The 57,671-nt window shown below is 40.2% G+C and carries 62 protein-coding genes and 2 other annotated features (2 of these 64 cut by a window edge); of the genes, 10 read left to right on the top strand and 52 right to left on the bottom strand.

Annotated elements, in window-relative coordinates; translation table 11 throughout:
- On the bottom strand, nucleotides 1-1,035 hold the 5' portion of the coding sequence (locus NXG62_RS13010; protein ID WP_083615847.1) for an IS256 family transposase. It extends 210 nt beyond the left edge of the window; the window shows 1,035 of its 1,245 coding nt (coding positions 1-1,035); it begins with the start codon at nucleotides 1,033-1,035; its stop codon lies off the left edge, out of view.
- A 108-nt stretch (nucleotides 1,036-1,143) separates the two neighbouring features.
- Entirely contained in the window at nucleotides 1,144-1,308 is a 165-nt protein-coding gene (locus tag NXG62_RS13005) for a hypothetical protein (RefSeq protein ID WP_427112850.1), read from the bottom strand.
- A gap of 135 nt (nucleotides 1,309-1,443) precedes the next feature.
- On the opposite strand from NXG62_RS13005, the gene NXG62_RS13000 reads away from it, so the two are divergent.
- Nucleotides 1,444-2,706 carry a DEAD/DEAH box helicase gene (locus NXG62_RS13000; RefSeq protein ID WP_427112848.1) on the top strand — a complete coding sequence of 421 codons (1,263 nt, stop codon included), beginning with the start codon at nucleotides 1,444-1,446 and terminating at the stop codon, nucleotides 2,704-2,706.
- Between the two features lie 135 nt (nucleotides 2,707-2,841).
- On the opposite strand, the gene dapA is transcribed toward NXG62_RS13000, so the two are convergent.
- From dapA to NXG62_RS12885, 23 genes are all read right to left on the bottom strand, one after another.
- Nucleotides 2,842-3,726 (bottom strand): 4-hydroxy-tetrahydrodipicolinate synthase, encoded by an 885-nt coding sequence (gene dapA, locus NXG62_RS12995; protein ID WP_427112846.1) that lies wholly within the window; start codon nucleotides 3,724-3,726, stop codon nucleotides 2,842-2,844.
- Nucleotides 3,727-3,753: 27 nt separating this feature from the next.
- Nucleotides 3,754-4,788, bottom strand: coding sequence for an aspartate-semialdehyde dehydrogenase (locus NXG62_RS12990; RefSeq protein ID WP_427112845.1), 1,035 nt, complete (start codon nucleotides 4,786-4,788; stop codon nucleotides 3,754-3,756).
- A 30-nt stretch (nucleotides 4,789-4,818) separates the two neighbouring features.
- Nucleotides 4,819-5,616: a 4-hydroxy-tetrahydrodipicolinate reductase gene (dapB, locus tag NXG62_RS12985; protein ID WP_427112843.1), complete on the bottom strand. Its 798-nt coding sequence runs from the start codon at nucleotides 5,614-5,616 to the stop codon at nucleotides 4,819-4,821.
- Between the two features lie 102 nt (nucleotides 5,617-5,718).
- Nucleotides 5,719-7,392 (bottom strand): DNA repair protein RecN, encoded by a 1,674-nt coding sequence (gene recN, locus NXG62_RS12980; RefSeq protein WP_427112842.1) that lies wholly within the window; start codon nucleotides 7,390-7,392, stop codon nucleotides 5,719-5,721.
- A gap of 7 nt (nucleotides 7,393-7,399) precedes the next feature.
- Nucleotides 7,400-7,855: an arginine repressor gene (argR, locus tag NXG62_RS12975; RefSeq protein ID WP_427112841.1), complete on the bottom strand. Its 456-nt coding sequence runs from the start codon at nucleotides 7,853-7,855 to the stop codon at nucleotides 7,400-7,402.
- 2 nt (nucleotides 7,856-7,857) lie between these two features.
- On the bottom strand, nucleotides 7,858-8,439 hold the full coding sequence (locus NXG62_RS12970) for a class I SAM-dependent methyltransferase (protein ID WP_427112840.1): 582 nt from the start codon (nucleotides 8,437-8,439) through the stop codon (nucleotides 7,858-7,860).
- Nucleotides 8,436-9,308: an NAD(+)/NADH kinase gene (locus tag NXG62_RS12965; RefSeq protein WP_322351504.1), complete on the bottom strand. Its 873-nt coding sequence runs from the start codon at nucleotides 9,306-9,308 to the stop codon at nucleotides 8,436-8,438. Before NXG62_RS12965 ends, NXG62_RS12970 begins: the two co-directional genes overlap by 4 nt.
- Nucleotides 9,309-9,316: 8 nt before the next feature.
- Nucleotides 9,317-10,114 (bottom strand): TlyA family RNA methyltransferase, encoded by a 798-nt coding sequence (locus NXG62_RS12960; protein ID WP_427112839.1) that lies wholly within the window; start codon nucleotides 10,112-10,114, stop codon nucleotides 9,317-9,319.
- 12 nt (nucleotides 10,115-10,126) lie between these two features.
- Nucleotides 10,127-11,008 carry a polyprenyl synthetase family protein gene (locus tag NXG62_RS12955; RefSeq protein ID WP_427114286.1) on the bottom strand — a complete coding sequence of 294 codons (882 nt, stop codon included), beginning with the start codon at nucleotides 11,006-11,008 and terminating at the stop codon, nucleotides 10,127-10,129.
- Nucleotides 11,008-11,277: an exodeoxyribonuclease VII small subunit gene (xseB, locus tag NXG62_RS12950; RefSeq protein WP_427112838.1), complete on the bottom strand. Its 270-nt coding sequence runs from the start codon at nucleotides 11,275-11,277 to the stop codon at nucleotides 11,008-11,010. Before xseB ends, NXG62_RS12955 begins: the two co-directional genes overlap by 1 nt.
- The gene (gene xseA / locus NXG62_RS12945) at nucleotides 11,258-12,469 is read right to left on the bottom strand and encodes an exodeoxyribonuclease VII large subunit (protein WP_427112837.1); all 1,212 of its coding nucleotides are present in this window, start codon (nucleotides 12,467-12,469) and stop codon (nucleotides 11,258-11,260) included. Before xseA ends, xseB begins: the two co-directional genes overlap by 20 nt.
- The gene (locus tag NXG62_RS12940; protein WP_427112836.1) at nucleotides 12,469-13,428 is read right to left on the bottom strand and encodes a peptidase; all 960 of its coding nucleotides are present in this window, start codon (nucleotides 13,426-13,428) and stop codon (nucleotides 12,469-12,471) included. The genes xseA and NXG62_RS12940 overlap by 1 nt, the downstream gene beginning before the upstream one ends.
- Nucleotides 13,429-13,875, bottom strand: a complete 447-nt coding sequence (gene nusB / locus NXG62_RS12935; RefSeq protein WP_427112835.1) for a transcription antitermination factor NusB — start codon at nucleotides 13,873-13,875, stop codon at nucleotides 13,429-13,431.
- A gap of 16 nt (nucleotides 13,876-13,891) precedes the next feature.
- Nucleotides 13,892-14,233 (bottom strand): Asp23/Gls24 family envelope stress response protein, encoded by a 342-nt coding sequence (locus tag NXG62_RS12930; RefSeq protein ID WP_427112834.1) that lies wholly within the window; start codon nucleotides 14,231-14,233, stop codon nucleotides 13,892-13,894.
- Complete coding sequence (locus tag NXG62_RS12925; protein ID WP_427112833.1) at nucleotides 14,223-14,615, bottom strand: Asp23/Gls24 family envelope stress response protein; 393 nt, start codon at nucleotides 14,613-14,615, stop codon at nucleotides 14,223-14,225. The genes NXG62_RS12930 and NXG62_RS12925 overlap by 11 nt, the downstream gene beginning before the upstream one ends.
- A gap of 64 nt (nucleotides 14,616-14,679) precedes the next feature.
- The gene (gene efp, locus NXG62_RS12920; protein WP_427112832.1) at nucleotides 14,680-15,237 is read right to left on the bottom strand and encodes an elongation factor P; all 558 of its coding nucleotides are present in this window, start codon (nucleotides 15,235-15,237) and stop codon (nucleotides 14,680-14,682) included.
- Nucleotides 15,238-15,252: 15 nt separating this feature from the next.
- A complete protein-coding gene (locus NXG62_RS12915; protein WP_427112831.1) occupies nucleotides 15,253-16,326 on the bottom strand; it encodes a M24 family metallopeptidase in 1,074 nt (357 codons plus the stop codon).
- Between the two features lie 72 nt (nucleotides 16,327-16,398).
- Complete coding sequence (locus NXG62_RS12910) at nucleotides 16,399-17,133, bottom strand: pseudouridine synthase (protein WP_427112830.1); 735 nt, start codon at nucleotides 17,131-17,133, stop codon at nucleotides 16,399-16,401.
- Complete coding sequence (gene cobC, locus NXG62_RS12905) at nucleotides 17,130-17,783, bottom strand: alpha-ribazole phosphatase (RefSeq protein WP_427112828.1); 654 nt, start codon at nucleotides 17,781-17,783, stop codon at nucleotides 17,130-17,132. Before cobC ends, NXG62_RS12910 begins: the two co-directional genes overlap by 4 nt.
- 29 nt (nucleotides 17,784-17,812) lie before the next feature.
- Nucleotides 17,813-18,538 carry an adenosylcobinamide-GDP ribazoletransferase gene (cobS, locus tag NXG62_RS12900; RefSeq protein WP_427112826.1) on the bottom strand — a complete coding sequence of 242 codons (726 nt, stop codon included), beginning with the start codon at nucleotides 18,536-18,538 and terminating at the stop codon, nucleotides 17,813-17,815.
- The gene (gene cobU / locus NXG62_RS12895) at nucleotides 18,535-19,119 is read right to left on the bottom strand and encodes a bifunctional adenosylcobinamide kinase/adenosylcobinamide-phosphate guanylyltransferase (protein ID WP_427112825.1); all 585 of its coding nucleotides are present in this window, start codon (nucleotides 19,117-19,119) and stop codon (nucleotides 18,535-18,537) included. Before cobU ends, cobS begins: the two co-directional genes overlap by 4 nt.
- A gap of 164 nt (nucleotides 19,120-19,283) precedes the next feature.
- Entirely contained in the window at nucleotides 19,284-19,775 is a 492-nt protein-coding gene (locus NXG62_RS12890) for a MogA/MoaB family molybdenum cofactor biosynthesis protein (RefSeq protein ID WP_427112824.1), read from the bottom strand.
- A gap of 21 nt (nucleotides 19,776-19,796) precedes the next feature.
- Complete coding sequence (locus NXG62_RS12885) at nucleotides 19,797-20,438, bottom strand: hypothetical protein (RefSeq protein ID WP_427112823.1); 642 nt, start codon at nucleotides 20,436-20,438, stop codon at nucleotides 19,797-19,799.
- A 176-nt stretch (nucleotides 20,439-20,614) separates the two neighbouring features.
- Here NXG62_RS12885 and NXG62_RS12880 point away from each other — a divergent pair, with 176 nt between their 5' ends.
- Both NXG62_RS12880 and NXG62_RS12875 read left to right on the top strand, forming a co-directional pair.
- Nucleotides 20,615-21,079, top strand: a complete 465-nt coding sequence (locus NXG62_RS12880; protein ID WP_427112822.1) for a hypothetical protein — start codon at nucleotides 20,615-20,617, stop codon at nucleotides 21,077-21,079.
- A 5-nt stretch (nucleotides 21,080-21,084) separates the two neighbouring features.
- The gene (locus NXG62_RS12875) at nucleotides 21,085-22,155 is read left to right on the top strand and encodes an exonuclease domain-containing protein (protein ID WP_427112821.1); all 1,071 of its coding nucleotides are present in this window, start codon (nucleotides 21,085-21,087) and stop codon (nucleotides 22,153-22,155) included.
- Between the two features lie 132 nt (nucleotides 22,156-22,287).
- On the opposite strand, the gene NXG62_RS12870 is transcribed toward NXG62_RS12875, so the two are convergent.
- From NXG62_RS12870 to trpS, 8 genes are all read right to left on the bottom strand, one after another.
- Nucleotides 22,288-23,412 carry an SLC13 family permease gene (locus NXG62_RS12870; protein WP_427112820.1) on the bottom strand — a complete coding sequence of 375 codons (1,125 nt, stop codon included), beginning with the start codon at nucleotides 23,410-23,412 and terminating at the stop codon, nucleotides 22,288-22,290.
- A gap of 154 nt (nucleotides 23,413-23,566) precedes the next feature.
- Nucleotides 23,567-24,295, bottom strand: a complete 729-nt coding sequence (locus NXG62_RS12865; RefSeq protein WP_322351563.1) for a serine aminopeptidase domain-containing protein — start codon at nucleotides 24,293-24,295, stop codon at nucleotides 23,567-23,569.
- Between the two features lie 42 nt (nucleotides 24,296-24,337).
- The gene (locus NXG62_RS12860; RefSeq protein WP_427112819.1) at nucleotides 24,338-24,760 is read right to left on the bottom strand and encodes a hypothetical protein; all 423 of its coding nucleotides are present in this window, start codon (nucleotides 24,758-24,760) and stop codon (nucleotides 24,338-24,340) included.
- 12 nt (nucleotides 24,761-24,772) lie between these two features.
- Complete coding sequence (gene floA / locus NXG62_RS12855) at nucleotides 24,773-25,816, bottom strand: flotillin-like protein FloA (protein WP_427112818.1); 1,044 nt, start codon at nucleotides 25,814-25,816, stop codon at nucleotides 24,773-24,775.
- A 62-nt stretch (nucleotides 25,817-25,878) separates the two neighbouring features.
- The gene (locus NXG62_RS12850; RefSeq protein WP_427112817.1) at nucleotides 25,879-27,186 is read right to left on the bottom strand and encodes an NfeD family protein; all 1,308 of its coding nucleotides are present in this window, start codon (nucleotides 27,184-27,186) and stop codon (nucleotides 25,879-25,881) included.
- Between the two features lie 26 nt (nucleotides 27,187-27,212).
- Nucleotides 27,213-27,620 carry a hypothetical protein gene (locus NXG62_RS12845; protein ID WP_427112816.1) on the bottom strand — a complete coding sequence of 136 codons (408 nt, stop codon included), beginning with the start codon at nucleotides 27,618-27,620 and terminating at the stop codon, nucleotides 27,213-27,215.
- A gap of 153 nt (nucleotides 27,621-27,773) precedes the next feature.
- On the bottom strand, nucleotides 27,774-28,352 hold the full coding sequence (yfbR, locus tag NXG62_RS12840; RefSeq protein ID WP_427112815.1) for a 5'-deoxynucleotidase: 579 nt from the start codon (nucleotides 28,350-28,352) through the stop codon (nucleotides 27,774-27,776).
- Between the two features lie 16 nt (nucleotides 28,353-28,368).
- Entirely contained in the window at nucleotides 28,369-29,352 is a 984-nt protein-coding gene (gene trpS, locus NXG62_RS12835; protein WP_427112814.1) for a tryptophan--tRNA ligase, read from the bottom strand.
- Nucleotides 29,353-29,403: 51 nt separating this feature from the next.
- Nucleotides 29,404-29,627, bottom strand: a binding site (T-box leader).
- Nucleotides 29,628-29,832: 205 nt separating this feature from the next.
- Here trpS and NXG62_RS12830 point away from each other — a divergent pair.
- Nucleotides 29,833-31,134, top strand: coding sequence for a purple acid phosphatase family protein (locus NXG62_RS12830; RefSeq protein ID WP_427112813.1), 1,302 nt, complete (start codon nucleotides 29,833-29,835; stop codon nucleotides 31,132-31,134).
- A 174-nt stretch (nucleotides 31,135-31,308) separates the two neighbouring features.
- Entirely contained in the window at nucleotides 31,309-31,515 is a 207-nt protein-coding gene (locus NXG62_RS12825) for a DUF1858 domain-containing protein (protein WP_091648459.1), read from the top strand.
- A gap of 129 nt (nucleotides 31,516-31,644) precedes the next feature.
- Here the strand turns inward: NXG62_RS12825 and ileS are convergent, their stop codons facing one another.
- A complete protein-coding gene (gene ileS / locus NXG62_RS12820; RefSeq protein WP_427112812.1) occupies nucleotides 31,645-34,446 on the bottom strand; it encodes an isoleucine--tRNA ligase in 2,802 nt (933 codons plus the stop codon).
- A 399-nt stretch (nucleotides 34,447-34,845) separates the two neighbouring features.
- On the opposite strand from ileS, the gene NXG62_RS12815 reads away from it, so the two are divergent.
- Nucleotides 34,846-35,568, top strand: a complete 723-nt coding sequence (locus NXG62_RS12815) for an NAD-dependent protein deacylase (RefSeq protein WP_427112810.1) — start codon at nucleotides 34,846-34,848, stop codon at nucleotides 35,566-35,568.
- Nucleotides 35,569-35,633: 65 nt separating this feature from the next.
- On the opposite strand, the gene NXG62_RS12810 is transcribed toward NXG62_RS12815, so the two are convergent.
- The 4 genes from NXG62_RS12810 to NXG62_RS12795 form a co-directional block, all read right to left on the bottom strand.
- Nucleotides 35,634-37,997 (bottom strand): endonuclease MutS2, encoded by a 2,364-nt coding sequence (locus tag NXG62_RS12810; protein ID WP_427112809.1) that lies wholly within the window; start codon nucleotides 37,995-37,997, stop codon nucleotides 35,634-35,636.
- Between the two features lie 18 nt (nucleotides 37,998-38,015).
- Complete coding sequence (locus NXG62_RS12805) at nucleotides 38,016-40,448, bottom strand: DUF3656 domain-containing U32 family peptidase (protein WP_427112808.1); 2,433 nt, start codon at nucleotides 40,446-40,448, stop codon at nucleotides 38,016-38,018.
- Between the two features lie 157 nt (nucleotides 40,449-40,605).
- Nucleotides 40,606-41,694 (bottom strand): iron-containing alcohol dehydrogenase family protein, encoded by a 1,089-nt coding sequence (locus NXG62_RS12800; protein ID WP_427112807.1) that lies wholly within the window; start codon nucleotides 41,692-41,694, stop codon nucleotides 40,606-40,608.
- A 4-nt stretch (nucleotides 41,695-41,698) separates the two neighbouring features.
- Nucleotides 41,699-42,211 carry a gamma carbonic anhydrase family protein gene (locus tag NXG62_RS12795; RefSeq protein ID WP_427112806.1) on the bottom strand — a complete coding sequence of 171 codons (513 nt, stop codon included), beginning with the start codon at nucleotides 42,209-42,211 and terminating at the stop codon, nucleotides 41,699-41,701.
- An 818-nt stretch (nucleotides 42,212-43,029) separates the two neighbouring features.
- On the opposite strand from NXG62_RS12795, the gene NXG62_RS12790 reads away from it, so the two are divergent.
- Nucleotides 43,030-43,230: a hypothetical protein gene (locus NXG62_RS12790; RefSeq protein ID WP_427112805.1), complete on the top strand. Its 201-nt coding sequence runs from the start codon at nucleotides 43,030-43,032 to the stop codon at nucleotides 43,228-43,230.
- 310 nt (nucleotides 43,231-43,540) lie between these two features.
- Here NXG62_RS12790 and NXG62_RS12785 read toward each other — a convergent pair whose 3' ends face one another.
- The 3 genes from NXG62_RS12785 to rplM all read right to left on the bottom strand — a co-directional run bounded on the left by NXG62_RS12785 (nucleotide 43,541) and on the right by rplM (nucleotide 45,001).
- Nucleotides 43,541-43,768 carry a hypothetical protein gene (locus NXG62_RS12785; RefSeq protein ID WP_427112804.1) on the bottom strand — a complete coding sequence of 76 codons (228 nt, stop codon included), beginning with the start codon at nucleotides 43,766-43,768 and terminating at the stop codon, nucleotides 43,541-43,543.
- 381 nt (nucleotides 43,769-44,149) lie between these two features.
- Nucleotides 44,150-44,542 carry a 30S ribosomal protein S9 gene (gene rpsI, locus NXG62_RS12780; protein ID WP_427112803.1) on the bottom strand — a complete coding sequence of 131 codons (393 nt, stop codon included), beginning with the start codon at nucleotides 44,540-44,542 and terminating at the stop codon, nucleotides 44,150-44,152.
- 18 nt (nucleotides 44,543-44,560) lie between these two features.
- On the bottom strand, nucleotides 44,561-45,001 hold the full coding sequence (gene rplM, locus NXG62_RS12775) for a 50S ribosomal protein L13 (RefSeq protein WP_427112802.1): 441 nt from the start codon (nucleotides 44,999-45,001) through the stop codon (nucleotides 44,561-44,563).
- Nucleotides 45,002-45,226: 225 nt separating this feature from the next.
- Nucleotides 45,227-45,474 (top strand) — a binding site (T-box leader).
- An 85-nt stretch (nucleotides 45,475-45,559) separates the two neighbouring features.
- Here rplM and NXG62_RS12770 point away from each other — a divergent pair.
- Both NXG62_RS12770 and NXG62_RS12765 read left to right on the top strand, forming a co-directional pair.
- Entirely contained in the window at nucleotides 45,560-46,843 is a 1,284-nt protein-coding gene (locus NXG62_RS12770) for an O-acetylhomoserine aminocarboxypropyltransferase/cysteine synthase family protein (protein WP_427112801.1), read from the top strand.
- 30 nt (nucleotides 46,844-46,873) lie between these two features.
- Nucleotides 46,874-47,812 carry a homoserine O-succinyltransferase gene (locus NXG62_RS12765; protein ID WP_427112800.1) on the top strand — a complete coding sequence of 313 codons (939 nt, stop codon included), beginning with the start codon at nucleotides 46,874-46,876 and terminating at the stop codon, nucleotides 47,810-47,812.
- A gap of 205 nt (nucleotides 47,813-48,017) precedes the next feature.
- On the opposite strand, the gene upp is transcribed toward NXG62_RS12765, so the two are convergent.
- From upp to lipB, 11 genes are all read right to left on the bottom strand, one after another.
- The gene (gene upp / locus NXG62_RS12760; RefSeq protein WP_091648484.1) at nucleotides 48,018-48,641 is read right to left on the bottom strand and encodes a uracil phosphoribosyltransferase; all 624 of its coding nucleotides are present in this window, start codon (nucleotides 48,639-48,641) and stop codon (nucleotides 48,018-48,020) included.
- A 35-nt stretch (nucleotides 48,642-48,676) separates the two neighbouring features.
- Complete coding sequence (gene rpiB / locus NXG62_RS12755; protein ID WP_427112799.1) at nucleotides 48,677-49,114, bottom strand: ribose 5-phosphate isomerase B; 438 nt, start codon at nucleotides 49,112-49,114, stop codon at nucleotides 48,677-48,679.
- A 169-nt stretch (nucleotides 49,115-49,283) separates the two neighbouring features.
- Nucleotides 49,284-50,333: an L-threonylcarbamoyladenylate synthase gene (locus tag NXG62_RS12750; protein WP_427112798.1), complete on the bottom strand. Its 1,050-nt coding sequence runs from the start codon at nucleotides 50,331-50,333 to the stop codon at nucleotides 49,284-49,286.
- Nucleotides 50,334-50,339: 6 nt separating this feature from the next.
- Complete coding sequence (gene prmC / locus NXG62_RS12745; protein ID WP_427112797.1) at nucleotides 50,340-51,203, bottom strand: peptide chain release factor N(5)-glutamine methyltransferase; 864 nt, start codon at nucleotides 51,201-51,203, stop codon at nucleotides 50,340-50,342.
- Complete coding sequence (gene prfA, locus NXG62_RS12740; protein ID WP_427112795.1) at nucleotides 51,196-52,278, bottom strand: peptide chain release factor 1; 1,083 nt, start codon at nucleotides 52,276-52,278, stop codon at nucleotides 51,196-51,198. Before prfA ends, prmC begins: the two co-directional genes overlap by 8 nt.
- A gap of 19 nt (nucleotides 52,279-52,297) precedes the next feature.
- Nucleotides 52,298-53,230: a DUF1385 domain-containing protein gene (locus tag NXG62_RS12735; protein WP_427112794.1), complete on the bottom strand. Its 933-nt coding sequence runs from the start codon at nucleotides 53,228-53,230 to the stop codon at nucleotides 52,298-52,300.
- Between the two features lie 72 nt (nucleotides 53,231-53,302).
- Nucleotides 53,303-53,506, bottom strand: coding sequence for a 50S ribosomal protein L31 (gene rpmE / locus NXG62_RS12730; protein WP_091648530.1), 204 nt, complete (start codon nucleotides 53,504-53,506; stop codon nucleotides 53,303-53,305).
- A gap of 181 nt (nucleotides 53,507-53,687) precedes the next feature.
- The gene (locus NXG62_RS12725; RefSeq protein ID WP_427112793.1) at nucleotides 53,688-53,843 is read right to left on the bottom strand and encodes a hypothetical protein; all 156 of its coding nucleotides are present in this window, start codon (nucleotides 53,841-53,843) and stop codon (nucleotides 53,688-53,690) included.
- Nucleotides 53,844-54,094: 251 nt separating this feature from the next.
- Complete coding sequence (gene tdh / locus NXG62_RS12720) at nucleotides 54,095-55,132, bottom strand: L-threonine 3-dehydrogenase (protein ID WP_427112792.1); 1,038 nt, start codon at nucleotides 55,130-55,132, stop codon at nucleotides 54,095-54,097.
- A 63-nt stretch (nucleotides 55,133-55,195) separates the two neighbouring features.
- Nucleotides 55,196-56,068, bottom strand: coding sequence for a lipoyl synthase (gene lipA, locus NXG62_RS12715; protein ID WP_427112791.1), 873 nt, complete (start codon nucleotides 56,066-56,068; stop codon nucleotides 55,196-55,198).
- Nucleotides 56,016-56,738: a lipoyl(octanoyl) transferase LipB gene (lipB, locus tag NXG62_RS12710; RefSeq protein ID WP_427112790.1), complete on the bottom strand. Its 723-nt coding sequence runs from the start codon at nucleotides 56,736-56,738 to the stop codon at nucleotides 56,016-56,018. Before lipB ends, lipA begins: the two co-directional genes overlap by 53 nt.
- A gap of 188 nt (nucleotides 56,739-56,926) precedes the next feature.
- Between lipB and NXG62_RS12705 the strand changes: the two genes are divergently transcribed.
- A protein-coding gene (locus tag NXG62_RS12705) for a sigma 54-interacting transcriptional regulator (RefSeq protein WP_427112789.1) crosses the window boundary here: on the top strand, nucleotides 56,927-57,671 show its start. It continues 1,220 nt past the right edge of the window; only the first 745 of its 1,965 coding nucleotides appear in the window; the start codon lies at nucleotides 56,927-56,929; its stop codon lies off the right edge, out of view.

Raw genomic sequence — 57,671 nt, 5'->3', positions numbered from 1 at the left:
CGCATTGGTGGTATACATCACCTTCCTTACGGCACTGCCATAGTTGAATAGTTGCTGGACATGCTGCCAGTTCCGCTTCCATGTTTCTACCGCACCGGGGTACTGGCTCCAGGCCTGCTTGAACCGCTCGAATTCGGCCTCAGCACTCTTCAGGTTCACGGCTCCATAGACCTTCCTGAGCTGGGTCGTGTAGGCCTTGTAATCCTTGGATGGGATGTACTTGATGGAGTTGCGGATCAGATGGACGATGCAGCGCTGCACGACCACCTGGGGGAAGATGGACTTTGCTCCCTCTTCCAAACCGGAGACACCATCCATGCAGATGAATCCGACATCTTCAACGCCACGGGCCTTCAGCTCATCGAATATCTGCATCCAGTTATGTTTGCCCTCCGTCTCGTTCATCCAAAGGCCCAGGACATCCTTCGAGCCATTGATGTCATAGCCGAGGATGACGTAGACAGCGTGGTTCTTGGTCTCATAATCCTTGCGTACAGAGACGTACAGGCAGTCTACGAACAAGAAGGGGTAGAAGGGGTTCAGAGGACGTGTCTGCCAATGCTGGACTTCGTCCATCACTCGGTCTGTGATGTTCGAGATGCTCTCTGCGGACAGCTCGAATCCATAGATGTCATCAATCGTCTTGGCAATATCCCGCTGGCTCATGCCGCGTGCATACATGGCCAGTACCTTGCTCTCGATCCCTGTGACATCCTTGGTGCGTTTGGGGACTACCTGGGGCTCGAAGGTAGATTCGCGGTCCCGTGGGACGCGGATGGGGACCTCGCCGACCGAAGTCTGGATGGTTTTCTCCGTATAGCCATTCCGACGGTTGGAGGTTTCCTTCTTGCTATGATCATTGGAGCTATACCCGAGATGGTTATCTATCTCGCCCTGCAGCATAGCTTCGAAGATAGGACCGAACACGTCCTTCAGCGCTATCTGCATGTCTTCCTGCGTCTTCGGCTGGTATTGTTCCATGATGAGCTTGGCGATTGCCTGGCCTTTCTCACTCGGGTTTCTACGTTTCTTCATCAGTGCTGTACTCAATTCCTTTCAACCTGCTTTCTGATAGTGTACCGCACCTCGACAAAAAAATGAAGTGCGTAAGTTAGTAAATTGGTTACCGGTAACTTACACACTTCATTTTACACTCCCCAAAGGAATGCAAAAATACAGTACAAAATAAGAAATAAGCGCCACCACAGCACTGGATCCATTATGTATCGTATATGCGCCAATCGGTATCGGTATAATAAACAAACACATAAAAACACATTGACGCAAGATATCACGCCACCAACTCATTTTTCTACCTCCAACTGATTTATTTCACAATCATTAGTATACCAGATTTTTATTAAAAAAGCACAGGATATTTGCACACTTTATATAATTCCTGTTATAATAAACAAATAGATTAAAGGAAGGTACAGGATACTTATGACAAAAACATTTCAGGCTCTCGGGGTTACTCCCGCTCTTATAGAAATATTGAAAAAACAAGGTATACATTCTCCCACCATGATTCAGGAACAATCGATTCCTTCCATCTTTAAAGGACGGAACATATTAGCACAGGCGCAAACGGGTACCGGAAAAACGTATGCATTTTTATTGCCGGCATTACAACAAATTCAAGTCAATATCCATATGGAGCAGGTTTTAATTATTACCCCTACCCGCGAATTAGCAAAACAAACTGCTGATGTTGCACAAACATTTGCAGCACCAACAGGCATTGATATACTCAACTTAATTGGCGGAAAAACGATTGAAAACCAATTGCAAAAACTTCATCGTCATCCTCAAATCATTATTGGCACTCCGGGTCGTCTGCTTGATCATTGTGGACGTAATTCCCTTGATTTAAGCGGTGTCGGCCGAGTTATTGTTGACGAAGCAGATCAAATGTTGGCTGCCGGTTTTCTCGAAGATATAGATACACTTATCAGCATGACACCCAAACGCCGTCAACTCCTTTTTTTCTCTGCAACTATTCCTGATAAAATCAAGGCACTGGCAAAAAAACACATGGTAAATCCGTTAGTTCTCAATATTTTAGAAGGTTCAACTATTGCCTTGGAAAATATTGAACAACGTATTTATATGATTTCCGAAGAACATAAGTTAGACCGTCTCTGTCAAATGATAACAGAAATGAATCCATACTTAGCTGTTATTTTCTGCAATACAAAGGAACGAGCTTCCATACTATCCAGCCAATTACTCGCTAAAAATTTCAATCTGGGTGAACTTCACGGTGATATGTCTCAAGGCAGACGCACGCAAGTATTGCGAGATTTTGCACGGGCACGCACACAAATACTGGTAGCCACGGACATTGCTGCCCGAGGTATTGACATTGAAGGAATTACACATGTATTCAACTATGATGTTCCTCATGATGTAGATTACTATATACATCGTATCGGCCGAACCGGTCGTGCCGGAAATCAAGGTTTGGCCATCACCTTTGCTACTGCCGCAGACGAAAATTGGGTACGGCGCATAGAACACAATATCAAAGCAACTATTACAAAATATACTGCTTCAGGACAAATCAAAATAAAATCAAGAAATCAAGCACCTAAAAAGAAACAAGTCCTTAATGATAAATTACCCATCAGTTCCTATCAGGCAACAAAGAAAAAAACACACAAAACATTACATCGTGGCAACGATAATCGTCGCCGCCGCAAATAGAACAGAAATAATACAAAACAAAAACACGCGCATACATTTTACTGTACTGACCCCCATAAATTAGACCTGGAAATCTAGCTTATGGGGTCACTACATACATGCAATGTATGTGCGTGTTTTTTATTACTGTTTTCTTTACATGATTCCCGCATCTTTCATCATCTTAATAAGGAATGTCTTTGTACCTTCATCGGCATCCACCATAGGCAGCCGAAACGTCCCACCATGTAATCCCAATATATTTACACAAGTCTTAATAGGAGTGGGACTTACCGTGCAAAAGATTCCCGTCATAACGGGTAAATACTTTTGGTGTAATTCCATTGCTTTCTTTGTATCTCCATCTTTATAAGCCTGTACCATAGCATTCATCTGTGGCCCTATAATGTGAGAAGCAACACTGATAATTCCGCATCCTCCCACGGAAAGAATCGGCAGTGTTAATGAATCATCCCCACTGTAAACATAAAAACCTTCAGGTGCATCACTGGCAATTTTTGTAGCTGCTACCAAGTCCCCGCTTGCTTCTTTGATACCGACAATATTGGGGAAATCCTTCGCAAGACGAACCACCGTTTCCGGTAAAATTTTTCCGCCTGTACGACCAGGAACATTATAAATAATAATAGGAAGATCTGTTGATTCGGCTATCGCTTTAAAATGAGCATAGCACCCCGCCTGATTCGGCTTATTGTAATATGGCACAATGCACAACAGACAATCAATCCCTGTCTGTTGTGCTTCCTTTGTAAATGCTATTGTCGCGGCCGTATCGTTAGAACCGGTATTCCCCATTACCAAAACCTTGTCGCCTACAGCCTTAACAACGTCTTTAAATAATTTTATCTTTTCCGGAACTGACATCGTTGCACCTTCGCCCGTTGTCCCTGCAACAAGAATTCCATCAGAACCATTATTTACATAGTATTTTGCTAATTCCACGGCAGCTTCATAATTAACAGACCCATCATCATTAAATGGTGTAATCATAGCTGTAATAACATTACCAAATTTCAACATAATGACTCACTCCTTTTTCTAATTTTTTTATTTAAACATCTTATGTTCTAGCATATATTCTGCAATTTGCAGTGCATTCAGTGCTGCGCCTTTTCGAATTTGATCACCCGTAACCCAAAGATTGACAGCCTTCGCATTATATAAGTCTTTGCGAATACGTCCAACATATACATCGTTTTTATCGGATGTATATAAAGGCATTGGGTATTCCATTTCTTGCAAATTATCTTGAATCTGCACTCCTGGGAAAGCATCAATTGCCTTGCGAATAGCCTCTATCGACAATTCATCTTCTGTTTCTACAAGGACAGATTCAGAATGGCTGCGATATACAGGAACTCTTGCCGTCGTCGGAGAAACTTCAATGGCATCATCATGGAAAATTTTATGCGTTTCATTGACCATTTTCATTTCTTCTTTAGAATACCCATTTTCCTGGAACGTATCAATGTGAGGAATAATATTAAAAGCAATCGGATAATGTTTCGGCAAACTCTTACTTGGTAATATATGCGGAACCATTTCTTCTCCATTTAGATAAGCTTTAACTTCATCCGTTAATTCATCAATACCTTCTTTTCCTGCACCAGATACAGCCTGATAGGTACTGACAACAATTTTTTTAATTTTAGACAAGTTCTGAATAGGTTTTAATGCCATCAACATAATAATAGTCGAACAATTCGGATTGGCAATAATACCTGTATGCCAGGAGATATCCTCCGGATTCACTTCAGGAACAACAAGCGGAACTTTAGGATCCATTCGGAATGTACTGGAATTGTCAATAACAACGCATCCTCGTCTTGCTGCTTCAGGTCCTAATTCTTTGCTAATAGAGCCCCCGGCAAATAACCCTATATCTACACCATCGAAAGATTCCGGTTTAGCTTCTTCTATTGTATATTCTCTACCGTTGACAGTTGCTTTTTTACCCGCCGAGCGACTGGAAGCCAATAATTTCAATTCACTGTACGGAAAACTTCTTTCTTCAATCAAACGGATAAATTCCTGTCCTACGGCACCTGTGGCACCCAAAATCGCAACTACCGGTTTCTTCAAAGTAAACCCCTCCTAAATTTCTTCCTTATTTTATAAAAAATTTTCCAACCCAAAAGTCAGGCCTGGATAAGAACCCACTTTTTTAACAGCTAAAATAACACCTGGCATAAAAGATTTACGATCCAAAGAATCATGACGGATAGTAAGTAGTTCCCCATACCCTCCAAAAAGGACTTGCTGATGTGCTACATATCCCGGAAGACGAACACTATGCACAGGTATATCATCCACTTTGGCTCCGCGGGCGCCTTCAAGGCTTTCATGCGTTTTATCGAGAGCGGCTTCTACGTGTGCCGCCTTACGGGCATCATTAATTTTTGCAGCTGTGAGAATAGCAGTTCCTGATGGTGCATCCAGCTTATTGTTATGGTGCAATTCAATAATCTCGGCATCAGGCATATAGGGTGCAATGATTTCAGAAATCTTCATCATAAGAACAGCGCCAATAGAAAAATTAGGAGCAATGAAAATATTAGTTTTATGTTCGTCTGCTATTTTTCCAAGTTCATTTCTCTGAGAAGCCGTAAGTCCTGTTGTCCCTACAACCATATGAATGCCATGTTCCATAACGATTTTGGCATTATCAAAAATAACTTTTGGAATTGTGAAGTCAACAACTACATCCGGTTTAATATCTTCCAGAGACTTAGCCAATCCTTCACGGACAGGTATACCCAATGTACCTATACCGGCTAATTCTCCGCAGTCTTCTCCTATAGACGTAACACTTACACCGCCAACAAACTCTAGCTCTTTATCTTCATATACAGCTTTAACGACTTGGCTTCCCATTCTGCCGTCAGCGCCATTTACAAGTACTCGCAACATAGGTATTCCTCCCCTATACTAATAATTAATGATTGAATTGTTTATAATATATACCTATTAAAACCTTACGTCAATAAAATTTCGTGTATACATAACAGCCCGTCAATGAACTTGTTCTATAAGTTGTTTCGCAGCTTCAATAGATACCTTGGTCGTATCATTTCCAGAAAACATACGAGCAATTTCCAAAACATGCTCTCCGGGAGAGAGTTGTTTAATTTGGGTTACTGTGCGATTCTGTATTTCTTTTTTATATAAAAAGTAGTGATGATCAGCAATAGCTGCAGTTTGAGGTAAATGCGTAATACAAAGTACTTGGGCAACACAGCTTAACTTGCGAATGTGGGCAGCAACTTGAAGACCTACCTGGCCACTGATTCCTACATCAATTTCATCAAAAATAAGTGTTCTATCTTTAACTACATCTGCACTAATGGTTTTAAGTGCCAAAGCAATACGCGATACTTCCCCACCGGAGGCAATTTTAGATAAAGGCTGCAAGGATTCTCCCTTATTAGCTGAAAAATACAGTTCAACCAAGGCCGCACCTTGTGCACTAATCTGCTCCATAGGTTCCACATGAAAAGAAATTCGTGCATTTTCCAATCCTAACTGCGCCAGTGTTTTTTGCATAGCAGTACGGAACGTACTGTTGGCAGCTTCCCGCATCCGCTGCAATTGTACGGCCGTTTCTCGCAGACTCTGTTCTAAAACGACATTTTTTTTCTGCAGTACATTCAATGTGTATTCGGATTGATCCAATCTTTCATACTCATCTTTAGCCCGTTTCAAAAAAGACATAATCTCATCAATTGTACCACCGTATTTGCGCTTTAATTTTTCGATCAGCGCTAATCGAGTTTGCATACCATCAAGTTCTTGTTCATCAAAGGTAAATGCGTCTGCATATTGCAAGAGACTATCATGGATATCTTCCATTTCATACGTTAATGTCTCTGTTTTATCTCCCATATTTTTAAAGACCGGATCATACGCTGCAGCATGGTTAAAGAGATGCTGCATTTCACCAATCTGTTGCATAATTCCGGGACGGCGTTCACCTCCGTCAAAAAGAAATAAAATATCACGTAAACTATTTTTAATTTTTTCAGCATGAGATAATCGGTTTATTTTATCTTCCAGTTCATTATCTTCACCTGATTTTAGTTTTGCTTCTTCAATTTCTTTAATCTGAAAATCAAGGATACTAAGCATATGTTTTTTTTCGGTTTCATCCTGCCGCATCTGCTGTATTTGCTGCTGCAGCAATTTCCAATTGCTATACGCAATATCATACTTTTTGCGGACAGTCCGAAGCTGCGGTGTGAGCCCATCCAGCAGACTTATATGATATGATGTATCAAAAATAAGACGATTGTCAAACTGTCCGTGAATATCCAAAAGATGTTCTCCTATGCGCCGCATAACAGTTGTAGATACTAACGTACCGTTTATCAGTATGGAACCCCGCCCGTTCAGATTAAATTGACGAGATATGACGACTTGGTTTTCATCATATGCAATATGGTTTGCCGCAAGGATTTTCTCCAGTGCCGGATCCTCGGTAAAAAAGAACGCGCCCTCAACTAAAAATGAATCTGTGCCTTGCCGCACAAATTCCGCCGATGCGCGTTTTCCTGCCAGCATGCCGATGGCGTCAAGAAGAATAGATTTTCCTGCGCCGGTTTCACCGGTAAATATAGTGACGCCTTCAGCAAAAACAATATGCAAATCTTCTATCAATGCAAAATTCTGAATATGCAGCGATTGCAGCATAAAAACCTCATTCCTTCATTAGTGAAACAATAAGTTTTACAAGTTGTGACACAGTATCTTGATTATTTGTAATAATTAATATGGTATCATCTCCGGCAATTGTCCCTATAACACTTTCCCATTTGGCATGATCAATAGCCGATGCCACCATATTAGCAGAACCTGGAAGAGTATGTAACACAATTTGATTTAAACAAAAATCAACACGTACGATAGAATCTTGAAATAATCGAGCCATACGGTTTTTGGACATAAGAACATTTTGTTCAGGTGATAATGCATACCGATAATGACCATCACTCGTAGGAACTTTAATAAGCATTAATTCCTTGATATCGCGGGAAACCGTAGCCTGCGTTACTTCTATACCTTCTTGCTGCAAAGCCTTTGCCAATTCTTCCTGCGTCTCTATTGGCCTGGATTGGACGATTTCTTTAATTTTAGTATACCTAAATCTCTTCATTTTTACCCTCTTTTCTGAATAATATATAAAATTGGTGGGTTGTGTATTTGATTTAAAGGCTGCCAATATGATACATCGTATTCTTTCTGCGGCACATGCTGCAAAAATTCTTTTAAAGCATGCTGTTCTTCTTCTCCTGCCGATGTACCAGGATAAGCTGCTAACATAATTATGCCATTCTTCGCAATTTTATTCAAGCATATTTTGCATGCATTTATGGTTGTTGCGCTTTGCGTATAAATGGTATGATCTCCAGCTGGCAAGTAACCTAAGTTGAATACAACAATATCTAAAGATGCTGTAATCTGGGTAACAAGCTGATCATGCGACCCTACTCCATAAATAATATGCGAATGTCCACGGTCTTTTCCATACATATTTTTTTTTGTTTCTTCAACAGCGCAAGATTGAATATCAAAAGCATATAACTGTGCCGATTGATTCATATGCTGTGCCAAAAACATAGTATCATGGCCATTGCCGCATGTCATATCAACAAGTACTTGTGCCATCGGAATATATGGAAGTAAAAGCGCATGTGCCATAGTAACAGCATTTTTTAACGGAAAAGTTTCTATCATCATTTTGTTCCCATAAGTTTAGTAAATAAATTTTTATAAAAATAATTTTTATTAAATCGCATCAGTTTTAATGTCCTGTCGGATTTTCGAATATGCAGCGTCATATCCTTAGTAAATTCCAAATCCACCATGCCATCCACAGAAATACGGATACTATTACGATTATTGGCTGCCGTAAAACTAACACGGTCCGTATCGCTTAAAATCAAGGGAACTTTAAGCAGCAAGTGCGGACAAATAGGTGTTACCATTAAACACGGTGCCGACGGTGCTACGATAGGTCCGCCACTGGAAAAAGTGTACCCGGTACTGCCGGTCGGTGTGGAAATAATAATGCCATCACAAGGATATTGTTGAATAAAGTCATGATTAATATACATATCAAGGCGAATAAGCTTCCCTACATTGCCATGGCCGACAACTATATCATTTAACGCTTCCGGCATAATCTGAACAGATCCATCTTCCAAACAAAGGTCAGCTTGAAGCATCATTCGTTCTTCAATAAAAAATCGTCCTTCCAAAATATCTTTAAGGCGGTTCTTCAATGACTCTGTCTCCACTTCGTACAAAAAACCCAAAGAACCAATATTGACTCCGCAAATAGGCACACCACTGCCAGCAAACTCCCGAGCCAGCTTAAGTATGGTTCCATCTCCTCCCAAAACCATAGCAACATCAATAGAATTAAAAATAATCCCTCTCGGTTTTAAATGTGCCTCGGGAATTTCTTTAAAAATAGATTGTTTACCATTGCGTACATCTTCGGGTAAATAAAAATCCACTTGATATTGCAAACATAGTTCCATAAGTTCATGAACTAAAGGAGCACTTTCTTCTTTTACCAGATTAGGAAATATACCAATTCTCATACTATCACCTACATTTGATGGGATTTCTCCACAATATCGTCTATCATGTCCTCTGTAATTTCATTATGCTCTGCCATATCTTTGCGGCTATATAGTAAATATTCTATATTGCCATCAGCTCCTTTTATAGGAGAAAAAGTCAAAGCTAGCGGAGATAATCCGTCTGCCGCAATCCCGTCCGTAACATGGCGGATAACGTACCGGTGAATATCTCTATCACGAACAATACCGCCTTTCCCTACATGTCCCCGTCCTGCTTCAAACTGCGGTTTAATTAAAGTCACTAAGGTACCGTTCTGTTTCAAAAGCGGCACAACGGCAGGCATTATTTTTAAAAGAGAAATAAAAGAAACATCAATGGAGATAAAATCAACTGCTTCACCTAAATCTTCTAATGTTACATTGCGAATATTGGTCCGTTCCATATTTATTACACGTTCGTCCGTACGTAATTTCCATGCTAGTTGTCCATATCCAACATCAACAGCATATACTTTTCTTGCTCCATTTTGCAGAGCACAATCTGTAAAACCACCCGTAGAAGCTCCTATATCCATCATAACCGCTCCCTGTAAATCAATAGGAAAAGCTGCCAATGCTTTTTCCAGCTTGAGGCCACCCCTGCCTACATACGGAATAGCATTCCCTTTAACAATAATCTCCGCTTCCACATCTATTTTGGTCCCGGCTTTATCTACACGTTGATTTCTGACAAAAACCAGCCCGGCCATAATTGTTGCCTTCGCTTTTTCACGACTCTCTGAAAGGCCGCGAGATACAAGCAATGTGTCTAATCGTTCTTTCATTATCCTACCCTCTTAATTCACCCTTACCAACATGTATTCTACTAATTCTTTCAATATTCTGGCTCTGTCGCCGAACGGCGTCAGTGAAGCACTGGCTGATTCAGCAGATTGACGTGCCAGACGCCGTGCTTCTTCTAATGAGAAAATAGTTACATATGTTGCTTTTTTATTTTTTTTATCACTGCCAACAGGTTTTCCTAATACATGGGACTCACCTACTACATCAAGAATATCATCGGTAATTTGAAAAGTAAGTCCCATATAAAGAGCATAATCATCCAATGCATTCCGTTCTTCCAGCGTCGCATCTCCTACAATTGCAGCAATATCGATTGCTGCTTTAAACATAACTCCTGTTTTAGCCTTATGAAGCAGCTTTAATCCATCAATGCCGATTTCCATGTTCCCTTCCGATTCAAGATCAAAAGCCTGTCCGCCCACCATACCTGCAGGTCCTGCAGCACGTGCAAACGTCGAAATAATAGCAGAAATTTTTGAAGATTCTATCTGTTTTTGGCTGGCCATCAATTCAAACGCATACGTCAATAAGCCATCTCCCGCCAAAATCGCCATTCCATCTCCGTACACTTTATGATTTGTTAAGTTCCCTCGTCTATAATCATCATTGTCCATAGCAGGCAAATCGTCATGGATCAAGGAATACGTATGAACACATTCCAATGCACACGCCATGTCCAGATAAGGCCGCGAATTTTTTCCCAGCATCTCAATAACCGCAAGCATTAAAATTGGACGAATCCGTTTGCCGCCGCCATTAAGACTGTAATTCATAGATTCATAGAGTCTCTCAAAGGCTTTGACATCGGTACATAGCAATTCTTTCAGCCGTGCATCAATATGTTTTTTCTGTTCTTTCATATACTCTTGCAGCATCATAAGTCTAACGTCCCTTCTTCGGTTTCCCCATTGGCACGGCTATTCTCATCCTTATGTGCACCAACATGAACAGCCATCAATGCTTCCACTCGCTGCTTTGCATATTCCAGTGCACCTTCACATTCCTGCGACACTTTAACAGCTTTTTCAAATAAATCCAGAGATTCTTTCAATGTTAAATTAGGAGTTTCCAGCGCTTTAACCAAATTCTCCAACTCTTCATAATTATTTTCAAAATTTTTTAACTTATCTATTCCTCTTGCCATGAATTGTTACCTCTTTCACATCCGTCGTAATCAAACCATCTACCAATTGTATATATAAAGGCTTTTCTTTGGAAACGCTATGTATATCCGAAATAATATGACCATCCTGTTCCAGCTGTCCATACCCCTTGCGCACAAGCACGATAGGGTTCATTGCTTCCAATCCTGCTTTCAATTCAGCACATTTTTTTAAATTATCAGCATAAAATAAGTTGAATTGCTGCATTGCCGTATGCAAAAGATGTTCCACCTGTTGCTTTTTTAAAATCAGATACTCATCATATCGTTTGGGTTGTAATCCAGCAGTCGTTTTGATTACATCATGCTGCCAGCGTTCAAAACACAAAGAAATGGCATGATACGCAGATTCTGTCATTTCTGCTATATCCAAAGCCATTTCATCAAAAGACGGAATAGCCAGTTCTGCTGCATGCGTGGGTGTCGCTGCTCGTACATCCGCTGCATAATCAGCCAGCGTTGTATCTGTTTCATGTCCTATAGCGGTTATAATAGGAACTTCAGAATGATAAATTGCCTGTACCACTGCCGGATGATTAAAACACCATAAATCTTCCATAGAGCCGCCGCCGCGAGCAAGAATAAGTACATCCAGATGTGAATCAGTGCCTGCTGAAGCAATTTTCTGCGCAATTATAGTTTCTACTCCGACGCCTTGCACCGGAATGGGAAAAAGTTCAATATGCACGTAAGGATTTCGTTCTGCTGCGATTTTATGAATATCATGTAATACAGCACCCGTCTTAGAAGTAAGGATACCTATAGTCCAAGGAAATCTAGGCAGCGACTTTTTATGTTCCGTATCAAAATAGCCTTCTGCCGCCAGTTCCTTTTTTACCTTTTCATATTCTGCCTGAAGTTTTCCTATGCCCTGAGAAAAAAGACGTTCTATAATAAAAGATACTGAACCTGCTTTTTCATACACCTGAACAGCACCAATGACAACAACATGGTCCCCTTCACAAACATTATCCATAGAACGGCCTGCCCGTCCGGCGAATAAAATTGCATGGATAGAACAATTGTCATCTCTTAAATTCATATAATAATGTCCATTAGACGCACGTTTCAGTCCAATAATATTCCCTTCCATCGCTACGCTTTGAAGTTTATAGTCTTTATAAACATCTTCTTTAATGCGCCGGACTACATCTGTTACAGATGCGTATTTCATTATTTTTTCTCCTTCTGATATGCATAGAACGCCCAAAAAGCTGCCCCCGTCGCATTGTCAGCGCTATAACACGGTTCAGCTGTATCTATGCGTATATTATGTATCCCTCCATAATGCATCAGGCACTCTCGCAAATACGTGTTTGATAAGACGCCCCCTGCCGCAACAAGCCGCTTCATTCCTCTTTCACGGCCGAAATCAAGGAGCTTTTCCAACCCGTTCCAAATAGTTGAAAGTGTCCATTTAGCCATTTTTGTCATATCATAACTTTTTTCTGCCATATACCGCTGCGCCTGCGATTCCGGTCCGGAAAAACTGATTTCGCCACTTTTATAAAATACAGGTGCTCCTCGGACAACAGAAGAATATTGCTGTGCTAAAGTATCTATCGCAGACCCGGCAGGGAAGGAAAGTCCCATCGCCACCCCTACCCGATCTATAAACTGCCCGGCACTAATATCACTGCTGCCGCCAATTCGTGTAATTGACAAGCCTCGTTCATCGGGGGATACGTATAAAAAATCTGTGGTTCCGCCAGAAAGGTGTACTCCATAAAAAGGTTCTGTCCCTATTTTTTTTATATGGCGCAGTACCGCAAACAAATGATTCTCCTGATGACTAATCACATACAGCGGCACTCCCAACACAGCCGCTAATGAACGAGCATATCCGTAACCCGAATAAAACGCCGGCATATAAGAATCTTCGCGCCGGCGGGGTTTATCTGTGACCCCAATAGCACAAATATCCATATAATCTCGTAACGAAGTACTTAATTGTTCAAAAAGTTCCGGTAAGTTCCGCGTATGCTGATAAACCATATTGGATTGTGCCAACCCGCGTCCACCTTTAGCTACTTCAAGAATTTTTCGTTCATCTGCAATGACACGATACGTCTCATCTACAAGAGAAACAGAAGTTGTATAACAACTCGTATCAATGCCCAAATAGGTATTCATTTATCTTTTATCCTTTACATACGCACCTAAAATACCATTGACAAATCGTGAAGAAGCAGGACCGCCATACCTTTTAGCTAACCGTACCGCTTCATTAAGAACAATAGATTCTTCAATATTTTCCTTAGGATACAAAAGTTCACAAAGAGACATCCGCATAATATTTTTATCTGTTTTATCCATTTGTGATAAATCCCATTTTTGGGAATAATGACCGATAATTTCATCAAATTCCGCCATATGCTGCCGCGTTGTTTCCACTAAGTAGGTACAATAGACATTCTCATCCTGCATTGTCAAAGCATCATTTTCTTCAAATGCGTCCTGTTCATCTGCCGTATTGCTTTCCAATATTTCACTTTCTGTATACTGTATGTCGTTTTCCTCATGAAATTCCCGAGAAAACAAAATTTGCAGCGCCTGTTGACGCGCTTTATATCTGCTCACGCTAACCTCCTGTTTTCTATATAATTTTAGGCCGCAATATCAGGTCTTCAATAGTAACATTAATATGAAGCTCCTTTGGTTCAATCATAGTTCGCAATCTGTTTCCTATGATTTGTTGAACTTGAACAGCAAGCCGTTCCAAGTTTTCTCCATAATAAGCTATAATATGAATATCAACAGCTAACCCCGCATCAGTCTGTATTACTGTAATTCCCCGCGCTCTTTGTCCATTAAAACGAGCACGTAAAGAAGTACTGACTCCAACCACTCCGGAAACCTCCATAGCCGCCAGCTTAACTAAATTAACTAATACCGTATCTGCAATTTCATAGTGAAGGATTTGTTCTTTATCTATCATGATCATCCCTCATTTCCATTGCAGCAGAAGGCTGTGTAAAGTCAATTCCCTGGACAACAACGTGAACAGCTGCCACACTGTATCCTGTCATTTGTTCCACTGTATCTTTTACAATTTTCTGAACTTGTAATGCCACATCAGGAATACGGTATCCATATCGTACAATGAGCCGGATCGTAACTTCGGCCACATGACCTTCAAGATGTGCGGTCACACCGGCAGCTAAATTTTCCCGTCCCAGTTTAGCCGCTACGCCTTCTGCTATGCTGGCAGCAAGCGAAACAACTTGATCTACCGTTTCTGCAGCTTGTGCCGCAATAACCGCAATGGCACGCTCTGATATAGATATAGTTCCTGCATATTGATCGTTTGTTGTATTCATAGGCATCCCCATTAGTCATTTGTGCTGAAAAAGCGATGAGAATCTCATCGCTTTTTTTTACTCATTATGCTCTTCCCATATATTCACCGGTTCTCGTATCAATCTGAAGAAGTTCGCCCTCATTGATAAATAACGGAACTTTGACAACATATCCTGTTTCCAATGTTGCCGGTTTACTGCCACCAGTCGCTGTATCACCACGAACGCCGGGGTCTGTTTCAACAACTTTAAGTTCTACAGCTGCCGGTAAATCTATACCGATAACACGATTTTGGAACAACATCATAGTAACATTCATTTCTTCCTTTAAAAAATTGATCGCCGTACCCAATGTTTCTTTCTGCAATTCAAGTTGTTCATATGTTTCGTTATCCATAAAACAGTATGCCCCTTCACTTTCGTAAAGGTACTGCATCTGACGGCGGTCTACGTGGCCTTCTTGTACTTTTTCGCCGGCATTCCATGTGCGTTCTACCACCGCACCTGTTTCCAAATTCTTTATTTTGGCACGAACAAAAGCGGCCCCTTTACCCGGCTTAACATGTTGAAACTCCACAACCTGCCATACCTTACCATCAATTTCAATCGTTACACCCGGTCTTAAATCATTACTTGAAATCATAAATGTCTCCTCCTACTATGAAAGCTCTACTAACTCTTTCGGTGTTTTCGTTAAAATCTCACAGCCATGAGCCGTGACGACAACAGAATCCTCAATGCGGACTCCATACTTGCCTTCTATGTACAGCCCCGGTTCAACCGTGACTATCATATTCTCCTGTAATATAGTGTCTGCCTTGGGAGATAATACAGGCTGCTCATGAATTTCCAAACCAGTACCATGACCTAAAGCATGAGTAAAATATGTTCCCACCGCATGTTCTATAAAAAACTGCCGTATGGTCTCATCTGCTTCACGGCAAGACAATCCTGCGCGAATAACAGATACACCTAACTGCTGAGCCTCCAAAACAAGAGCATAAAATTCTTTTTGTTCCTGTGACGCTCTTCCGGCAACAACCGTCCGTGTCATATCGGAATGATATCCGTCTATAACTGCACCAAAATCAAAGGTCACAAAATCACCATCAGCTACAATTTTCTGAGAAGCTGTGCCATGCGGCATTGCGGAACGGGCTCCAGAAGCAACGATCGTAGTAAATGACTTTTCTTCCGATCCCAGCAACAACATCGAACTTTCCAACCGTGCACACAATTCACGTTCTGTAGCTCCTGGTTTAATATACGGCATTAATTGATTAAACGCCTTATCCGCTATCATACTGGCTTCACGAGTTGACTGCAATTCAGATGCTGTTTTTACCGCACGTAAAAAAGCAAGCTCACATCCTACAAACCGATTTTCATCTGCATACGCTGTAATGCCTTCATACGCTGCAAGAGTCAAATAATTTTTTTCATATCCAACAACATGCATACCCTTTTCTTTTATAAAGCAGCCGATACACTCCAGTAAACGACCTTCATGATTTTTTATATCACACTCTGTTCCGGATTGTTGGGCTGCCTGCTCTGTATAACGAGAATCAGTCCACAAGACAGGCTTTCCTTCTGTCATCAGGACTAAGGCTCCCTCTCCTCCCGTAAAACCGCTAAAATAACGTAGATTTTCCGGTTGCATAATTACTGCTCCATCTGCTGCCTGTTCTGTTAAAAACTGCCGTAACCGTACTATTCTTTCTTTGATCATTTTTATCACCCATAATTATTCATTACACTCTATAATAGCATATATTAATGTATTTGAATAGTTTTTTATACATTATTGAAAGGGCAATTCCCGCTCCTCTTCTGTCAATATGCGAATTTCACCATAATGCAGCGTTTCATCCAGCATCAGCTGCCCGATTTGTATTCTTCGTAAAGCTGTTACGGTCAGTCCCACCGCCGCACACATACGTTTAATTTGATGAAATTTCCCCTCATGAATGACTATACGCAATGCATAATCTCCTATTTTTTCTGCTAATGCCGGCTGACATAAAAAACCATCATTCAGCACAATTCCTCTTTGAAATTGGGAATTAATATCATCAGGAATAATTCCTGCGACTACGGCCTCATAGATTTTATTGATTTCCTTTTTGGGTGAAGTAATGCGATGTGCCCAATCACCATCATTGGTAAGCAGCAACAAACCGGTTGTATCTTTATCCAATCGGCCAACAGGAAACATTCCGGTTCCTTTATAGCGCGACGGAAGTAAATCCAAAACGGTTCTCGAAAAATGATCTATGGTAGCTGACAATACATTTTCTGGTTTATGAAGCATTACATAATGAAACGGAGTATAAAAAACAAGCCTGTCGTCTACAGCAACAACACTTTTTTTAAAATCAACTTTTGTTGCCGGATCCACACACACACTGCCATTTACGGTCACACTGCCGCTCTTGCATAAGTTCTTAATCTCCTTGCGCGTACCCTCGCCGCTATGCCCCAATAATTTATCCAATCGTATCAATTTTGTCATTGCCTGCTGTCTCGATTTAGTCATAACGTTGCCATATTAGACCACTGCATCTGATATCCTACCGTACCTTGCAGATGGTCAGTACAATTCATAAGTGTCATAACATTTTTATCGCCATGATATTCAATAATGTTAAATGCCGTATTATATTGCTGGAATGCCCAGATACGGCCCATTTCCAGCCCCAGCAAGCCAAATAGCAGACAACGTATAGCTGCTCCGTGAGATACTATCATGATAGTATCTCCAGATACATGCTGCTGCAGCAATTCCTTTGTCTTTTCCGTAATGCGTTTTTCTACATCTCTAAACGATTCCCCTCCATGAGCCCGCATATTCCCTTCGGAATCATAGAACGCTTCAATTTCACCGGGCCAGCAGGTTGTAATCTCGCTATAGGTATGCTTTTCCCAAACACCAAAATTAATTTCTCGCAAGTCATCATACGCTTTCACGAAAAGGTTATGTGGCTCAGCAATGATTTCCGCTGTTCGTTTGGCTCTCGACAAAGTACTGCTGTATACTGCATCAAAGTGGACATCCTCAAGAAATCTGCTTAAGCACTCCGCCTGAATAATTCCGGTTTTATTAAGGGGTACATCAGTTGTTCCTTGATACCACTGCTGCGCATTGCCATCAGTTTCACCATGACGTACTAAGTATAACTTGATCATAACATGACGCCTCCTATATAAACTTGTTTTTATTTTATACACATCAATAATCCCAATACTATCATTTCTGTAAATTCCGTAACAGCACCATATGTATCCCCTGTTAATCCACCCAATTTACGCAATATATAGATATCGGAAAAAAACGTGATCACACTTGCAGCCGTCAATAGAAACAAATAATGCCACCCGCTGCAAACCAATGGCAAAAGTGATAATGTAAAGCCAATAGGCAATGCTCCTTTCGGTGCATATTCCTTAAACGCTCGCCCCAATCCTGTCTTACGTGCATACGGAAATCCAAAAATGCTGATAAGCGTCCCAAAACGAGCCGCTGTGGGAACACCTATCAACGTCAATACTGCCGATTCATCATTTGCAAAAAAACATATTTTCAGCAAAACGAGCCATACAAAAGCTATGACGCCATTAGCACCCACACGGCTATCCTTCATAATTTCCAACATGCGTTTTCTATTTTGTCCAGAAAAAATACCATCTGCTGTATCCATATACCCATCGGCATGCAGGCCTCCGGTAATATAAAACCAAGCGGCTACAACTACAATAGCTAAATAAATCCCAGATAAAAAATAAGATGCCGCCATATATACGATAGATAGAAAAAAGCCAATCATCATTCCCACTATCGGAAACCAAATCACAGCCTTGCCAAAATCACGATCACTCCATACCGTTTGCTGTACAATATGGATACGAGATAAAAATTGCAGCGCAATAAAAAAAGATTTCACAGCGTATCCTCCTGCACGTCTGGCAAGATAACCTGAAGCCCTTTCATTTCCACTGTCACCCCGCTGACTGTAAAATACACCTGTGCAGCCTCTTTCGCTACACGTTGATTGACACATCCCATAATATCACGATAACAGCGAGTCATGGCATCCATAGGAACAATACCGCTTCCCAACTCATTGCTTACAAAGATAACCTGCTTACAAGGAACAGATTGGATTGATTTTATAATAACATCCAATTCCTGCATAGCCAAATCATATACTCCAGAAGGATCGTGTTCTGCATGGCAAAGAAGAAAATTAGAAAAATACAACGTTAAACAATCAATCAAAACAGCATCCGTGCGGCTAAGGATGTTTCCTATTTCTGAGGCCAATCCCTGCGGCACTTCATAGGTATGCCAAGATGCCGGGCGTCGTTCACGATGCCTTTGGATCCGCTGCCTCATCTCTATATCCAAAGCTTGTGCCGTCGCAATATACGCCTTGGTACCCCGATACGAGGCCAACAGTTGTTCTGCAAATACACTTTTTCCGCTGCGAGAACCTCCCGTAACGAGTACTATTTTTGATTTCATGATATCCTCAGTAATATTTTTATTTATATATAATAATGCATATAACTATTTTAACACAATACGGGACAGTAACGAAATATAAATACATCTCGCTATTGTCCCGTTTCCAAATCAATTAATTGCTGTCGCATGGTATAGCAATCTGCCATTTCACTCATCCTACATTATTTTTTCATTTCTGTAAATAAGTGAAACATTTCCGGTAAAACGATTTTATCCATTCCTATTTTTATAAGTCGTGCGGCACCCGGCAGGCAAAACACCAAACACTGATGGATAATGCCCGCACAAGAACGATAGGCAATTGATTGTACCCCGCAATCTTCTCGATAAGCAAATAAAGTCAGCATTTCATCAAAAGCCGGAATGATCTTGTCAAATAACGGTTCAATGGTTTCTATCGTTACGTCGCGCTTAGCCAGACCTGTACCGCCGCTAGTAATAATCATATCCACACTGCAAGTCCAATTATGAATATGCTTCAGGATTTCCTCCTTATCATCTCTCACTATAGCATAATCGACGACTTGATGCCCGTAATTTGTAAGTACTGATTGAATTGCCAATCCATTTGTATCATTTGAAAAAGTACGACTATTGCTGATAGTTAGTATAGCCGTCCGCAAAGGATGCTCTTCTGTAGCTTGTTTTCCCAAATTCAATTCCTCCTTTATATATTAAGGTATAATTATATCTACATAATTTTTTGTATACGCCTCAACTGAATCCGCCATAGATTTTCCCTCTACCAATGACTTTAGATATACCGGCATAAATTGTTCTCCATCAACAGCTCCTTCAAATTGTCCCATCCCCCTGCGAGTAGAAACAGTAATGTTTTTCAGACCCACACCAATACTAATCAATCGATCCCCGCTCAAAGCAGGTGAAAAAGGAGCTGTATCCCAAACAATATTCGCTTTATCTGCCCAAGGCGCTTCCGCAGCATCGCCGCGAATGTCAGCAGCAACGACTACCCCATTGCAAATAGCTTCTTCTACAGCACGATTGACAAAACGTATATATTCTGGTGATGATGCAAAGGCTGACGACGAAATATACAGTAATAAATAATCTTCCCAAAATACTTTCGCCGCTAAAAAAAAATCTTTGGGAACCGTTCCGCTCGTCTGTACATAAGCATCATTCCACCCATTATCTCTGCATATATCTTTTCCTCTATCAAACGCGTTAACCGGAAAGATCGAACATCCTGCCTCTTTAAAAGCCGTTGCCACAATGATATCACTATGACGCGGTAATACCATGCGATAGTAGTCCCATCGTGAAAAGGGCAAACCTATATATAGTACATCCAACAAAATCACATCCTGTTCTTTATCTATAAATCTATTCTATCATAAAACTAAAAATTCCTACCAAAATTTTTAAAAAGTTTATTAGAAATTCATTGTCCGAAAATAAAATATTATTCCATTATATGGCGTATCTGTTATAATATAATGGTAATGAAAATAATGAAAGGAGAATTGCCATGTACAAAAAAATTCTCGCTCTCTTGGTAACATTTCTTGCTATAGGCAGCATGCTTGTCTCTGCCATGTTTTTCGACGATAATCCACGTTATATACAAGTAGGTCATAGCGATACGACTATATCTTATATTGATATGAATTCCATTCAATCTATCCGGTATGATCCTCCATTTTATATGATTCGCGCAACTGTAATTACCTATGATTACACTCGTAACACAGCCACTGGATTCGAAAATAATTTTTTTTATAATTTCAATGCACAAACGGTGAAAGCACAACTGATCGGCGCTTATTCGTACGACACAATAGGCAACGCCACTTCACGGCAGCAATTCGACGGTCAGGATCCGAATCTTTGTGATCAATATTCAGTTAATGGGATCTCTGCGAATAAAGCTTTTTTTAATTGTTATAATATGACTTTTTACCACAATTTCAATAAAACACAAAAAAAGGAATGATCGGAATGGATACTCTATTACACTATGCCGGCATGTTTATCACCATTGCCTTTATAGCAGCCGTACTATATTCACTATTTCTCACTATACGCAAACGTAAACGCAAAAAAGAGAAAGAAAATGAAATTGAACACTATGTACACGTAAAAGTAAAAAATCTGCATCAGTATGATATTAAGCCGGAAAACGGCTATTACAAATATCCGTTGAAACCTACTGACTATACACGCCGATTTCCACAGCGGTTTACTTCTGTTGCTCTGGAACTCGCTAATGATCAGCCCTATTCTATTTGCTTAATTGGTTTTACTGAATTTGAAAACGGTGAAATGAAAGATAGACACTATTTTTATGTACAACCGCCAGAAAACACCTTTTCCGATAAGTCGCCGGTATCTTGGGATGAAGTACGAAAAGCCTACGAATTCGGTGAATATTGGGAAGCTGGAATGAAAAATTATTTCATCAATCACACCATTGTTGCTCATAATGCTTCGTATGTCATGGGCTGCATTACCCATGCTCTTAAAATATTTGGTATCGAACCACCTCGTTTTCAATATATAGATACATTGGAAATCGCAAAAAAATATTATGACTTTGAATCCAACCAGCTGGAAACGATTTGCGATGAAATGGGCATAGAAGTGGAAATGCACAACTCCCTCAGTGAGTCCACTGCCATCGGTCAATTTTTAATCTTTGCAAAAAAAGACTTTCCCGTATTTTTGCCGCATATTTATTATACAAACGGCAACGCTACAGAAGAAGAAATTCTAGCCAGTGCAATTTCTTCAGTGGAAAGGGAAGAAGCTACACCAAAGGAAATGTTTTCCCCTCATCCGGTAACCGAAGAACATCTGCAAAAATTACTGCAAAAAAAATATCTTATCCGCGGAGAAAAATCCGGTACCTATTATGCTACCAATACAGGTTTAGATTTTGCCGAAGATATTGATAAATTCGAAACAAAAAAAAAAGAGAAAGTGAGCGCTTCAACCGTCTTGAGTTTTGAATATAAAGCAAAAGGAGATCGGATAACTCGAATGTCTCATCAGGTAAATAAAAAATCATAAAAAATGAAACGCAGCAAGCAACGGCCGTTCTAGAAATATATTTTCAAATGCGGCCGTTTTTTGCTACGTTTCTAACACTCTATGTATCAAAAAATAACAGGGAAAAAGCATATATATTTGTTTTCATGCCTATTACACCAACCGCATCATTTTTAACCCGTATTGCACTCCCAGTATAAGTAAAAGCATTCCCACGTTTACTGCGGTAAACACAATAAGGTAGCGGCTTTTACGGCTAAATAAAAGTTTCGTATACACTTTAAAAGAAATAATACTTGCCATAGAAGCTATAATAGTACCCAATCCACCAATATTAACACCTAACAGCAGGGGAACCATATCATTGGTATAATGAGACAACATAATGGCAGCCGGAACATTACTCAAAATCTGGCTCAGAAGCAGTGATATAAAAAACTCATTTCCTTTCACTATATGTACTGCCCATGTCTGCATTACAGTGATCTGAGATAAACTTCCAACACCAATAAATAAAAACACAAACAAAAGCAATAATTTGTAATCTATATCAAAAAGTATTTTTTTATCTAGTAGCAGCACTGCGGGAAACACTACAAAAAAGAGACTATATGCTGATAAAATACGTAAAACCGTAAGCACACAAAGGGAAAAAAGTCCGTATAACACATATAAATGTACTTTTGGAATAATAATTTGTTCTTGAACGGGCATCTCTATTGTTCTATCAGCTGCTACATAATAGGTTGCCCCATATAAAAGAATCGCGCTAAGCAACACCGTAGGACCTGTATAAAAAAAAATTTCATCTGCACGCATCCCATAAAAACTGTAAATATATAAATTTTGTGGATTCCCAATAGGAGTAAACATACTCCCCAAATTAGCCGCTGCCGTTTGCATCACAATCGTAAAAATGTAATATCCGCGAAGCCGCACTTCCTTCAAAACAAGAACTGTCATCGGAACAAACGTAATTAAGGCTATATCATTCGTTATTATCATGGAACTAAAAAAACAAATAAAAATCAGTATACGAACTACCTGCCTAGCTGTATCTGCTTTGGAAAACACGATACGGCACCATTGAAAAAAAATACCGCTGCGCCTAAATCCTGCTATAACTGCCATCATGCAAAACAATAAAAGCAATAATGGCACATTCATTTCTTCAAGTATATTTTTCCATGAAAAAGGAACACTAATAGCAGTCAGCAATGCGAACACAAAAGCTATTGTCAAATCTATATTCTTTTTTAAATACGTAATCATGATCATATCTTTATCCCCCCCTCTCGGATGTATTCATGATATCATAAGGATATTTGAAAAATAAAGGTAAAATCGCACATAATGTATATCAAGACTACTGTACAAAAAGAAAAGCCCTTCATGTCATATTTCATTCCATGAAGGGAAGTAAACATAAGTTTTATATTGTTTTATTTATCCACTGGACCGCATCGCCCATCATATTCGTAGTCACAAAATGACAGAGCCCTGGATATGTCTGGAAACAGCTGTTTATCTCTGCACAACCGGACAATTTTTCCATATACATTTTCTGAGCTGCATTGTCTACTATTGGATCAGCTCCGCCACTAAGCGCAAGTACTGAACGACCGTTAAGTTGATCCATATGGGTGTATGGATCAAGCACATTGATTTTTTTCATTATTTCAAAAAATTCTTTAGGTTTGTCTATATGCAAAGCGGCACGAAACCGGCGTTCCGATTCATCCCACCATCCAGACCCATTGAGAGAGACCGCCGTATTGTATTCCTGACAATGCGTCATCACCCCCAACGTTGAGATTCCTCCCATAGAATGCCCCATAACAGCCAGCGGTATGCGAGGTTTCCATGTCTTAATATAGGCGACAATTTGTGATGATTCTTCTACATTTCGAAAAATTGTTTCCCAAAAAAGCGGATAAGAAGTTTCCGCGTTATAATCAATAGAACCCCGTTCCCCATGATACATAGCATCGGGAATAAGCACATCATAACAATACGCTGCTAAAATACGACCCCGTAAAGACTGTAATTCTTTCTGTGATGACCAGCCATGATAAAACACAATGACACCTTTAGAAGATTCTCCACACGTAATTTGCAGTGCTGGAATACGATCAATCATAATTTTTTTTTCTTCTATCATGTTGTTTCCTTTCGAAATGGTGCGTATATATTTCTGCTTACATCAGTAACGTTTTCTTTTTGAAAGTGGCGGCTGAAGAATCTCTGACCAAATTAAACCCGCATAAATCTGCTGTGCCGGCGGCGGCAATTGACTCCAAGGTGACTGTGAGGGTACAGGCTGCGCTATAGTTTCAGGCATTTCCATAATGTGCATAGGTTGGGCCGGCAATTCCTGCGGTACAGAAATTTTCTTATACGTTGGCACAGGAATCGATTGTTCAGCCGGCTGCTCTTGCTGTGTTTTGGTAAAAACAGGCGGCTGTTCTTTCCCCGAATCTGTCGGCTTTTTGTCTGGAGAGGGAATGTTCTCACCCGCCGGTCCTGGTTTGGGATTCCTGCGTGTTGGATACCGTCGTTTGCGGCGCAATAAATCAGGCAATGAAACTACGATAGCAAAGACAATAATCACCCATAAAAAGTCCATAAAATCACCTTCTTATTTCTGAGGTTCTATTGGCGGATCAGTTGGCGGTTGTGCCGGGGTCGTAGTTATCGTAGCTGCCGGGGGAAGTCCCGCTTTTGCTACAGCATTACGCATTTTTGTATCAGAAATGACATTACTCATATTATAGTAATCCATCACTCCCAGATTACCTTCCTTTAAAGCCTGCGCCATAGCCAGCGGCACTTCCGCTTGTGCTTCTACTACCTTAGCCTGCATTTCCTGCGTATATGCCTGCATTTCTTGTTCCTTAGCTACTGCCATCGCCCTGCGTTCTTCCGCTTTAGCTTGTGCAATTCTCTTATCGGCTTCCGCTTGGTCGGTTTGAAGTCTGGCACCAATGTTACGGCCTACGTCAACATCTGCGATATCAATGGATAAGATTTCAAATGCTGTACCTGCATCAAGACCCTTATTAAGCACTGTTTTTGAAATTTTATCAGGATTTTCCAAAACCTGTGAATGATCTGTCGCCGAACCTACACTAGTAACAATTCCTTCCCCAACTCGGGCAATAACGGTTGCCTCCCCGGCCCCGCCAACGAGACGTTCAATATTTGCTCTAACCGTTACTCTGGCACGAACTTTTAGTTCAATCCCATTTTGCGCCACCGCGGAAATAAAAGGTGTTTCAATGACTTTAGGGTTAACGCTCATTTGAACTGCTTCCAACACATCCCGCCCGGCAAGATCAATAGCACACGCTCGTTCAAACGTAAGAGACATAGTGGCCCGATGAGCAGCTATTAAAGCATCCACCACCCGATCCACATCGCCACCCGCTAAATAGTGAGCTTCCAATTGATTTACATTAACATCAAGCCCAGCCTTATTGGCTTTGATAAGAGGTAAAATAATTTTCGTCGGCACAACTCGTCGCAGCCGCATGCCAATAAGATTTACAATACCAACAGATACCCCCGCGGCCATAGCAGAGATCCATAATCCTAAAGGAACAAAATGTAAAAATAAAGACACCGCCACAATAGCTATAAAAATAATCAATAGGGGAAATGCAATAATAGTGAGTACTGACATAGAATTACCTCCTTCATATATAAATAATACACTTTTTAATTATCTTCTTGATTTCAGAAACATTAATTATTACGTTTTACTGGTTCAACAACAATACGTGTTCCCTCTACTTTAATAACGCGAACCTCAACACCGCGATTAATAAAACCACCATCAGAGACGGCATCCACACGTTCTGTACCGATGCGCACAGTACCTGACGGCCGCAAAATCGTAATCGTCTGTCCCCGTTTGTCCAGATATGCACTTTTATCTGCTTGAGACGTATATCCCTTATCCTTAGTTGACCGGGTCGTCAGTGCTAATTTAGCAATAAGCCTGCTTTTAGGCAGCCTGCGCCCTACGAAGTAAAACAAGATAGCTGCAATGATAATTCCTCCGGCAATAATATACGCTGCTGAAAGACTGGCCCCTAACATATAAAAAAGACTGCCGAAAAGCAACACAATTCCAACAATGCCAAAAATACCAACTCCAGGCGTAGCCAGTTCCATCGCAATAAGGACAAGACTGGCAATAAAGGCACCAATAACTTTTAAATCATTATCTATCGTATCATCACCAGAATACATTAACAATACACCCAGTACAATGGCGGTAATAATGCCTACCCCCATGCCGGCCATCTTGATTTCCGCAAGAACCGCCGCTAAAATAAGACCGACAAAAAGTGTCCGTACATAATCATTTTGAAGAAATCCGGCAATAGTATCTTTCCAATTACGTTCCACATATACAACATTCATATTGTCAAGGCTAAATTGATGTTGTACTCCTTCAATCGAAGAGACAGTAGCTTCAGACAGATTAAGCTGTTTCGCCTGGTCTTCTGACAACGCCAATATCTGACCGGCTTCCGCATAATCCGGATAGCCTTTAGTTTTATCAACCATAGCTTCTACCAACCGCGGATTATGACCCATATGAGATGCCGTTGCCGCAAATTCCGATTTTAAAGCGGCAATGTTTTTTTCCGTATCGGGAATAGGTTCTGCCGCGCCAATACTACTCCCCGGTGCCATAACAATATGCCGGCAGGAAATCGCAATCAAGGCCCCTGCTGACCACGCACGAGCATCTATATAAGCAATCGTCGGTATTGTCGTATTCTGCAGCATGTCACGAATTTTCAACGCACTATCCACACGCCCTCCCAACGTATTGATCTGAACTATAACAGCACGATCCCCTTGTTCTTGGGCATCCGTTAAGCCTCTGCGGACTAACGCAACTTGACCGGCATTAATCTCCCCTTCAATGGCAATCACTCGGATATCTTGGCTACCTGCTGATACAGGTTGTGCAACAATAAAACATACGGCAGCAAGCAAACATAGAACAATGACATGTAAACGAGATAATATACCCATTCCTTCACCTCCCATCATCATTACTTCTATTTGTGTTCAAGCGTTCTCGTATGGGAAATGCCGTGAAAATAACCTACTTGTTTCAGTTTTTCCAATTCTTCCTCTGAAATGGTACGAACTGCACTTTTCTCTAATTCTTTAATAGGTTTATCTTCAATGATATGAATTTTATCAACCACAGACTCATAAATATTATGAGGCTTATTTTCCTTTATCCATTCCAGCATATGATTCAGCCACTCACGACATGTCCATACATCAACACCATGATTATGTCCCCGTAAAATCTGTATTTGTTCCGATTCAGGAATTTTATTTAAAAACCAGTTCCATTTTTCGCGGGCAATAAGGTACATATAAAATTCATCAATCGGACGAACGTGTTGTTCATGTAATTCTAAGATATATCTGGACCAAAACAAACTCAGTGTCATTTTGAACCCTCCAACAAGTATCATTAAGTTAATCCTATGTATATTACATTATACTATACTTTGTCTATAGTGAAAAATCAAAAAAGTCATTTCCAGCAAAATGAATGCTAAAAATGACTTTCTTATCCTATTCTTAGCAGAAAATAGTAGTAATTAAGCATTAATTTCATCAATTGTAAGTACAAAAGCCGGTGCATATTCCTTTAAAAAAATATCCACTTCCGGCATATGTAACCCTTTCAACTTTTCCTCAATCGTATGCAATGCTTGATCAAATTCATAGTTTCCCGCATTTTTTTCCTGCATGCACTTGAGATACGCACTCAAGGTATCTGCTGCTTTTACATATATCCACACAGGATCCTGCTCTGCATTTTTTATAAGCGGTTCATATGCTGACCGCAGTTCCTTCGGCAAGGTTAAAAGCAGACGGTCTTGTGCCATTTTTTCTACTTCTCCGTAAGTACTTCGCATTTTTGAATTAAAATATTTCACTGGTGTCGGCATATCTCCGGTATAAACTTCGACCGCATCATGATACATAGCTAACACAGCTGCCTGTTTTGCATCTACCTTCATGTCATTTCCCTGATTATGCAGGAGACAAAGATGATAGGCGATCATCGCAGTCTGCAGTGCATGTTCTTGAATATTTTCATCTTGTACATTGCGCATGAGTCCCCAGCGGCGGATAAACTTCATGCGGGCTAATATAGCAAAAAAACAACTCATATAAAGACCTCGTCACTTATCGATATAAGCCTATCGCTTTACAAACATTTTGATACGTTACATTAGCTTTTGCATGGGCTTTGACAGCACCTTTTTCCAAAATTTTATCTAATTCCGGATCATGAATCAATTGTGTATACCGTTGCTGAATAGGCTCCAACACAGAAACAACCGCATCCGCAACGTCCTTTTTGAAAGTACCATATCCTTTATCAGCATACACAGCTGTAATTTGATCATGAGTTTGTTCTGTAACGGCTGCCAATATATCCATCAAATTAGAGATACCCGGTTTATTTTTTACATCATAATGAACAGAATTTTCACTGTCTGTTTGTGCACGTTTAATTTTCTTTTCTATATCCTTTGGCACATCAAGCAAATAAATAGTTGCGGCCTGGTTATCATCAGATTTACTCATTTTTTTTGTAGGTTCCTGGAGACTCATGACCCTAGTCCCATCATGACCAAGAAGAATATCCGGAACAGTAAATACATCTCCATATATACGATTGAATCGCTGTGCCAAATCACGAGTAATTTCCATGTGCTGCTTCTGATCATCACCAACGGGGACCAGATTCGTTTGATAAAGCAAAATATCAGCTGCCATCAGAGGAGGATATGTCAAAAGGCCTGCCGGAATAGAATCCCCTTGTTTAGCAGATTTATCTTTATATTGCGTCATCCGTTCCAGTTCTCCTACATAAGAACTGCAAGTCATAATCCAGCCTAACTGTACATGCTCAGGTACTTCCGACTGAACAAAAAGAGTAGATTTATCAGGATCAAGCCCGGAAGCAATATAAATGGCCGCCAGTGTACGTGTCCGTTCGTGAAGCATCTTCGGATCCTGCGGAACTGTGATAGCATGTTGATTAACTACACAATAATAACATTCATTATCCTTCTGAACTTTCGAAAAGTTGCGCAAGGCACCTAAATAATTACCTAATGTAAGATTACCACTCGGCTGAATGCCGGAAAAAATAATGGACATATCTAATTCCTCCCTGTAATATATAAACAAAAAATCCTTTCACCCCTTAAAAAAAGGGACGAAAGGAAAGATTTCCGCGGTACCACCCTGGTTGGCATACAGCCCGGCTCAAATACTTTCCAATAACGGTGAAAGCAAAACCGGTGGTGCCTACTTCAGCATTCGGACCACATCTCCCGGGTCCATTCCCACTGCCCGCTCATACCGAACTTTCACTGCCATCGGTTCGCTGCCAAGGCGTCTGCAATAGTACTCTTCCCGTTCATAGACTTCTTATTTTAACTGGTTTTACTCTATCACGATACCTTCTCTCTGTCAAGGATAACTATTGCATATGCCCGACTCCTCACTTCATTACAAACAGCATCCTATTTATTTTTTTAACAATAATGCCGAAAATATTTTTTTATTCTTGACTTGGAGTATAATCTAAGTGATATGGTATAATTAATTATTAAATCCATTCCATAGGAGATTTTTATGAAAAAATATATAAAACTAGGTATACCGTTTATACTGTTTTTTATTTGTATCATCCTTTATGTCTTAGTCCCCAATGTATGGTCGATAAGCAGGCAGGCGGCCAGAGTTACCCAATCAGTAGCTGCACAGTATCAACTCACTGACAAAGTTGATGCTTTTAATATCCGTCAAGTTATTACAGTTGACAGTACCACTTCACGAACTATCATGTGGCAATCCGATTTAGCCGAAAAAAATGCAGTCATAGAATATCGTCAAAAAAACACGGACACGATTCTAACAATGCCGGCTTCTAATGAAATTTTTAATGATGACAAAACAACGACTTACATACATGCTGCCGAACTTAGTCACCTGACCGCTGGCTCACGTTATGAATATCGTGTCGGATACGATAAAAAACGCAGTGAATGGCTTCCCCTTTCACTGGCTTCAGGAAATACTTTTAAAGTCCTTATTTTTCCTGATTCTCAATCCAGTAATTATGATGTATGGCGCGATACCGCACAAGCCGCATGGAGCGCAAATCGAGATGCTCAATTTTTTATAAATATGGGAGATCTTGTAGACAATGGCGAAGATCATACTCAGTGGAATTTATGGTTTGAAGCTGTCGAAAACATAATTTCCGCTATTCCTATCGCTCCGGTTATGGGGAATCATGAAACATATGACCAAAATTGGAAAGTTCGTATGCCGACAGTGTATCTTCATATGTTCAACGTCCCAAATGCAGTACCCGATCTCTATCAGAATCAATTTTATTCTTTTGACTATGGCAATATCCATTTCGTCGTCCTTAACACTCAAATTACGGAGATGTCACAATTTCAGCCGCATCTGCTAGAGGATGAAATCAATTGGTTTAAAACAGACATGGCCCACACAAACAAAAAATGGAAAATTGTTTTGATGCATAAAGATCCACTGCAATATGCTTTTCAAAACCGCCCGCAGCCCCGTACAGAAGGATTTTCTGCAGAAGGAAAAGAATTTATGCCGCTCTTCGATGCGTACAATATTGATGTTGTTCTTTCCGCACATCTGCACACATACCGCAACCGTGGCCATATCCGTAATTTCCAGCGCGATAATACAGGACCACTGTATATTCTTACGGGTGTAGCAGGAAATGTTCGCTATCCTGAACTGTGGAAGCAGCACTCCTTGGATGAAGTAATCGCCCCTCAACCGGAAACGGATAATTATCTAACAATGGAAGCAGGCGAACATACACTGACATTTTCCTCTTATCTTCCAAACGGCCAAAAAATAGATGCGATATCAATCAATAAATAAAAGCAAGGCGAAATATAATAATACATTATCGCAGTGTTCTACCCCGGCTGTATAAAAAGCCCCTATTTCAATCTTTAAAACATATTGGAATAGGGTACTTTCTATGATATAATAAAAATTGTTCCATTGTTCTTTTAAAACAATTGGATATGAAAAGACAAGGAGGAATTTACCATGCCAGTTATTACGAAGGATACGGGTATTATTGAAGCTGTTCAGAAATATCCACAAATCATCGAAATTTTTCAGGCTTATGGTCTCGGTTGTATCGGCTGCATGGCCGCTCATTTTGAAACCATCGGTCAAGGCGCAGGCGCTCACGGTATTGATGTAGATGCTTTAATTGCCGACCTTAATGAATGTATTTCACAGCCTAAATAGGCAATTTACTTAAACACGAATTTCAAAAAACTACTTTTACACAGGGTGTAAAAGTAGTTTTTTTTATGGATCAATATTTCTGGACTTTTATGTAATCCTTGCCAAGAATAACTGCAGTATCTCCTGATACTACTTTACTACGGAAGCACAACGCGCACAAAGAGTCGGGTGTTTTTGATCTGTCCCTACGGTATCACGGTGTATCCAGCAACGTTCACATTTTTCATGGGTAGATGGAGTTACAATGACACGGATATCTGTATGATCTTCACCGGCAGCAGCTTGTTCAGGTGCCAAATCAGTTCCTTCCACTAATTTCACTTCACTGACGATGAGAAGAATAGCCAGCTTATCGCTCCATTGACTAAGGAAAGCATAATCTTCCCCATCTGCATAAATCGTAACCGCTGCATCCAGAGAATGCCCAATAGTATGATCCTTACGGGCTCCTTCAAGAATACGAGTCATATCGCTGCGCAAAGACAACAATTTATTCCAACGCAATTCCAAATCAGCATCCAGATACTCTTTATGTGCTTTCGGCCAATCTGTCAGCAGTACACTTTCTTCCTTACCCGCTATTTTTGGCATATACATCCAAACTTCTTCCGCGGTAAAGGACAACACAGGAGAAACAATTTTAACTAGTGTATCAAGTATCCGATACATTACTGTCTGCGCACTTCGCCGAATAAGCGCATCGTCTTTTTCTGCATACAAGCGATCTTTGATAATATCAAGATAAATGGAACTTAAATCCACAGTACAAAAATTATGTATCGCATGATACATCACATGAAATTGATAATTTTCATATGCTTCCGTCACCGTTTCATATACTTGTTCCATCCGAAGCAATGCCCATTTATCCAACTCTGTCATATTTTCATAATCAACAGAATGAACTGTCGGATCAAAATCAGCCAAATTCCCCAAAAGGAATCGGAATGTATTACGGATTTTACGATATACTTCACTGAGTTGTTTCAAAATTTTCGGGGACAACCGAATATCGCCCTGATAATCTGCTGATGACACCCAAAGCCGCATAACATCTGCACCAAATTGATCAATTATTTCCTGTGGCGCAACCGTATTTCCCACAGATTTACTCATTTTTTTACCTTCACCATCAACAGTAAAACCATGAGTCAAAACAGCTTTATACGGAGCATATCCATTAATAGCAACAGATGTCAGCAGTGAGGAATTAAACCAGCCCCGATGCTGATCCGAGCCTTCAAGATACATTTCACAGGGATAATCAAGTTTAGGATCCGTGCAGAGTACCCCTTGATGCGTACATCCGCTGTCAAACCACACATCCATAATATCGGTTTCTTTTTTAAATTCTGTACCGCCACACTCTGGACAAGTAAACCCATCCGGTAATAATTCTTTTTCGTTATGACGCCACCATGCATCGGAACCTTCTACAGCAAACAATTTTTGCAAATGCTTGATCGTATCATCATTAATAATTGGTTTGCCACATTGCTGGCAGTAAAAAATAGGAATCGGCACGCCCCATACACGCTGCCGGGAAATGCACCAGTCACCGCGGTCGCGAATCATATTATAAATCCGGTCATGTCCCCATGATGGTATCCATTTTACGTGGTCGATTGCTTCCAATGCTTTCTGCCGATACCCATCTACAGAAGAAAACCATTGTTCAGTTGCTCTGTATATAATCGGATTTTTACAGCGCCAGCAATGTGCATATTGATGACGCAGCGAGCCCTTAGCGAATAATACACCCAATTCCGCTAACCGTTTAATAATCGGCACATTCATATCAAAAGCAAATTTCCCCTGATACTCCGGAACTTTGTCCGTATAACAGCCATCGGGTCCTACTGTACCAAGCGGTTTCAATCCCCACGCAGAATATTTCATGCAAACATTAAAATCATCAACCCCATGATCGGGAGCCGTATGTACGAGACCTGTCCCCGCTTCCAATGTAACATGTTCTCCTAAGACAATGGGAACCTTGCGTGCTTCATAAAGAGGATGCTGGAATACAAGGCCTTCCAACCGTTTCCCTTCTATGACATCCGGCAGCACTTCATATTTCTCAATTTTTCCTGCCTTCATTGTTTCATCTACAAGATCTTTAGCCATAAGGTAATATTCTTCACCAGCCTTGACCCAGACATATTCAAAATTTTCATTAGCACAAATCGCTACATTAGCAGGAATTGTCCAAGGGGTTGTCGTCCAAATAACAGCGTACACTTTATCGGGATCAGCATTTTTCGGCATATGACAAGTAAGATCTACTGCAGGAAATTTTACATAAAGAGAAAAGGACTTGATTTCCTTATATTCTATTTCCGCTTCAGCCAGAGCTGTTTCGCAATGAGGACACCAATATACGGTTTTTAACCCCTTATATATATATCCTTTTTTAGCCATTTCACCAAACACGCCGATTTGTTCTACTTCAACATGAGGCATCAAGGTAAGATAGGGATGTTCCCAATCTCCTAAAACACCGAAACGGATAAAATCTTTACGTTGTTCATTAACACATTTCAGAGCATATTCCTTGCAGCGCGCACGCAGATCGAGCGGTGCCATTTCATGCCGATTCAACCCTGTATTTTTAATAACTGCATGTTCAATAGGCAGTCCATGCGTATCCCAGCCAGGAACGTATTTTGTGTAATACCCGTTCTGGGTCTTATATTTCATAATTATATCCTTGAGTACTTTATTCAAGGCATGACCAATATGCAGCTGACCGTTAGCGTACGGAGGTCCATCATGAAGAATAAACTTAGGCGCTCCTTCTCTCTTTTGCAAACGTTTTTCATAAATAGCATGTTCCTGCCAAAATTTAAGAAAATCCGGTTCCCTTTTCGGCAAATTGCCACGCATGGGGAATTCTGTTTCAGGCAAATGCAAAGTCTTACCGTAATCCATATTGTTGCCTCCTCTAAATAAATAAAACAAAATAACGCCTTCATCCCCAAAGGGACGAAGACGTTAATCACCGCGGTACCACCCTATTGACCGCATAACGGCCACTCTCAATGCCTATAACGACGCAACCCGGCGGCTGGCTCACAACCACAGCTCTAAAGTGATCTGCTTATACCGCTGCCTCTCCGGGCTCTCACTATCCCCGATTCGCTGAAAAGGAGTGCTGGTATAAGCCGTCTTTTTCATTGCTTTTCCATATAAAATATGTATTTGTACATAGAGGTATTTTATATTTAAAAAAGCCCTTTGTCAATACCTATCGATAAACATTCTGTTTTATATTTATTGCAAAATTGCGCTGTTATCAGTAAAATATAAGTATCAAAAGGAGGCTTTATCATGACAGTCATTGATACATTTGCAGATTTAGTCAAACATTCTAATAATATCGTTTTTTTCGGTGGAGCCGGTGTTTCCACCGAAAGCGGCATTCCTGACTTTCGAAGCGTCGACGGATTATATAATCAAACGTATAAATACCGCCCCGAAACAATTTTAAGCCATTCGTTTTATATGGATAATCCTGAAGAATTCTTTCGCTTTTATCATGATAAAATGCTTTGCCTTGATGCAAAGCCTAACATGGCTCATATAAAATTAGCGGAACTAGAAAAAGCTGGCAAACTAAAGGCCATCATTACACAAAACATTGATGGTCTGCATCAACAAGCCGGCAGTACAAACGTATTGGAATTACATGGTAGTGTCCATCGCAATTATTGTCTGCACTGCCATAAATTTTTTAATGCTCACTATATGGCTTCTGCTGCCGGTATCCCCAAATGCGATGCCTGCGGCGGACCTATTAAGCCAGATGTCGTACTGTATGAAGAGGGGCTTGATGATGCCGTTATTGAAAAATCATTGTATTATATCAGTCATGCCGACATGTTGATAATTGGCGGTACCTCCTTAGTTGTTTATCCAGCTGCCGGCCTTGTAAGTTATTACAGCGGCCGTAAACTCGTACTAATCAACAAATCTTCGACCAGTATGGACGATCGAGCCGATTTAGTTATCCATGCCCCTATTGGTGAAGTATTCCAACACATTACAGTATGAAAGCATAGACTACCTTAAAAATAAAGTCCTGTACAGAAAAATTCAGTCTGTACAGGACTTTATTTTTAAAAAAACACAAGCGTTACCCCTGCGCCGCCGCCTTCTGCATCATCCAGTTTATACGATGAAATAAACGGCTGATGATCAAGAAAATCATGAATCTGCCGTCTCAAGGCACCGCTTCCTTTACCATGAATAATCCGGACAGGACTAAACCCTGCCGCCAGTGCTTGATCAAGAAATTTTTCAACCTCCGGTATCGCTTCGCTCCCTGTTTTTCCAATAACATTGATTTCCGCTGCCACCGTATCGATACGGATCGGACGATAAGAAGATACGGCCGCCGCTTTTTTTTCTTCCCGTTGTTCTCGTTTTATTTCATCATAATACGGAGCACTGATATCTTTACTTTCTACACGAACAGTTATTCCTTTCACGGAAACAGTAAGTTTTTTCCCTTTTATTGACATTACCGTTCCCAATCCATCAAGCGAATTAATAAATACACGTTGTCCAACCTGCAGTGTTTTCACATCAATAGGATTACGCTTCGTTTTTTCCTTGTCAGGAAGAGAAATTTGCTGAATAGATCGTCGTGCCTGTTCGATAGCCTTTGCTTTTTCCCGATCTGTAGTTTCGCGAAACTGCTGTTTCAATTCACGGATAATAGACTCCGCCTCAATGCGGAGTTTACGTTTTAATTCCATCGCATCACGTCGGCTGGAATCGACAATATCTTGTCGTTTTGAAGATACTTTATCTTTTTCTCTGCGTAAATCATCCTCTAATTTTCTTACACGCTGCAGCCGCTGCTCCAGTTCCGCCTGTTTTTCATCCATCTGCTTGGATTGTGTATTCAGCTTCGTTAAAATAGCTTCCATATCAACATCCTGAGCCTGGCTGCGCAGTTCCCTTGCTTTATTTAAAATTTCCACAGGCATGCCTAGTTTTTCACTAATGCTAAAAGCATGACTACTTCCTGCCGATCCTATGCGAAGTTTATATGTAGGCTGCAATGTCTGCACATCAAACTCAACATGCCCATTTTCAATTCCCTCTGTATTGTACGCAAAATTCTTTAAATCATTGTAATGTGTCGTCACCATAACACAAGCACCTTTATCATATAAAGACTGAAGCACGGCAATAGCAATCGCACTTCCTTCTGCCGGATCAGTGCCGGAACCCAGTTCATCGGCAAGAATCAGGTCTTCCGTGCTGCAATGTTTTAAAATATAAATAAGCTGTTTCATGTGACTGGAAAAGGTACTCAGATTTTGAGAAATATCCTGCTCATCCCCAATGTCAACAAAAACATCACGAAAGATGGGTAATTCCGAATTTTCTCCTACCGGTAAAAACAATCCGGCTTGGTACATGAGAACTAAAAGTCCTAAGGTCTTCATCGCTACGGTTTTACCACCGGTATTGGAACCCGTAATCAGCAAAATTCTATATTCACCGCCAATAATAAGGGTATTAGGGACAACTACATCCGGCGCAATCAGCGGATGCCGGGCATGGAGAAGACGCACTTGCTTTTTTTTTGAAACCGCAGGACGACAAGCTTTCATCTGAATAGCTAACTGTGCTTTAGCAAAAATAAACTCCAATTGCCCTACACACATCGTGCTATTCATGAGATCTTCATATTGATCTGCCGCAATGGTCGTAAGTCGTTTAAAAATACGTTCTATTTCCTTAGTTTCCCCCATACGTGCTTGCTGCAAATCGTTATTGGCATTCACGATAGCCAGCGGTTCAATATATAGTGTCGAACCGCTGGCCGACATATCGTGAACAATCCCGGGGAATACATGCCTGTATTCTTGCTTAATAGGCACAACATATCGATTGTTCCGTACTGTAATCAGAATATCTTGAAAGTACTTTTGATATTCCTTATTTTGCAGTACGCTTTGCATATACCGTTTTGTCTGCCGTTCCAGTTCAACAATACGATTTCTCAGATGAAGGAGTTCCGGCGAAGCATTGTCCCGAATTTGATGATTTTCATCAAAAACAGCCGCTATTTTATGTTCCAATACTGAAAAATCCATAATAGACTGTGTTTTTTTTACCAATTGCGGATAGTCTTTTTCTTTTCCCGCAAAAAAAATTTTAACATGTTCATAACACCGTATATTATTCCAAATATCAATACACTCTTGAGAATCTAACGTGATTTCACGGCATGCTTTTTCAAGAGTCGGCCGTATATCAACAATGCCGCCAAAGGGCGATGATGCTTCCCGTTGCAAACAAGTTACCGCTTCCTCTGTATCCCTGAGGCTTTCTTCAATCACAGCGGCATCACCGGAAGGTGTTAAATGCCTTGCCGCTTCTTTAGACAACCGGGATGGAGCTAATTTCACCAGCATGGATTGAATTTGATAAAACCCCAAAATCCGCATACTTCTTTTATTCATAACCTGGTACTCCTATACTTATATAATTCCGTGAAAAAAATGCCCTCGTGTAACACTGCTGTCTTCTTTATTTAACAACATGTGTTCTGTATCATCTATAAGACATCGATATCGCTGCGTCTGTGCCGCAATCCATGCAGAAGAGCGTCCCCTGCCTTCGATCCGAAACCGGGAAATACCACATTGCATTAATTGAGAGTAGTACGGGGCCATGTCCAGATCTCGATTATTTAAAAGATGATTGCGGCAATATGAATCAGTGACAATAGGAAACTGCTCTCCTATACGATCTTTAAGATAATATTTTTTATGACTGCACATAGCAGCACATCGTCTTTTTACTCCTGAACCGTTAAAAGCCGCCAGGGAACAAAATTCAGTCACCATCATTTCCAACCGCCCTTCTACTAAAATCTCAATAGGTAACGACAGACATACAGAAATAATTTTCTTTATCTGTCTGAGCATAAGTTCTGTTGAAAGTGTTAAACTGCTACATCCATAAAGACGCAAAAGATCTGCTGCATGGGCATTGAAGGTATTTAAAGACCAATCTCCCGCAATAGGGACCGTCCACAATTCTTCCTTAGCCATTGCAAGAATACCCAGTGCCCCGGCATAAATACCATCTGCACCACAAGAAACTGCTATCTGCAATTCTTTTCTAACATACACTTCATCCCGCTGCCGTAATATCCGCGGAGAGGCTGCCCAAATAGACGCACCGGTATTATGAACCATATCAACCGCTTGTTTCCACTGAGAAAATCCAAAAGCTGTATGAGTATATGACTCGCCTCCGTACACAATGCGGTCAGCCCCATTGTGCAATGCTGCCGTAATACCTTCTAACGAATCACAACGCACAACGAGCTCTTTTTGTTTTACTTTCCGGTACTTGGTAGTACCATCAGGACGTATTGCTGTCTTTCCCGCTGCTGGTCGATGATACTCTGTCAAAATTTTCTGTTCCACAACCGCGGCAGCTTCCCGGCGCAAGGTATTGAGAATACTTGCCGGTATCATATACGATTGATTCCAAACCGTAACCCCGGCAACAGAAAAAAAGGTTCCGCCCAAGCGATTCAACTGCGTATAAATCCACTCTCGGTCAGCTGGATGTTTTACCGCCTTTTGAACAACATATGCAGATACTTCTTCTGCCACATGTCCCGCTTCATCCCATGCAGTAAGACGTAATTGATTCCCTTCCGTTACATCTACGTGAAAATAAAGGGGAATTTTACGATTCATCTCCACCGTTTTTGTTTTTCTATCTTCTTTCCGGGCTAGTCGATATATTTCGCCTGAAAATCCTTCTTTACAACGTAATTTCACTGTATATGAAGTACTCGGATATTCCTTATCAGCAATAATCGCTGATATTTCATCAAAACATTCCCGTCCGTCTGCTGCTGTAATTTTAATGAAATCTCCCATATGCAAAGGCTCAGTCAATTTAGCTTCAGCAATACCTTCCTGGCATTTCAGGATTTTTCCCATGTGACGCCCTGTGTTGCCTGCGCTTTTTTCAGTAATAGTATTCCTTTCCACTGTATCCGTTAAAAAATCATGCTGATACATTCGATTAAAACTCTCCGCTAAAATATGCTCGGCTTTTTCCAATATATGCTGCCGCTCCTGCGAGGAGTCATGGATACAAGTATCCATGACCATACGATAGGCACCCACAACAGAACGCACATATCCATTCCCTTTCATGCGTCCTTCAATCTTAAAAGAAGAAACGCCTGCATCTATGAGTTCCTGAATAACAGAAACACTGCTCAAATCTTTAAGGCTCAATACGTACGTTTCCGGTTCCGTTACCGGTACACCGCCCTCCTCAACCAATTGATATGGGAGACGACAGGGTTGTGCACAGGCTCCGCGATTACCACTTCGTCCACCGATAAAGCTGCTCATTAAACATTGCCCCGAATACGACATGCAGGATGCTCCGTGTATAAATACCTCAATAGCAGCTTTTGCACGATGACATATGTATCGTATTTCTTGTATAGATAGCTCACGCGCTAAAACAACCTGTGTAAATCCAAGACTTTCCAAAAATCGTACTCCATTCAAATCCGCAACAGTAAGCTGCGTACTCCCATGCAACGGCAAATTGGGGACTACCTTTTGAACCCATGCGGCAATGGCTAAATCCTGTACAATGATGCCATCCACATGGAGCGCGTCTAATTTTTTTAAATAGACTGCAACTTCTTTTAGCTCTGTATCAGCAATAAGAATATTAACTGTAATATATACTTTAACAGCAAAAAGATGCGCCGTCCGCACCGCTCTATCTAATTCTTCCTCATCAAGATTATGTGCAAATTTTCGGGCATTAAATGACTTTCCACCCAAATATACCGCATCTGCTCCGGCATCAATGGCAGTCAGTACTGTATCCAATGATCCTGCCGGTGCTAATAATTCTGTCATAATTCCTCCTGCATGCTATGTCCATTAATTATTATTTTTCCTGCTGCTTTTACATTTTCTACTAAACCCTTATTCCCCGTTTAATATTTTTAAAACATGCAGCTATTTTAAATTATGATTACTTTTTCTCAGTTTTTCACACATGCTGTTCCTGCGCTTATCTCAATTGCCGATAAATAGAAGCTATAACATCCGCTGTAACATTATATGCGGTTGCCCGGACAGCTCGTGTCGGCATCGTCAGCTTTGTATAAAAATCAATATCTTCTTCTGTTAATTGAATCGTATCAGGCATGAGCTTGTTCATTATGTTTGTAAACTCATCCAATCCGTCAAGATGAAGAATGTCCCATATTCGTTCCACTTTATCAGGCATTGTTTCTGTCATGAGAGACATGTATGAAGGAAACAGCATGCCATTCGCCCGTCCATGAGTAAATCCTTTATAATATGTCAGCTGATATCCCATTCCATGAATGAGAGTCGTACCGCTCTGAGCAATGACAATACCTGCTAATGTTGAAGCATACATCAGATCTTCACGAGCAGCGTAAGATACGTCACTTCCTAATTCCGTCAAATGCGGTCCCATAAAATGCATAGCCTCTTCCGCCCATACATCACTGACAGGGGTCGAATTATTGGACATATACCCTTCAACGGCATGTGATAATGCATCAATTGCCGTATCAATAGTGACGACAGGGGATATCCCCATCGTAAATGTAGGATCGACAAAAGCCATAGATGGAAAAAGCAGCGGGTCCGTGACAGATTGCTTCGTCCCGGCATGGGGATTCGTCAATATAGCCGCCTTGGTTACTTCGCTGCCGGTGCCCGATGTCGTAGGTACCGCAACAATAGGCAGCGGTTTTTTATATGGTCCGCCGAACAACTGTACGTCATCAATCTCATTCGTACATAGTAAAGCGATAACCTTCCCTGCATCCATGGGAGAACCGCCGCCGACAGCAATAACAAAATCAACCTGTTCGGTCTTAGCAAAAGCAGCCGCCCGGCGTACCGTAAGAATAGAAGGGTTGTTTTCGACTTCATCAAAAATAACCCAAGAAATCCCTAACTGTTGCAGCTTATCAAGTACAGCCCGCTGTGAACCGTTAATTTTAGCTGAATGGTATCCCGTAACAAGTAATGCTTTTTTACCCAGCTGCGCCAAACAATCTCCTGATTGTGCAATACAATTTTTCCCAAAAAACAATTTAGTTGGCATTTCGTATGTAAACATGACATTATCTCTCCATTTGCTTTTTTGCATTTTCATAATATCCTAGCACGTCTTCTTTTACCTCAGCGATTTCCTCGGGTGTCACTTTTCTGACAATATGTGCAGGATTACCATAAACCATAGAATTAGGCGGTATTTTTTTATTTTGTGTAATAAGTGTTCCTGCACCAATGATACAGTTTTCTCCAATTTCAGAATATCCAAGGAGCATAGCTCCCATACCAATTAAACAACCATTGCCGATTTTAGATCCATGAATAATCGCATTGTGTCCAATAAGGACATAATCTCCGATTTCCATCGACTGATCTGCCTGCGGATGAACCGTCGTATTATCTTGGATATTCGTGTAACGGCCGACAGTAATCGTATTATCATCCCCGCGAAGAACAGTATTGTACCAAATACTGACTCCCTTTGCAAGTTTTACATCCCCAATTACGGCTGCCGTATCAGCAATAAAAGTGTCTGCATCTATTTTGGGTTCTTTATCTTCTAATGTAATAATATGAGACATTAGCATTCCTCCAATAAAATACTCTAATCTTTCATCCGTATTATTATATATCAAATAAAGATATGTGACCAGTGAAGTTGAATATTCAGTATTTTGAAGTTAACATATATCGTAAAAAAACGGGAAGCAATATCTGCACAGTTTTATAAAAACACTATTTTCAATCAGTTTTCTAACGAATTCTCCTATCATCCTCTGCTTTTTATTCCATCGTTGAGAATCATCAAAAATTCTGCCAATTTTTCCGATTCAATTTGTGTCACTTTTACATTTTCCGGTGCTGTATCACATAATTGATCAGGTGATCTCACAGCGTTATAATGCTATCTGCTGATTTTCCTCCTTAAGTGTTTCACCATCAAGTTACATCATTAATAAATCATCATTTTCTTTTTATTTATCTTAAACTCCGCGCATTGAAAACAACATACAAAATCTGAAAATTACATATCTATTTGACCAAAACAGGACGCATTTATATATTTTCATATTTTTATGGTATAATATTAATCAGCAACTATTATACTTGTATGTACTTCTTAATATATGAGGCTCCATTATGATTACATTAAATGATTTAATTTTAGACGAAAAAGAGAGATTAAAAGAAAAATACCGATAAAAAGAGGAGTATATTAACTACATTATTGGTAAAAATGATGAAAAATGAAAAAAAACAAACATTAATTCTTAATGATTTCGATATTGTAAAAAAACAGCTTATGTAAAACACTTATTTTTACATAAGCTATTTTTACATCATTCCAATATCATACTTTTACAATTATATTCTTAAATAATAGAATCGGGTGATTAAAATGACTGAAAAAGACATATATGCTATTTGCTCACAAGCCTTATCCAATAGCAACTTAGAAAACGATTGTAAAACAATTGCTAAATCGATTCAAAACAAAGATTATAATAACGTTGCCCAACTTTTAAGAGTAATAATTGCAACTTCAGTAACCACTTGCATTTGTGATGTGTTTGAAATTCAAAGAAAAAAGAAAAAATAATCTCACTTGAAACTTTGCGCGTATCAAAAAATGATAAGCATATAATTATAACATGTAACGAAATTATTTGATCTACATATATGGTTATCATACATAAAAAGACACCCACATTATATGGGCGCCTTTACCTGACAATGAATGGGGTAAGGATTTGCACCTTACAGGATGAATGGCCGATCAGATCATTACTGTATCTGTCGGGTTCATCAAGGCATTATATACTTAGAACGTTATAACTACTGATAAAGTAATATGATGCCCCTGCGTCTATCTTTTCCGCCACCCATTATAATTTTGAGGAAATCAAAAATTATAATGTATCTGTTTTTTTATCAATTTTCTTACAATATCGATCATAGTATTCCTGATCTATACTAAATGATGACATAGGTACCGGATTATAATTTTCATCATAAAGTTCATCAATTTTATTCGGATCTACAAAACCATTATAATGTGTATTATCCACATCATGATTCACTTCAAAATATCCTGAACGATGATACGTACATGGTTTTAGCTTTGTTTTATCTATCATAAAAAAGCCTCCCGCATATTAAAAATATCATTGCATAAATAACAAAAAAACACTCCGCCTGAGTGTTTTAACTATGAGGATACTCATCTTATTTGTATTGCAGAAAGTTTTTCCATCCCCACCTTCCAAAAGGTCTTGCCGTTTCATTACATATTATAACACTCCAAAAGGCTTTTCTATTTCATATATCTTACAATCGACAAATGTTTATAATTAGCTCAGTTCTAATTGTTACCTTTTACCTTTATAGTATATCACAAACACAAAGCAAAAGCTATAGAGGAATATAAAACTGTCCTTGTATAAAATCACAATATATAAAAACAAACCGCATAAATAAAATATTTACGCGGCCTGCCTTTATATATTGTGATAATAAAATTAACGTTTGCTGAACTGTGAAGCTTTTCTAGCTTTCTTCAAACCATATTTGCGACGTTCTTTTTCACGCGGATCACGAGTCAAAAGACCAGCCTTTTTTAATGACTGACGAAAATCCTGATCTACTTCGAGAAGTGCCCGACTGATGCCATGCCGAATAGCACCGGCTTGACCTGACGGTCCACCACCTTTTACGTCAGCAACGACATCATACTGTTCGGTAACACCTGTCAATACGAGCGGCTGTTTAATAACTAATTCCAGCGTTTTACGACCGAAATATTCATTTAATTCTTTTTTGTTTACTACGATTTTGCCTTGACCCGGAACCAGACGAACTCTGGCAACCGATGTCTTTCTACGGCCAGTGCCGTAGTACTGTGCTACTGCCATGAAATCTTCCTCCCGGTTTTAACGAATATCTAAATTTAAAACTTCAGGTTTCTGTGCCTGATGTGGATGTTCCGGACCTGCATACACGTTCAATTTCCGATACATCTGTTCACCCAATTTAGTATGGGGAATCATTCCCTTAATTGCCATTTCAACAACACGTTCCGGATGTGTTTCTAGCATATGACCTGCTTGTGTGTAGGTTGCACCACCGGGATAACCGGAATGGCGGAAATAAATCTTTTTTATTAATTTCTTGCCTGTTAACTTAACCTTTTCTGCATTGATAACGATGACATAATCACCCGTGTCCATATGCGGTGTAAATGTAGGTTTATGTTTTCCCCGAAGAACTTTTGCAACTTCGGCAGCAAGACGTCCTAAAGTCTGACCTTCAGCGTCAACAACAAACCATTTCCGTTCGATGTTGCTCGGGTTGGCCATAAATGTAGTTTTCATGCTGTATAATTCCTCCCTGATACGACTAACTAACCAAAGCTTTGCAGCTTTTCATCCGGGGCTAGTGGATTCCAAGTCAAAAGCTTACTCATATATTCTATAGATTAAACTCTTCTTTGTCAAGGATTTTTTACATAACTTCATTATTCATATATACCGTCTTTATTTTTTACAAAAAATAAATTGACAAATATTTTTCTCCATGTTAGACTTAGGCAAAACTTGAAAGTTGCAATGAAGAGAAGAGTACATAAAGAAGATTGTTGCAGAGAGCTCTCGTTTGGTGAAAGAGAGTACATGACACCTTATGGAAAATGGACTCCGAGCAGATATGTCGAATAATTAGACAATCCGGGCGTGCCCGTTACAGCACTAGAGTATTAAAGGCTTTTTATAAGTCTGCGTACTTGAAGAGGTTTAATTCGTGAGGATTAAACAAAATTGGGTGGTATCACGGTGCTTCCGTCCCTTGTTAGGGGGATGGAAGCTTTTTTTATTGCAAACTTCCGTACGTTACAACCTTCAAGTTAAAAATTATCTATTCAGGAGGTATATATTATGAGTAAAAATTATCATTTCGAAACATTACAGCAACATGCCGGTCAAATTGCCGATCCAGCAACAGGTTCCCGGGCTGTCCCTATTTATCAGACAACATCGTATGTATTTAAAGATACACAGGAGGGAGAAGATTTATTTGCGCTGCGCAAACCAGGGTATATCTACAGCCGTCTTACCAATCCCACACAATCTGTTTTAGAAGAACGGATCGCTGCATTGGAAAACGGTACGGCTGGCTTAGCAACTGCCAGCGGCATGGCCGCTATCGCATATTCTATATTAAATCTGGCAGGCGCCAATGATGAAATTATATCCGCTTCCACTTTGTATGGCGGCACATTTGAATTATTTAGTGAAACATTGCAGAATTTAGGAATTACCACTCGTTTCGTCAATGCAGATAACCCCGAAGAAATCACAGCGGCTATTAATACCAAAACAAAGGCTGTCTATCTTGAAAGTTTAGGTAATCCCGCAATTAATATTCCTGATTTTGAAGCTATTGCAAAAATCGCTCATGATAACGGACTTCCGGTAATTGTGGATAATACGTTTGCTACTCCTTTTTTATTCCGGCCGCTTGACCATGGAGCAGATATTGTTGTCCATTCAGCAACAAAATTCATCGGCGGCCATGGCACTAGCCTAGGTGGTCTTATCATAGAAAACGGAAAATTCAATTGGAAAGAATCCGGCCGTTTTCCGAAAATCACTTCTCCCGATCCCGCTTATAACGGTGTTAACTTTGCTAAAGATATTCCCACAGCCAGTTTTGTTACTCGCATTCGCGCTAAAACATTACGCGATCTGGGCGCTTGTATCAGTCCTTTTAATGCCTGGCTGCTGCTGCAAGGCATTGAATCTTTATCCCTGCGTGTAGAACGTCATGTAAAGAACGCCGAAAAAATCGCTGAATTTTTAGAAAACCATGAAGATGTTGCTAAAGTAAATTATCCCACCTTACCGTCTTCTCCTTACTATAAACTAGCGCAGAAATATTTCCCCAACGGAGCGGGCTCCATCTTTTCCTTCGAACTTAATGGCGGATATAAAGCAGCTCGTGCGTTTATTGACGGTGCAGAAATTTTTTCTGACCTGGCAAATGTAGGGGATTCAAAATCACTGCTAGTTCATCCTGCATCCACCACCCACCAGCAACTGAATGAAGATGCATTGCATGCCTGCGGCATCACTCCCGGTACTATTCGTATTTCTATCGGGCTGGAAAATGTAGACGATCTTATCGAAGATATCCAACAGGCTCTGGCAAAAACCAAATAATATATTATTTCAATAAGGAGTGCTGGACATATGCCAATTCAAATTTCCGATCACGTATCGGCAAAAGAAATCTTACAAAAAGAAGGTATCTTTACTATTGAACAAGGAAGAGCCCTCCATCAAGATATTCGTCCGTTAAAAATTCTTATCCTTAATTTAATGCCTCTCAAAAAACCAACGGAATTGCAGTTATTACGGCTTTTAGGAGATTCACCTTTACAAATAGAAGTGGATTTCTGCCACACAGCTACTCATCAGAGCACACATACAGATCCCACGTATCTCGAAGAATGTTATTACACATTTTCTGATATTCAAAACAGATATTATGATGGCCTGCTGATTACCGGTGCTCCTGTAGAGTTATCTGACTTTGAAGATGTAGATTACTGGCAGGAAATCATTACCTATCTTGAATGGTCTAAAACCCATGTATTTTCTGTCATTCATTTTTGCTGGGGAGCTCAAGCAGCTCTCTATCACTATTATGGCATTCATAAACATACACTTTCAAAAAAATTATTCGGTATTTATGAGTATCAGCTGACGGTCAAACATCATCCGCTGCTGCGAGGCTTTGATGATCGTTATTTTATCCCTCAATCGAGGCACACGGCAATCGACGAAATGTATGCACGCACTATACCGGAATTGCAAATTTTATCCTGCTCTAAAGAAACGGGCATCAATATTTTAAGTACAAAAAACATTCGCAGAATATTTATCCTCGGACATTTCGAATATGATCGACGCACTTTGGAAACAGAATATATTCGTGACAAGAACAAAGGACTTCCTATTGATATTCCAACCAACTATTATCCTAATAATGACGACACGCAGACGCCCTCCTTTATTTGGTGCAGCTATGCTCATCTATTCTATCACAATTGGCTTAATACCGTATATCAAGAAACACCGTATAATCTTTTGGAATTAGAAAATGGATTTGAAGACTGTGCCCATTGACCCTGAAGTATAAATCACATGCTAGTATCTGTCAAAACTTCGTATTTTTTATTCATTTAAACTTTTTATCCTATGCTGTAAAGTAAAACCTATTTCTGTTCAAACGTTACTCACAAATAAAAAATTACAGCCGCCGACTGCACTGCATACGCAGATCAACCGACGGCTGTAATATATATAATTCCATCCTATGTTCATCTATATCTTATTTTGTACCGAATATCCGATCACCGGCATCACCTAAGCCTGGTACAATATATCCATTTTCGTTCAATTTATCATCCAAAGCAGCTACAAAAATACGAACATCAGGATGCTGCTTATTGATTTCCTGTACGCCCTGCGGCGCCGCGACCAAACACATCAGCTTAATATTTTTGATGCCACGGTTCTTGAGCATGGTAATAGCCGCTGCGGCACTGCCTCCCGTCGCCAGCATGGGATCTACAATAATAAAATCTCGATCCTGTACATCCGGCAATTTGCAATAATATTCTACAGGCTTCAATGTCTTAGGATCCCTGTATAAGCCAATATGCCCTACTTTAGCAGTCGGAATCAAATTGAGCAGTCCCTGAACCATACCAAGTCCCGCACGAAGGACCGGAACAATTCCTAGTTGTTTGCCGCTCAACTGTTTCCCTGTCATTTTTGTAATCGGTGTTTCAATTTCCACATCTTCCAGTGGAAGGTCCCGGGTTATTTCATATCCCATAAGCATCGTAATTTCTACTAATAAATCTCGAAAATCCTTCGATCCCGTTTCTTTCATTCTCATTAACGTAACCTTATGTTGAATCAGTGGGTGATCCATCACTTGTACATGCATGTTGCACAAGCCTCCTTCTTGTTTATATAACATAATTATTTATCCATTTCATTAATCATGCCGACACGAACTGCGTGACGACCACCATCAAACGGAGTATCCAGCCAAATTTTTACAATTTCTCTAGCCAAGCCCGGTCCAATGACACGTTCACCCATAGTCAGAATATTGGCATCATTGTGGCGGCGAGAATATTCTGCAGAAAAACAATCATGACATAAAGCAGCTCGTATACCGTGTACTTTATTAGCGGCAATACCAACGCCTATTCCGGTACCGCAAATCAAAATTCCACGATCAAAAGTACCATCCGCAACTGCTTCAGCAACTTTTTTTGCAATAACCGGATAATCACAACGTTCTGGAGTCATTGTCCCGTAATCGGTAAACTCAATACCCTGTTCCTGCAAATAGCCTTTAATGTTTTCTTTTAAGGCAAATCCGCCATGGTCACTACCAATAACTAATTTCATGTATTTCCCTCCTGTAATCTTAATTATTTTTATTATAACGCTTAACCCGTATCATGAATAGACATGATTAACAATTGTTTGTTTTTACAGTAATATCGAATAGATAATCATCAAAAAAATCCCTTGAAAAGTACCTTATACTACAATACTTTCAACAAGGGATTTACTCTTATACTTCTATTACATCACCGCCGGCAGCTTTTTTCATGCGATTCATGATAGCCATTCCAAGTCCCGCTGCATCAACACCTTCAGCCAAAATATAATCCACCTTCACGTTGTCAAAAAACAACAGTCCTGTATACAACTGGCTGGCTAATGCTGGTTTATCACCATGATCTCCCCAAATATACATCAGTTCTTTTGGAAAAGCATCCGCAACTTGCCGGCTTACAAGAAAACCTACTGTTTTCCCTTCCCGGCCTGCCTTTATATAAAGTTCTCTCAATTTAAACGTCACATTTTTCACAGTTCCAACAGCTACCGTCATAGGAGCTGCCGGTGCATAATGCCTATATTTCATACCCGGTGCCTTAGGTATACCTTTACCGGTTACCAAATTAGTATCTATAAGGACATGGGGGATTATTTTTTTCAGCATTTCTAAAGTAATCGCACCCGGACGAAGAATCGTCACTGTGTCATCGGCATTACATTCGACTATAGTCGACTCCACGCCAATATGGCAAGGCCCTCCGTCAATAATCATATCGACCCGGCCATTCATGTCATGAGCCACTTCCTCGGCTGTCGTCGGACTGGGTCGTCCGGATAAATTAGCGCTGGGACCCGCTACGGGAACACCTGCTGCCTGCAAAAAAGCACGCGCAATTTTATGATCCGGGCACCGAAGTGCCACTGTATCTAATCCGCCTGTCGCGGCATCCGGAATATGCGGCTGACGCGGAAAAATAATAGTAAGCGGTCCCGGCCAAAATGTATCAAGAAGTTTTTGCGCAGCTGGCGTAATAAACGCCGCAACCTTCTTCACAGCCTCTTTGTCTGGAACAGTCAAAATCAGAGGATTGTCGCTTGGGCGTCCTTTAGCAGCATAAATACCTCTGCAAGCCTCTGCATCAAGACCGTTTGCGCCAATACCATATACAGTCTCCGTCGGAAATACCACAAGTCCGCCATTTCTAATAATATGGCCAGCTTCTTCAAACACATTCTTCGCTGCATCTACATTGGTAATATGCACCATTTTTGTCTGCTTCATTTCAATCTACTCTTTTCGCTTAAAAATTATAACCCGTTCAATATCCCCATAATCTTTTACTACTTTATCTATCATATAATGCCCTGCTGCTTCAAATATATCAGATACAGCCTTGCACTGCCCCGCTCCTATTTCCACTGCACAATATCCATCTTGCATCATGTATTGCCAAGAATCAGCCGCTAACCGCCTATAATAAGACAATCCATCAATCCCGCCAAATAAAGCCTGCTCTGGATCTCTTCGAACCTCCGGCTGCAAAGATTGCATATCCGCTTGTGTCAGATAGGGAGGATTCGATACAATCCAAGTATATGATCTGTGGAAAACATTGGCAAAAAGATCACTTTCAAGCCATTCTACTCGTTCCGATAATTTAAAAGCTTCACTGTTTTTCTTGGCAATAATAAGTGCTGCCGGCGAAACATCTACGCCGGTTCCGCTTGCCTTGGTCCAATAACTAAGTAAGCTCAAAATAATGGCACCACTGCCGGTACCTATATCTAATATTTTTATATTCGCCGCAGTATTTTTTTCATAAGACAACACTGTTTCCACCAGAATTTCTGTTTCCGGACGTGGAATCAAGACATCTGTATTAACAATAAAATTCATTCCCATAAAATTTTTAGTGCCGAGTAAATGAGCCACAGAAACACGCTCTGCTCGTTTTTTTACAAAATTACGATACGAATTCAACTCTCCTGCCGTCATTGGTTCGTCATAGTGGGCATATAGATAAATACGCTCTTTTTTTAACACATGAGCCAAAAGAATTTCCGAATCAAGGCGAGGTGAATCAATCCCCTTTTTTTTAAAAAACCGTTGCGTCCATTGAAGAAGTTCTCCAATGGTCCAAATCTTATTCATTTCCTTCTTCTTTCATTAATTCCGCTCTCCTAGCCTCAGCCAATGCTTGTATGAAGTCATCCAAATCACCGTTGAGAACATTTTCCAATTTATAGAGAGTAAGATTTATGCGATGATCGGTAACACGCCCCTGCGGATAATTATAGGTTCGAATACGTTCACTGCGGTCTCCTGTTCCCACCTGACTGCGCCTGGCTTCCGTTTCTTCCGCCTTAGCCTCCTGCTGTGCCTTATCAAAAAGTCTTGCTTTCAGCACTCTTGTAGCTTTTGCTCTGTTTTCCATTTGTGATCGTTCATCTTGACATTCAACAACAATACCCGTAGGTATATGCGTCATACGTACCGCTGAACTTGTTTTATTAACATGCTGTCCGCCAGCTCCGCTCGAACGAAAATAATCAACACGAACATCATCCATATTTAAGTCTACTTCTACGTCTTCCACTTCAGGAAGAACAGCAACTGTCGCTGTCGATGTATGAATACGCCCTCCAGCTTCAGTTACAGGTACCCGTTGCACTCGATGAACACCTGATTCATATTTTAGCTTACCATATACACCAGTGCCTTCTACTGAAAAAATAACTTCTTTAAATCCGCCTAATTCCGGTGCATTGGAACTAATTAAACTTGCTTTCCATCCAGCCTGTTTCTCTATATATTTCGAATACATACGAAACAAATCTCCAGCAAAAAGCGCTGCTTCATCACCACCGGCGCCACCACGAATTTCCATGATAACATTTTTGTCATCCTGAGGATCTTTCGGCAGCATAAGAATATGCATTTGTTCTTCTAAATCAGATTGTTTCTTTTCAAGATCCGATATTTCTTCTTTAGCCATTACAACCAGATCGGCATCGCTGTCCTTATCATTCAAAATTTCCGTATCGCCTTTCAGCAGTTCCGTTATTTCTTTATATTTACGGAAAACTTCCACTATAGGTACTAAAGAAGCATGTTCCTTAGTAAGTTTCTGCCATTCCTCCTGGCGGGCAATAACATCTGGATCACTGATACGCTGCTCGAGATCCATGAATTTGTTTTCTACAGACTGTACTTTATCAAAAAACACGACCCATTCCTCTCCTTCTTTATCGTCCCACTGCCGGAATTTTTTGTTGTATCACCGTATCTTCCCTCTTTTCGACTTCCTGCTCTTTTATTTCTGCCGGACGCGCAGCCTCCAATGCTCGTATCGCCACCTCAATCTGATCAGGATAAGGTTTTCGCGTTGTCAGCAGCTGCATCCATAAACCAGGTTTAAAAAGCAGCTGTACTATGGGATTCGTCGTTCGTGCTGCTAACCGGATCATTTCATAGCTTACTCCTGCAACAACCGGCATAAGGACTATGCGAGATATAATTCTTTCCATTAAATTCGGCCATCCTAAAAAAGCAAACACAAAAATAGATACCACCATAACAATCAAAAGAAAATTAGTACCGCAGCGAGGATGAAGCCGGCTATGCTTTTGCACATTTTCTACCGTTAGTTCTTCACCTGCTTCATATGTCCAAATCGTTTGATGCTCGGCTCCATGATATTCAAATACTCGTTGTATATCCTTTGTAAGCGAAATCGCCCATATATATAATAGAAATATAAGGAGACGCAATATCCCTTCTACTACGTTAAGCCGAAACGAACTATCCGCAACACCGGGAATAAATTTAGCCCCATACGTGGGAATGATTAAAAAAAATACAATGGCTAATACCGTTGAAAAAGCCATGGTGAGGCCAACCTGTACATTACTCATCTGTTCTTCTTCTTCTCCCGATGCCTGGGCCGAGTAAGACAAACTCTTCATTCCGTAAACCAGTGATTCATATAAAGCAATCGTTCCACGAATAAAAGGTTTTTTTAAAATAGAAAATCTATCCATAATAGAACGAATACGATCTTTTTTGACAACAATCTCTCCGGACGGTGTCCGTACTGCCGTCGCTATATATTCAGGTCCTCGCATCATAACACCCTCAATGACAGCTTGACCACCGACATATGCTGTTGGTTTGCTCATAAAAGCTCCTTTCTTTATAAACAAATAGAGCAGAGCATTTCTGCTCTGCCATTCCACTTGTACCACTGCCTATTAAGCCTTCTTACCATATCTTCTGTTGAACTGTTCAATACGGCCACGAGCCTGAGCGGCACGTTGCTGGCCAGTAAAGAAAGGATGACATTTAGAGCAAATTTCAACACGCAGTTCAGATTTAGTCGAACCAGTTTCAAATGTATTGCCGCAAGCACAAGTCACTACAGCTTTACCGTACTTCGGATGGATTCCTTCTTTCACCATTCACACCTCTTCTCATCAAACATACAAAACCTATGCTAAGATAGTATATCATATTACCCTTAATTTGGCAAGAAAAATTGAATTTACAGCATGTCTTATTCCTCAGCAGACTGTCTTTAATGTATACATAAAAAAGACCGGCGTACATACTAACCGGTCTTTATATGTAGATAATCTATTATGCATATTGGTGTTGTCTGTGTTCTTCTGCATCCTGCATATTTTTTTTATCTTTTTTATACTGCATAGCAGAAACAGCATCAATAGCAAATTGCCCCATAATAAAAACAAGGATGGCACCCCAGCATATAGGATTGGAAATAAATGATAACATAATTGTCCCCCCTTTGATTCATAATTGATTAATTTTGCTAAATCAATATACATTGGCTGCATATCATAATATATTGCGCTTATATGATAGTACCAAACACCGGGAAAGACAATAACCCAAATTATTATGTTGTTCTTTACATTAACAGATATGATATGTATAAAATGACAAAAATACATGCATAGTCTGGTCATAGACTTTACATGTATTTTTGCTGCCTCATTGGGAGTATGTTACATTCAATAATTACGTTAAGGAATAAGTACACATTTGCAGCATTCACCCGTCTTCATGAGCCGCAAACCTTCTTTAAATTCTGTCATTGGAAGTTTATGTGTAATAATGTTAGATAAATCAAGACCACTTGCCAGTAATCCCTTCGCTGTTTCCCAGTCCTGATACATTCGCCGCCCAGCTATCCCTTTCAGCGTCAATCCGCGATATACAAATTCACTAAGTTCAAAAGACAGCTGCCTGTCCGATAGGCCAAGAACTGCTATTTTCCCCTCCGGCTTAATATAAGTCAGGCTAGATTGAATAGCTCCAACATTTCCGGAAAAATCAAGGACAACATCAATAAGATTTCCGTCATTTGCCATCGGAACTGCTTTAGATACCTCTTCTTCTATAGGATTAATAAGCACATCGGCACCCATTTCCAATGCTTTTTTCCCTCGGTCTGACACCGGTTCTATGGCAATAACCTTGGCAGCTCCGCATTTTTTTGCAACACTGGCTCCCATAGCACCCATAGGACCGCAGCCAATAACCACCACTGACTTTCCTGCAACGGGAAATTGTGTAGCAGCATGAACAGCCGCTACAAAAGGCTCCATGAGACTTAACACTTCCCAATTGGCAAACTTTTTAAATACAACAGCATTTTCTGCCGGTATGCATGCATATTCTGCCAAAGCTCCATCACGGCTCAAGCCAATTGTCCGCGTATGAGGGCATACATGTTCCTGTCCGTTATGACAAACATCACAAGTATGACAAACAATATGTGTCTCTGCAGAAACTGCATCTCCTATTTGAATTTGTGAAACTAATTCTCCTTTTTCCACAACTTCACCTGAAAATTCATGTCCGATAATCATCGGCGGAATCATACGACTGCTGGCAAATTCATTCCAATTCATAATGTGGACATCCGTACCGCAAACAGCCACGGCATGAACTTTGATCAATATATCATTCGGTCCCACCTGCGGTATCGGACGTTGCACAAGTTCAACATTTCCTACACCTGCTGCCGTTTTGACAACACATTTCATAATACCTTCCATTGCTATCACTCCTTGCTATCATTATAAGATACTGAAAATTGTAATCACTGTGCAAACTACACATTAATGATGCACACACTCCTCCACCATAAGCCCGGCATGATAAGAACTGCGAACAAGAGGTCCGCTCACAACATGCTCAAAACCAATCCCTTTAGCAATCCGCTTATACATTTCAAATTTTCCGGGAGTCACATATTCTGCTACAGGGACATGCTTTAATGACGGTCTTAAATACTGTCCGATAGTCAATATATTTACGCCCGCTTCATGTAAATCATTACATACTTCTTCTATTTCCTCCTGGCTTTCACCCAATCCTACCATTATTCCGCTTTTTACCAACAGTGGTTCACCATAATGTGCAGCATAACGCAGGACATCAATGGATTGCTGGTAATCGGCAATCGGTCTGATAGCGGAATACAATCGAGGAACCGTTTCAATATTATGATTAAACACCGTGGGTTTTGCTTTTAAAACAATATTAAGAGCACTAACATTCCCCCGAAAATCAGGAGTAAGTACTTCTATAGAAGTATCCGGACTACTATTTCGCACAGCAGCAATGCAAGCAGCAAATTGTTCTGCCCCGCCCCGAGGCAAATCATCACGTGTAACAGAAGTAATAACTACATGTTTCAAGCCTAAATAAGCGGCTGCCTGCGCTAAATTTTTCGGCTCATTCGGATCCACTAAATCCGGTTTTCCTTTGGGAACTGCACAAAAACGACAAGCTCGTGTACAAACACCTCCCAAAATAAGAAAAGTTGCAGTCTTATGACCAAAACACTCCCCAATATTCGGACAATCCGCACTTTCACAAACCGTATGCAAATTCAGATTTTTTACAAGTTTTCTTACATTTTTGTATGTATCATCATTACAAACATGCTGTACCAGCCATTTCGGTTTTTCTAAAATTTTTTGTTCCATATAAATCCCCCCAATACGTGAAGTTACTATATGTATCATGCGGAAATACCGAAATAAATCCATCTTGCATAAGAGGTACAACCGTTTCCGCAGACATATGACAGTGTAATTCCCTGAGATTGGTTACCCCAAAATCAGTAATACCGCAGGGAATAATATGAGAAAAAAGTTCTAAATCATTACAAACATTTAATGCTATGCCATGATAGGTAATCCAATGCTTTACACCGATACCAACAGCCGCTATTTTTTTATTTCCAACCCAAACTCCACTGTATAAAGCCTTGCGGCCAGCTGTAATACCCAAGCGCTTTAGGGTTCGGATAATACTTTCTTCTATCTGTTGAACATACCAATGAACATCTGTATTCCATTTTTTTAGATTTATGATGGGATAACATATGAGCTGCCCCGGATTATGACAAGTAATATCACCTCCGCGGTTCGTATGGAATAGATCTACATGGTGTATTTTCAGCCAATCGTCGGTTACTAAAAGGTGCGTATCACCGCCATGCATGCCAATAGTAATAACCGGCGGATGCTCTATTATAAGAAATACGGCATCCCAAATCCCCTGCAAAACAAGATTTTTAGCCTGCCGCTGATATTCCAATCCAACATTATATGGCTGGCATCCTAAATAAATTGAACAAATTTTTCTTGTCATCAATACGGCCTTCTTCCTGTTGCAGATTAAAAATCATGACATACTATTCATTTCCTATGCTTAAGTAATATAATAAATATAACTTATTCTATTCGCCTAATGCATAATTTTATACACGCATTGATCCAAATATGATATAATAAATATAAATTTAATTTTAGCAGTGAAGAAATAAAGGAGGTTATATTATGGTATCTGAACAAGATTGGAACACTTTCATGGAGACCGGTGAGGCTTCACCCACTATTCCCCCTATAGTTGTTCAGTCTTGGAACTATTGTCGTTCCATTAAGCTCAATCCCTTAAAAGGCTATAGCCAAGAAGTCGTCACGGGAAAAGCGTTTGAAGAAATTATGAGTCATAATAGTGAACTGCTCAAAATAGCTATACCATTCGTACAACGTCTATTCATGGAAATGAAAGATTTTAAAAATAGTTCTTTTATTGGAGTCTTATCAGATAAAGATGGATATATATTAAAAACCATACTTCCTGCCCATGGCACGGACTTATCACACAGTCTTTATTATTCTGAAGGTCTGAGACAAACAGAAGAGTTGATCGGTACTTCGGCAATCAGCTTGGTACAAAAAACATTAAAACCCTTACAAGTAGCCGGCTTTGAACATTATTGCAAGATTCATCATAATACCTCCTGCTCAGCTGCTCCTATTATTGACGCAAGCGGTGAACTTGTCGGCGTTTTCAGTTTAGCCGGTCCAAAAGATAAAGTGAATTCTCATACATTAAGCATGGTTATTGCTACCGCTTCTGCTATTTCTAATTTAATGAAAGCTGATCAGGCTAATTCTACACTTTCCGAAAAAACAAATATGTATATGACAATTTTAGACTCTATGAATGACGGACTAATCATGCTGAATGCTAAGGGAATCGTACAATATATTAATCCGTTTGGAGCCAAAACTTTGC

It is taken from the genome of Megasphaera sueciensis (assembly GCF_050219315.1).
Taxonomy (GTDB): Bacteria; Bacillota; Negativicutes; order Veillonellales; family Megasphaeraceae; genus Megasphaera_A; species Megasphaera_A sueciensis.
Note: the sequence above shows the minus strand (reverse complement) of the source record. Positions and strands in the feature narration are given on the sequence as shown.

Excerpts from the sequence above, each read along its gene's own strand:
- prmC (WP_427112797.1), bottom strand. The coding sequence starts at position 51,203 with ATGAATAAGATTTGGACCATTGGAGAACTTCTTCAATGGACGCAACGG.
- NXG62_RS12815 (WP_427112810.1), top strand. The coding sequence starts at position 34,846 with ATGACAGTCATTGATACATTTGCAGATTTAGTCAAACATTCTAATAAT.
- NXG62_RS12785 (WP_427112804.1), bottom strand. The coding sequence starts at position 43,768 with ATGATAGATAAAACAAAGCTAAAACCATGTACGTATCATCGTTCAGGA.
- NXG62_RS12800 (WP_427112807.1), bottom strand. The coding sequence starts at position 41,694 with ATGTTTACATACGAAATGCCAACTAAATTGTTTTTTGGGAAAAATTGT.
- NXG62_RS13005 (WP_427112850.1), bottom strand. The coding sequence starts at position 1,308 with ATGAGTTGGTGGCGTGATATCTTGCGTCAATGTGTTTTTATGTGTTTG.
- NXG62_RS12970 (WP_427112840.1), bottom strand. The coding sequence starts at position 8,439 with ATGATGATAGAAACTTTTCCGTTAAAAAATGCTGTTACTATGGCACAT.
- xseA (WP_427112837.1), bottom strand. The coding sequence starts at position 12,469 with ATGAAATACGCATCTGTAACAGATGTAGTCCGGCGCATTAAAGAAGAT.
- NXG62_RS12910 (WP_427112830.1), bottom strand. The coding sequence starts at position 17,133 with ATGACTAAATCGAGACAGCAGGCAATGACAAAATTGATACGATTGGAT.
- NXG62_RS12875 (WP_427112821.1), top strand. The coding sequence starts at position 21,085 with ATGGATACTCTATTACACTATGCCGGCATGTTTATCACCATTGCCTTT.
- lipB (WP_427112790.1), bottom strand. The coding sequence starts at position 56,738 with ATGACAAGAAAAATTTGTTCAATTTATTTAGGATGCCAGCCATATAAT.
- upp (WP_091648484.1), bottom strand. The coding sequence starts at position 48,641 with ATGCATGTACAAGTGATGGATCACCCACTGATTCAACATAAGGTTACG.
- NXG62_RS12845 (WP_427112816.1), bottom strand. The coding sequence starts at position 27,620 with ATGACACTGAGTTTGTTTTGGTCCAGATATATCTTAGAATTACATGAA.
- NXG62_RS12965 (WP_322351504.1), bottom strand. The coding sequence starts at position 9,308 with ATGAGAATTGGTATATTTCCTAATCTGGTAAAAGAAGAAAGTGCTCCT.
- NXG62_RS12725 (WP_427112793.1), bottom strand. The coding sequence starts at position 53,843 with ATGTTATCATTTATTTCCAATCCTATATGCTGGGGTGCCATCCTTGTT.
- NXG62_RS12750 (WP_427112798.1), bottom strand. The coding sequence starts at position 50,333 with ATGAAGCAGACAAAAATGGTGCATATTACCAATGTAGATGCAGCGAAG.
- cobC (WP_427112828.1), bottom strand. The coding sequence starts at position 17,783 with ATGATCAAGTTATACTTAGTACGTCATGGTGAAACTGATGGCAATGCG.
- efp (WP_427112832.1), bottom strand. The coding sequence starts at position 15,237 with ATGATTTCAAGTAATGATTTAAGACCGGGTGTAACGATTGAAATTGAT.
- NXG62_RS12735 (WP_427112794.1), bottom strand. The coding sequence starts at position 53,230 with ATGAGCAAACCAACAGCATATGTCGGTGGTCAAGCTGTCATTGAGGGT.
- trpS (WP_427112814.1), bottom strand. The coding sequence starts at position 29,352 with ATGTCCATTATTTTTTCCGGCATTCAGCCGAGTGGTAATCTTACATTA.
- dapB (WP_427112843.1), bottom strand. The coding sequence starts at position 5,616 with ATGTTGCGAGTACTTGTAAATGGCGCTGACGGCAGAATGGGAAGCCAA.
- NXG62_RS12805 (WP_427112808.1), bottom strand. The coding sequence starts at position 40,448 with ATGACAGAATTATTAGCACCGGCAGGATCATTGGATACAGTACTGACT.
- xseB (WP_427112838.1), bottom strand. The coding sequence starts at position 11,277 with ATGGCAAGAGGAATAGATAAGTTAAAAAATTTTGAAAATAATTATGAA.
- NXG62_RS12810 (WP_427112809.1), bottom strand. The coding sequence starts at position 37,997 with ATGAATAAAAGAAGTATGCGGATTTTGGGGTTTTATCAAATTCAATCC.
- cobU (WP_427112825.1), bottom strand. The coding sequence starts at position 19,119 with ATGAAATCAAAAATAGTACTCGTTACGGGAGGTTCTCGCAGCGGAAAA.
- NXG62_RS13000 (WP_427112848.1), top strand. The coding sequence starts at position 1,444 with ATGACAAAAACATTTCAGGCTCTCGGGGTTACTCCCGCTCTTATAGAA.
- NXG62_RS12790 (WP_427112805.1), top strand. The coding sequence starts at position 43,030 with ATGACTGAAAAAGACATATATGCTATTTGCTCACAAGCCTTATCCAAT.
- rpiB (WP_427112799.1), bottom strand. The coding sequence starts at position 49,114 with ATGAAATTAGTTATTGGTAGTGACCATGGCGGATTTGCCTTAAAAGAA.
- rplM (WP_427112802.1), bottom strand. The coding sequence starts at position 45,001 with ATGAAAACTACATTTATGGCCAACCCGAGCAACATCGAACGGAAATGG.
- NXG62_RS12830 (WP_427112813.1), top strand. The coding sequence starts at position 29,833 with ATGAAAAAATATATAAAACTAGGTATACCGTTTATACTGTTTTTTATT.
- dapA (WP_427112846.1), bottom strand. The coding sequence starts at position 3,726 with ATGTTGAAATTTGGTAATGTTATTACAGCTATGATTACACCATTTAAT.
- NXG62_RS12870 (WP_427112820.1), bottom strand. The coding sequence starts at position 23,412 with ATGATCATGATTACGTATTTAAAAAAGAATATAGATTTGACAATAGCT.
- NXG62_RS12880 (WP_427112822.1), top strand. The coding sequence starts at position 20,615 with ATGTACAAAAAAATTCTCGCTCTCTTGGTAACATTTCTTGCTATAGGC.
- lipA (WP_427112791.1), bottom strand. The coding sequence starts at position 56,068 with ATGGAACAAAAAATTTTAGAAAAACCGAAATGGCTGGTACAGCATGTT.
- argR (WP_427112841.1), bottom strand. The coding sequence starts at position 7,855 with ATGAAGAGATTTAGGTATACTAAAATTAAAGAAATCGTCCAATCCAGG.
- ileS (WP_427112812.1), bottom strand. The coding sequence starts at position 34,446 with ATGGATTACGGTAAGACTTTGCATTTGCCTGAAACAGAATTCCCCATG.
- yfbR (WP_427112815.1), bottom strand. The coding sequence starts at position 28,352 with ATGAGTTGTTTTTTTGCTATATTAGCCCGCATGAAGTTTATCCGCCGC.
- NXG62_RS12850 (WP_427112817.1), bottom strand. The coding sequence starts at position 27,186 with ATGGGTATATTATCTCGTTTACATGTCATTGTTCTATGTTTGCTTGCT.
- NXG62_RS12795 (WP_427112806.1), bottom strand. The coding sequence starts at position 42,211 with ATGTCTCATATTATTACATTAGAAGATAAAGAACCCAAAATAGATGCA.
- floA (WP_427112818.1), bottom strand. The coding sequence starts at position 25,816 with ATGTCAGTACTCACTATTATTGCATTTCCCCTATTGATTATTTTTATA.
- NXG62_RS12860 (WP_427112819.1), bottom strand. The coding sequence starts at position 24,760 with ATGGACTTTTTATGGGTGATTATTGTCTTTGCTATCGTAGTTTCATTG.
- NXG62_RS12825 (WP_091648459.1), top strand. The coding sequence starts at position 31,309 with ATGCCAGTTATTACGAAGGATACGGGTATTATTGAAGCTGTTCAGAAA.
- recN (WP_427112842.1), bottom strand. The coding sequence starts at position 7,392 with ATGCTGCAATCGCTGCATATTCAGAATTTTGCATTGATAGAAGATTTG.
- NXG62_RS12925 (WP_427112833.1), bottom strand. The coding sequence starts at position 14,615 with ATGAATACAACAAACGATCAATATGCAGGAACTATATCTATATCAGAG.
- NXG62_RS12955 (WP_427114286.1), bottom strand. The coding sequence starts at position 11,008 with ATGCTGCAAGAGTATATGAAAGAACAGAAAAAACATATTGATGCACGG.
- NXG62_RS12765 (WP_427112800.1), top strand. The coding sequence starts at position 46,874 with ATGCCAATTCAAATTTCCGATCACGTATCGGCAAAAGAAATCTTACAA.
- NXG62_RS12930 (WP_427112834.1), bottom strand. The coding sequence starts at position 14,233 with ATGATAGATAAAGAACAAATCCTTCACTATGAAATTGCAGATACGGTA.
- NXG62_RS12915 (WP_427112831.1), bottom strand. The coding sequence starts at position 16,326 with ATGATCAAAGAAAGAATAGTACGGTTACGGCAGTTTTTAACAGAACAG.
- NXG62_RS12940 (WP_427112836.1), bottom strand. The coding sequence starts at position 13,428 with ATGAATACCTATTTGGGCATTGATACGAGTTGTTATACAACTTCTGTT.
- NXG62_RS12960 (WP_427112839.1), bottom strand. The coding sequence starts at position 10,114 with ATGAAAGAACGATTAGACACATTGCTTGTATCTCGCGGCCTTTCAGAG.
- NXG62_RS12770 (WP_427112801.1), top strand. The coding sequence starts at position 45,560 with ATGAGTAAAAATTATCATTTCGAAACATTACAGCAACATGCCGGTCAA.
- tdh (WP_427112792.1), bottom strand. The coding sequence starts at position 55,132 with ATGGAAGGTATTATGAAATGTGTTGTCAAAACGGCAGCAGGTGTAGGA.
- NXG62_RS12865 (WP_322351563.1), bottom strand. The coding sequence starts at position 24,295 with ATGATAGAAGAAAAAAAAATTATGATTGATCGTATTCCAGCACTGCAA.
- rpsI (WP_427112803.1), bottom strand. The coding sequence starts at position 44,542 with ATGGCAGTAGCACAGTACTACGGCACTGGCCGTAGAAAGACATCGGTT.